Origin of the sequence: Mesorhizobium hunchu, assembly GCF_040081975.1 — a bacterium.
Taxonomy (GTDB): domain Bacteria; phylum Pseudomonadota; class Alphaproteobacteria; order Rhizobiales; family Rhizobiaceae; genus Mesorhizobium; species Mesorhizobium hunchu.
Window position 1 is genome coordinate 56,324 of record NZ_JBEBMG010000009.1, and the last position, 54,367, is coordinate 110,690.

At 65.7% G+C, this 54,367-nt stretch carries 56 protein-coding genes and 1 tRNA gene (2 of these 57 cut by a window edge); 32 read left to right on the forward strand and 25 right to left on the reverse strand.

The genetic code is table 11. From position 1 onward, the window contains the following. The 5 genes from ABMA46_RS15960 to ABMA46_RS15980 all read right to left on the reverse strand — a co-directional run. Positions 1-442, reverse strand: partial view of a carboxylate--amine ligase gene (locus tag ABMA46_RS15960; protein WP_349000799.1) — the beginning only. The gene continues 782 nt to the left of window position 1, outside the view; 442 of the gene's 1,224 nt are visible here — the first part of the coding sequence; its start codon is at positions 440-442; the stop codon falls past the left edge of the window. 155 nt (positions 443-597) lie between these two features. Beyond that, a complete protein-coding gene (locus ABMA46_RS15965) occupies positions 598-1,689 on the reverse strand; it encodes an alcohol dehydrogenase family protein (protein WP_349000800.1) in 1,092 nt (363 codons plus the stop codon). Between the two features lie 312 nt (positions 1,690-2,001). After that, complete coding sequence (locus ABMA46_RS15970; protein ID WP_349000801.1) at positions 2,002-3,375, reverse strand: aspartate aminotransferase family protein; 1,374 nt, start codon at positions 3,373-3,375, stop codon at positions 2,002-2,004. Positions 3,376-3,418: 43 nt separating this feature from the next. Continuing rightward, complete coding sequence (locus ABMA46_RS15975) at positions 3,419-4,918, reverse strand: NAD-dependent succinate-semialdehyde dehydrogenase (protein WP_349000803.1); 1,500 nt, start codon at positions 4,916-4,918, stop codon at positions 3,419-3,421. A 145-nt stretch (positions 4,919-5,063) separates the two neighbouring features. Beyond that, positions 5,064-5,552 (reverse strand): Lrp/AsnC family transcriptional regulator, encoded by a 489-nt coding sequence (locus ABMA46_RS15980; RefSeq protein WP_349000804.1) that lies wholly within the window; start codon positions 5,550-5,552, stop codon positions 5,064-5,066. A gap of 83 nt (positions 5,553-5,635) precedes the next feature. Between ABMA46_RS15980 and ehuR the strand changes: the two genes are divergently transcribed. The 10 genes from ehuR (at position 5,636) to doeB (ending at position 15,328) form a co-directional block, all read left to right on the forward strand. Next, positions 5,636-7,021, forward strand: coding sequence for a MocR-like ectoine utilization transcription factor EhuR (gene ehuR / locus ABMA46_RS15985; protein ID WP_349000805.1), 1,386 nt, complete (start codon positions 5,636-5,638; stop codon positions 7,019-7,021). A gap of 125 nt (positions 7,022-7,146) precedes the next feature. Beyond that, a complete protein-coding gene (gene ehuA, locus ABMA46_RS15990) occupies positions 7,147-7,932 on the forward strand; it encodes an ectoine/hydroxyectoine ABC transporter ATP-binding protein EhuA (protein WP_349000807.1) in 786 nt (261 codons plus the stop codon). Positions 7,933-7,995: 63 nt separating this feature from the next. Next, positions 7,996-8,847, forward strand: a complete 852-nt coding sequence (gene ehuB / locus ABMA46_RS15995; protein WP_349000808.1) for an ectoine/hydroxyectoine ABC transporter substrate-binding protein EhuB — start codon at positions 7,996-7,998, stop codon at positions 8,845-8,847. A 171-nt stretch (positions 8,848-9,018) separates the two neighbouring features. After that, positions 9,019-9,678, forward strand: coding sequence for an ectoine/hydroxyectoine ABC transporter permease subunit EhuC (ehuC, locus tag ABMA46_RS16000; RefSeq protein WP_349000810.1), 660 nt, complete (start codon positions 9,019-9,021; stop codon positions 9,676-9,678). Between the two features lie 4 nt (positions 9,679-9,682). Beyond that, positions 9,683-10,342 carry an ectoine/hydroxyectoine ABC transporter permease subunit EhuD gene (ehuD, locus tag ABMA46_RS16005; protein ID WP_349000811.1) on the forward strand — a complete coding sequence of 220 codons (660 nt, stop codon included), beginning with the start codon at positions 9,683-9,685 and terminating at the stop codon, positions 10,340-10,342. Between the two features lies 1 nt (position 10,343). Then, positions 10,344-11,123 (forward strand): ectoine utilization protein EutA, encoded by a 780-nt coding sequence (gene eutA, locus ABMA46_RS16010; protein ID WP_349000813.1) that lies wholly within the window; start codon positions 10,344-10,346, stop codon positions 11,121-11,123. A 4-nt stretch (positions 11,124-11,127) separates the two neighbouring features. Further along, a complete protein-coding gene (eutB, locus tag ABMA46_RS16015) occupies positions 11,128-12,120 on the forward strand; it encodes a hydroxyectoine utilization dehydratase EutB (RefSeq protein ID WP_349000814.1) in 993 nt (330 codons plus the stop codon). Beyond that, complete coding sequence (gene eutC / locus ABMA46_RS16020) at positions 12,117-13,109, forward strand: ectoine utilization protein EutC (protein ID WP_349000816.1); 993 nt, start codon at positions 12,117-12,119, stop codon at positions 13,107-13,109. Before eutB ends, eutC begins: the two co-directional genes overlap by 4 nt. Positions 13,110-13,143: 34 nt before the next feature. Beyond that, complete coding sequence (doeA, locus tag ABMA46_RS16025; protein WP_349000818.1) at positions 13,144-14,322, forward strand: ectoine hydrolase DoeA; 1,179 nt, start codon at positions 13,144-13,146, stop codon at positions 14,320-14,322. 4 nt (positions 14,323-14,326) lie between these two features. Continuing rightward, positions 14,327-15,328, forward strand: a complete 1,002-nt coding sequence (doeB, locus tag ABMA46_RS16030; protein ID WP_349000820.1) for a N(2)-acetyl-L-2,4-diaminobutanoate deacetylase DoeB — start codon at positions 14,327-14,329, stop codon at positions 15,326-15,328. On the opposite strand, the gene ABMA46_RS16035 is transcribed toward doeB, so the two are convergent. Further along, positions 15,325-15,798, reverse strand: a complete 474-nt coding sequence (locus ABMA46_RS16035; RefSeq protein ID WP_349000821.1) for an NUDIX hydrolase — start codon at positions 15,796-15,798, stop codon at positions 15,325-15,327. The two genes, doeB and ABMA46_RS16035, sit on opposite strands and share 4 nt — an antisense overlap. A 432-nt stretch (positions 15,799-16,230) precedes the next feature. On the opposite strand from ABMA46_RS16035, the gene ABMA46_RS16040 reads away from it, so the two are divergent. The 5 genes from ABMA46_RS16040 (at position 16,231) to ABMA46_RS16060 (ending at position 21,674) form a co-directional block, all read left to right on the forward strand. Continuing rightward, complete coding sequence (locus ABMA46_RS16040; protein WP_349000824.1) at positions 16,231-17,871, forward strand: ABC transporter substrate-binding protein; 1,641 nt, start codon at positions 16,231-16,233, stop codon at positions 17,869-17,871. A gap of 17 nt (positions 17,872-17,888) precedes the next feature. Further along, complete coding sequence (locus ABMA46_RS16045) at positions 17,889-18,956, forward strand: ABC transporter permease (RefSeq protein WP_349000825.1); 1,068 nt, start codon at positions 17,889-17,891, stop codon at positions 18,954-18,956. Between the two features lie 145 nt (positions 18,957-19,101). Continuing rightward, complete coding sequence (gene nikC, locus ABMA46_RS16050; RefSeq protein WP_349000827.1) at positions 19,102-20,028, forward strand: nickel transporter permease; 927 nt, start codon at positions 19,102-19,104, stop codon at positions 20,026-20,028. 10 nt (positions 20,029-20,038) lie between these two features. Continuing rightward, on the forward strand, positions 20,039-20,875 hold the full coding sequence (locus tag ABMA46_RS16055) for an ABC transporter ATP-binding protein (protein ID WP_349000829.1): 837 nt from the start codon (positions 20,039-20,041) through the stop codon (positions 20,873-20,875). 43 nt (positions 20,876-20,918) lie between these two features. Beyond that, entirely contained in the window at positions 20,919-21,674 is a 756-nt protein-coding gene (locus ABMA46_RS16060) for an ABC transporter ATP-binding protein (RefSeq protein WP_349000830.1), read from the forward strand. Here the strand turns inward: ABMA46_RS16060 and ABMA46_RS16065 are convergent. The 9 genes from ABMA46_RS16065 to ABMA46_RS16105 all read right to left on the reverse strand — a co-directional run bounded on the left by ABMA46_RS16065 (position 21,671) and on the right by ABMA46_RS16105 (position 31,185). Next, positions 21,671-22,726: a D-alanine--D-alanine ligase family protein gene (locus tag ABMA46_RS16065; RefSeq protein WP_349000832.1), complete on the reverse strand. Its 1,056-nt coding sequence runs from the start codon at positions 22,724-22,726 to the stop codon at positions 21,671-21,673. The genes ABMA46_RS16060 and ABMA46_RS16065 overlap by 4 nt on opposite strands. A 96-nt stretch (positions 22,727-22,822) precedes the next feature. After that, a complete protein-coding gene (locus tag ABMA46_RS16070; RefSeq protein WP_349000833.1) occupies positions 22,823-23,698 on the reverse strand; it encodes an SMP-30/gluconolactonase/LRE family protein in 876 nt (291 codons plus the stop codon). Next, a complete protein-coding gene (locus ABMA46_RS16075) occupies positions 23,695-24,336 on the reverse strand; it encodes a 2-dehydro-3-deoxy-6-phosphogalactonate aldolase (RefSeq protein WP_349000835.1) in 642 nt (213 codons plus the stop codon). The genes ABMA46_RS16070 and ABMA46_RS16075 overlap by 4 nt, the downstream gene beginning before the upstream one ends. After that, the gene (locus ABMA46_RS16080; protein WP_349000836.1) at positions 24,333-25,271 is read right to left on the reverse strand and encodes a 2-dehydro-3-deoxygalactonokinase; all 939 of its coding nucleotides are present in this window, start codon (positions 25,269-25,271) and stop codon (positions 24,333-24,335) included. Before ABMA46_RS16080 ends, ABMA46_RS16075 begins: the two co-directional genes overlap by 4 nt. Next, positions 25,268-26,035 carry an SDR family NAD(P)-dependent oxidoreductase gene (locus tag ABMA46_RS16085; protein ID WP_349000837.1) on the reverse strand — a complete coding sequence of 256 codons (768 nt, stop codon included), beginning with the start codon at positions 26,033-26,035 and terminating at the stop codon, positions 25,268-25,270. Before ABMA46_RS16085 ends, ABMA46_RS16080 begins: the two co-directional genes overlap by 4 nt. A 157-nt stretch (positions 26,036-26,192) precedes the next feature. Then, the gene (locus ABMA46_RS16090; protein ID WP_349000838.1) at positions 26,193-27,542 is read right to left on the reverse strand and encodes a putative bifunctional diguanylate cyclase/phosphodiesterase; all 1,350 of its coding nucleotides are present in this window, start codon (positions 27,540-27,542) and stop codon (positions 26,193-26,195) included. 104 nt (positions 27,543-27,646) lie between these two features. After that, the gene (locus ABMA46_RS16095; protein WP_349000839.1) at positions 27,647-29,494 is read right to left on the reverse strand and encodes a GtrA family protein; all 1,848 of its coding nucleotides are present in this window, start codon (positions 29,492-29,494) and stop codon (positions 27,647-27,649) included. Between the two features lie 78 nt (positions 29,495-29,572). After that, positions 29,573-29,980, reverse strand: coding sequence for a GtrA family protein (locus tag ABMA46_RS16100; RefSeq protein WP_349000841.1), 408 nt, complete (start codon positions 29,978-29,980; stop codon positions 29,573-29,575). Next, positions 29,977-31,185 (reverse strand): glycosyltransferase family 2 protein, encoded by a 1,209-nt coding sequence (locus tag ABMA46_RS16105; RefSeq protein WP_349000843.1) that lies wholly within the window; start codon positions 31,183-31,185, stop codon positions 29,977-29,979. Before ABMA46_RS16105 ends, ABMA46_RS16100 begins: the two co-directional genes overlap by 4 nt. A 184-nt stretch (positions 31,186-31,369) precedes the next feature. Between ABMA46_RS16105 and gshB the strand changes: the two genes are divergently transcribed. From gshB to ABMA46_RS16120, 3 genes are all read left to right on the forward strand, one after another. After that, a complete protein-coding gene (gshB, locus tag ABMA46_RS16110; protein ID WP_349000844.1) occupies positions 31,370-32,311 on the forward strand; it encodes a glutathione synthase in 942 nt (313 codons plus the stop codon). A gap of 251 nt (positions 32,312-32,562) precedes the next feature. Continuing rightward, positions 32,563-34,095, forward strand: a complete 1,533-nt coding sequence (locus ABMA46_RS16115; protein WP_349000847.1) for a YifB family Mg chelatase-like AAA ATPase — start codon at positions 32,563-32,565, stop codon at positions 34,093-34,095. A gap of 1 nt (position 34,096) precedes the next feature. Beyond that, positions 34,097-34,507: a hypothetical protein gene (locus ABMA46_RS16120; protein WP_349000849.1), complete on the forward strand. Its 411-nt coding sequence runs from the start codon at positions 34,097-34,099 to the stop codon at positions 34,505-34,507. An 18-nt stretch (positions 34,508-34,525) separates the two neighbouring features. On the opposite strand, the gene ABMA46_RS16125 is transcribed toward ABMA46_RS16120, so the two are convergent. The 3 genes from ABMA46_RS16125 to ABMA46_RS16135 form a co-directional block, all read right to left on the reverse strand. Further along, positions 34,526-35,146 carry a transglutaminase-like cysteine peptidase gene (locus ABMA46_RS16125; protein ID WP_349000851.1) on the reverse strand — a complete coding sequence of 207 codons (621 nt, stop codon included), beginning with the start codon at positions 35,144-35,146 and terminating at the stop codon, positions 34,526-34,528. 149 nt (positions 35,147-35,295) lie between these two features. Next, complete coding sequence (locus tag ABMA46_RS16130; RefSeq protein WP_349000963.1) at positions 35,296-36,573, reverse strand: polyhydroxyalkanoate depolymerase; 1,278 nt, start codon at positions 36,571-36,573, stop codon at positions 35,296-35,298. 233 nt (positions 36,574-36,806) lie between these two features. After that, positions 36,807-37,166: a septal ring lytic transglycosylase RlpA family protein gene (locus ABMA46_RS16135; RefSeq protein ID WP_349000853.1), complete on the reverse strand. Its 360-nt coding sequence runs from the start codon at positions 37,164-37,166 to the stop codon at positions 36,807-36,809. 454 nt (positions 37,167-37,620) lie between these two features. Between ABMA46_RS16135 and ABMA46_RS16140 the strand changes: the two genes are divergently transcribed. Genes ABMA46_RS16140 through ABMA46_RS16150 form a run of 3 tightly spaced genes read left to right on the forward strand, consistent with a single transcriptional unit; the run spans position 37,621 to position 39,328 of the window. Continuing rightward, on the forward strand, positions 37,621-38,202 hold the full coding sequence (locus tag ABMA46_RS16140) for a hypothetical protein (RefSeq protein WP_349000855.1): 582 nt from the start codon (positions 37,621-37,623) through the stop codon (positions 38,200-38,202). Further along, complete coding sequence (locus ABMA46_RS16145; protein ID WP_349000857.1) at positions 38,199-38,792, forward strand: hypothetical protein; 594 nt, start codon at positions 38,199-38,201, stop codon at positions 38,790-38,792. Before ABMA46_RS16140 ends, ABMA46_RS16145 begins: the two co-directional genes overlap by 4 nt. Then, positions 38,768-39,328 (forward strand): hypothetical protein, encoded by a 561-nt coding sequence (locus tag ABMA46_RS16150; RefSeq protein ID WP_349000858.1) that lies wholly within the window; start codon positions 38,768-38,770, stop codon positions 39,326-39,328. The genes ABMA46_RS16145 and ABMA46_RS16150 overlap by 25 nt, the downstream gene beginning before the upstream one ends. Here ABMA46_RS16150 and ABMA46_RS16155 read toward each other — a convergent pair. Next, positions 39,309-40,559 carry a hypothetical protein gene (locus ABMA46_RS16155; RefSeq protein WP_349000860.1) on the reverse strand — a complete coding sequence of 417 codons (1,251 nt, stop codon included), beginning with the start codon at positions 40,557-40,559 and terminating at the stop codon, positions 39,309-39,311. The two genes, ABMA46_RS16150 and ABMA46_RS16155, sit on opposite strands and share 20 nt — an antisense overlap. Positions 40,560-40,718: 159 nt before the next feature. Beyond that, positions 40,719-41,315, reverse strand: a complete 597-nt coding sequence (locus ABMA46_RS16160; RefSeq protein ID WP_349000862.1) for a TetR/AcrR family transcriptional regulator — start codon at positions 41,313-41,315, stop codon at positions 40,719-40,721. A 202-nt stretch (positions 41,316-41,517) separates the two neighbouring features. Between ABMA46_RS16160 and ABMA46_RS16165 the strand changes: the two genes are divergently transcribed. The 4 genes from ABMA46_RS16165 (at position 41,518) to ABMA46_RS16180 (ending at position 46,265) form a co-directional block, all read left to right on the forward strand. After that, the gene (locus ABMA46_RS16165) at positions 41,518-42,015 is read left to right on the forward strand and encodes a (2Fe-2S)-binding protein (RefSeq protein ID WP_349000863.1); all 498 of its coding nucleotides are present in this window, start codon (positions 41,518-41,520) and stop codon (positions 42,013-42,015) included. Continuing rightward, positions 42,012-43,070: an FAD binding domain-containing protein gene (locus ABMA46_RS16170; protein ID WP_349000864.1), complete on the forward strand. Its 1,059-nt coding sequence runs from the start codon at positions 42,012-42,014 to the stop codon at positions 43,068-43,070. Before ABMA46_RS16165 ends, ABMA46_RS16170 begins: the two co-directional genes overlap by 4 nt. Beyond that, the gene (locus ABMA46_RS16175) at positions 43,060-45,321 is read left to right on the forward strand and encodes a xanthine dehydrogenase family protein molybdopterin-binding subunit (RefSeq protein WP_349000866.1); all 2,262 of its coding nucleotides are present in this window, start codon (positions 43,060-43,062) and stop codon (positions 45,319-45,321) included. The genes ABMA46_RS16170 and ABMA46_RS16175 overlap by 11 nt, the downstream gene beginning before the upstream one ends. Positions 45,322-45,437: 116 nt before the next feature. After that, the gene (locus ABMA46_RS16180; protein ID WP_349000868.1) at positions 45,438-46,265 is read left to right on the forward strand and encodes an outer membrane protein; all 828 of its coding nucleotides are present in this window, start codon (positions 45,438-45,440) and stop codon (positions 46,263-46,265) included. A gap of 113 nt (positions 46,266-46,378) precedes the next feature. On the opposite strand, the gene ABMA46_RS16185 is transcribed toward ABMA46_RS16180, so the two are convergent. After that, positions 46,379-46,454, reverse strand: a tRNA-Ala gene (locus ABMA46_RS16185). 146 nt (positions 46,455-46,600) lie between these two features. After that, positions 46,601-46,987, reverse strand: coding sequence for a TIGR02300 family protein (locus ABMA46_RS16190; protein WP_349000869.1), 387 nt, complete (start codon positions 46,985-46,987; stop codon positions 46,601-46,603). A 200-nt stretch (positions 46,988-47,187) separates the two neighbouring features. On the opposite strand from ABMA46_RS16190, the gene aroA reads away from it, so the two are divergent. The 3 genes from aroA (at position 47,188) to ABMA46_RS16205 (ending at position 50,037) form a co-directional block, all read left to right on the forward strand. Next, positions 47,188-48,558, forward strand: a complete 1,371-nt coding sequence (gene aroA, locus ABMA46_RS16195) for a 3-phosphoshikimate 1-carboxyvinyltransferase (RefSeq protein WP_349000871.1) — start codon at positions 47,188-47,190, stop codon at positions 48,556-48,558. After that, the gene (locus tag ABMA46_RS16200; RefSeq protein WP_349000872.1) at positions 48,548-49,252 is read left to right on the forward strand and encodes an SDR family oxidoreductase; all 705 of its coding nucleotides are present in this window, start codon (positions 48,548-48,550) and stop codon (positions 49,250-49,252) included. The genes aroA and ABMA46_RS16200 overlap by 11 nt, the downstream gene beginning before the upstream one ends. Positions 49,253-49,416: 164 nt before the next feature. Continuing rightward, positions 49,417-50,037, forward strand: a complete 621-nt coding sequence (locus ABMA46_RS16205; RefSeq protein ID WP_349000873.1) for a DJ-1/PfpI family protein — start codon at positions 49,417-49,419, stop codon at positions 50,035-50,037. 36 nt (positions 50,038-50,073) lie between these two features. On the opposite strand, the gene ABMA46_RS16210 is transcribed toward ABMA46_RS16205, so the two are convergent. Further along, positions 50,074-50,283, reverse strand: coding sequence for a hypothetical protein (locus ABMA46_RS16210; RefSeq protein ID WP_349000874.1), 210 nt, complete (start codon positions 50,281-50,283; stop codon positions 50,074-50,076). A 241-nt stretch (positions 50,284-50,524) separates the two neighbouring features. Here ABMA46_RS16210 and grpE point away from each other — a divergent pair, with 241 nt between their 5' ends. Together grpE and ABMA46_RS16220 are read left to right on the forward strand one after the other, a co-directional pair. Beyond that, a complete protein-coding gene (gene grpE / locus ABMA46_RS16215) occupies positions 50,525-51,160 on the forward strand; it encodes a nucleotide exchange factor GrpE (RefSeq protein ID WP_349000875.1) in 636 nt (211 codons plus the stop codon). A 202-nt stretch (positions 51,161-51,362) separates the two neighbouring features. Then, positions 51,363-51,995, forward strand: coding sequence for a trimeric intracellular cation channel family protein (locus tag ABMA46_RS16220; RefSeq protein WP_349000876.1), 633 nt, complete (start codon positions 51,363-51,365; stop codon positions 51,993-51,995). Between the two features lie 14 nt (positions 51,996-52,009). Here ABMA46_RS16220 and ABMA46_RS16225 read toward each other — a convergent pair whose 3' ends face one another. After that, positions 52,010-52,549, reverse strand: a complete 540-nt coding sequence (locus tag ABMA46_RS16225; RefSeq protein WP_349000878.1) for a GNAT family N-acetyltransferase — start codon at positions 52,547-52,549, stop codon at positions 52,010-52,012. A gap of 155 nt (positions 52,550-52,704) precedes the next feature. On the opposite strand from ABMA46_RS16225, the gene ABMA46_RS16230 reads away from it, so the two are divergent. Beyond that, entirely contained in the window at positions 52,705-53,160 is a 456-nt protein-coding gene (locus tag ABMA46_RS16230; RefSeq protein ID WP_349000880.1) for a DUF2214 family protein, read from the forward strand. Here ABMA46_RS16230 and nth read toward each other — a convergent pair whose 3' ends face one another. Next, positions 53,161-53,964, reverse strand: a complete 804-nt coding sequence (gene nth / locus ABMA46_RS16235; protein WP_349000882.1) for an endonuclease III — start codon at positions 53,962-53,964, stop codon at positions 53,161-53,163. Between the two features lie 22 nt (positions 53,965-53,986). Between nth and ABMA46_RS16240 the strand changes: the two genes are divergently transcribed. Then, on the forward strand, positions 53,987-54,367 hold the 5' portion of the coding sequence (locus ABMA46_RS16240; protein ID WP_349000884.1) for a DUF2244 domain-containing protein. 129 nt of this gene lie beyond the right edge of the window; only the first 381 of its 510 coding nucleotides appear in the window; the start codon lies at positions 53,987-53,989; its stop codon lies off the right edge, out of view.

A 54,367-nucleotide genomic window follows, 5' to 3' on the forward strand; every position in this document is an offset into this window, starting at 1 on the left:
GGATGTCGATCCCGAGCTCCTCCGCGCGGCGATAGAGCAGGGGCTTCTCGCACAGCCATTTCAGCCGTTCCCAAGGCGGCAGCATGACGCGGTAGTTTTTCGACAGCATGTCGGCCGATTGGGAAAGGAAGCGGACCTCCCCGTCCCCGCCGGGAACGAGCAGTGCGCCCTTGAGGCCCTCCGTGCCGGCAAGTTCGGTGAGAAAGGCGCGGGCGCCGCCTGAATCGGGGCCGGCCCATTCGCTGTGCCCCGCCAGGTAGCGCGACCATGCCGGCAGTGGCGTGTCGTTGGACACGTGCCACACCGGCACGCCCTTGCGGCCCAGGCTGCGCGCCAGCGCCAGCGTGCCATGTGCGCCGCCGAGGACGACGACGCCGGCCGGTGCGCCGAATCCGGCGTCCGGGTCGGCCGTCTCCGCGCTGTGATGAGGCTTGTCGGGCATCGGCGGCTCCGGCAATCGGCACTCATCGAAGGTCAAGTGCGCCATGGCAGGGCGATTGGGTTGATCCAATCGACCTTTAGCCGATACCTGTTAACAAACTGCTCGGAAGGCTGCCGCCGAAGCGATCCTGTCCCGGCCGGAAGGGCGGATTTCCGCTATCCAGCGACCGCGTCGGGAACCACCACCAGCTTGCCGACGAAATCCTTCGCCATGAAGTCGGTCTGCGCGCGATGGAAATCGGAGAGCCTGTAGACCCCGCCGACCAGCGGGCGAATCTTCTTTTCCTCGATATAGCGCACGATGCGGCGAAAATCGGCGCGCGTGCCCTGGCTGGAGCCGTTGAGCTGCAACTGCTTCAGGTACATGGTCCTGAGGTCGAGCTGCACGACCGGACCGGCGATGGCGCCGGCGGTGGTGTAACGGCCTTCGGGCCTCAGGATGCGCAATAGGTCGTTGAAGATCGCGCCGCCGACCAGGTCGGCCACCACGTCGATCGGCTTGCCGCCGGTCGCCTCGTTGACCGCACCGATCAGGTCGGGCGTGCCGCGCGTGATCACGGCCTCCGCGCCGATGTCGAGAAGCGCCTGCTCCTTGCCCTTGCCGACCACCGCGTAGGGAATGGCGCTGCGGGCGCGGGCAAGCTGCACGATGCCCGAGCCGACGCCACCCGACGCGCCCGTCACCAGCACGCGTTCGCCTTCTTTCAGCGCCGCGCGCTCCAGCATCTGTTCGCCGGTCAGGTAGGCGCAGCAGAAGGTGGCGAGCTCGATGTCGGTGAGATCGGTGTTGACGACATGGGCGTTCTCGGCCGGCAGCGCCTGGTACTCGGCATAACCGCCGTCGCGGCCGTGGCCCATATAGTCGATGTCGGCCAGCGAATCGTCGTCGCGGTTGTAGATGGAGAAATCGACCATCACCCGCTCACCGATGCGGGAAGCCGGCACGCCCTCGCCGACCGCCGCGATGGTGCCGACTGTGTCGGTGCCCTGGATGCGCGGAAAGGTCAGCGTGTTGCCCTGCCGTCTCCAGGTGGAGACGGCGGCGGCGTCCTCCTCCGTGCCGTAGGCGCCCTTGCGCACCCAGACATCGGTGTTGTTCATGCCGCAGGCACTGACCTTCACCACCACTTCGCCCGGCGCGGGCTTCGGCACCGGCACGTCGGTGCGATAGACGAGCTTGTCGAGATCGCCATGACCGGTAAGCAGCACGGCGGCCATGGCGGCGGGGAGGCGAGGCGAGGAAATCATAAGTCTGCAGCTACCTTGTTTTTCAGGGTTTTTAGGGAACTCTCCCTCGACAGGGCAGGGCTATCCCATCTGGCGTAGTACCCTCACCCCTAACCCCTCCCCTCAAGGGGGAGGGGAATTTCGTGGCAGCGCTACCACGCACCGACATTGGTGGTTTTGGGTAAGAGAGCGGTGTCAGCGTCTCCCTCCCCCTTGTGGGGAGGGGACAGGGGTGGGGGTGCGCGACAGTGTCATTGGAAGAAAATTCCATATGCGATGGCGCAGCCCTTTTTGCGGAGGCGATCCGAAGAGACTGAGAAAGCCCAACCCGCCTCAGCCCAGGACCGCCTTCACTGCTTCGGCCGTTTTGGCCACGACAATGTCCGCCTCTTCCTGCGTCAGGCAGAGCGGCGGCGCGAAGCCGAGGATGTCGCCCTGCGGCATGGCGCGACCGATGACGCCGCGCTCGGCAAGCGCGGCCGCGACCTGCGGGCCGATCTTCTTCGCGGGATCGAAGAACGTGCGGTCGTCCCTGTCCTCGACGAATTCCACCGCCGCCAACATACCCTCGCCGCGCACTTCGCCGACGTTCTTGTGGCCGCCGACGGCCTTGGCGAGCTCGCCCCGGAAATAGGCGCCCGTCTCGCCGGCGTTCTTCACCAGCCCCATCTCGTCGATCAGTTCGAGATTGGCGACGCCCGCCGCCGCGCAGATCGGATGCGCCGAATAGGTCCAGCCGTGGCCGATCGGTCCGAGCTTGTCCGACCCTTCGACCAGGACCTTCCACACCTTCTCGCCGACGACGACGCCTGACAGCGGCGCGTAGGCCGAGGTCAGGCCCTTGGCGATGGTGATCAGATCCGGCTGGATGCCGTAGTGGTCGGAGCCGAACATGGAGCCGAGACGCCCGAAGCCGGTGACGACCTCGTCGGCGACCAGCAGGATGTCGTACTTCTTCAGCACCGCCTGAATCTTCTGCCAGTAGGTCTTCGGCGGCGGCACGATGCCGCCGGTGCCCAGCACCGGCTCGCCGATGAAGGCGGCGATGGTCTCCGGCCCCTGCGCTAGGATCAGCTTTTCGAGCTGGTCGGCGCAATATTGCGCGAACTGCTCCTCGGACTGGAAACGGTCCTCGCGCCGGTAGTAGTAGGGCGCTTCCGTGTGCAGGATCGGCGCGCGCGGCAGGTCGAAGGCGTTGTGGAAGCCGGCCAGCCCGGTCAGCGAGCCGGTCATCACGCCGGAACCGTGGTAGCCGCGCCAGCGCGAGATGATCTTCTTCTTCTCGGGTCGGCCGAGCACATTGTTGTAGTACCAGATCAGCTTGATGTTGGTCTCGTTGGCGTCGGAGCCGGACAGGCCGTAATAGACCCTCGACATACCCTTGGGCGCGCGGTCGATGATCATCTTGGAGAGCCGGATCGAGGCGTCGGTGCCGTGGCCGACATAGGCGTGGTAGTAGGCGAGGCTCTTCGCCTGCGCCGCAATAGCGTCGGCGATCTTCTGGCGGCCATAGCCGACATTGACGCAATAGAGGCCGGCGAAGGCGTCGAGGCTCTTCCTGCCGCTCGTATCCCAGATCGTCACGCCTTCGCCGCCGGCCATCACGCGGTTCGGCGTCTCGCCGCGCGCGTGCATGCCCATATGGGTCGAGGGATGGAAGAAGTGGTCGCGATCCCAGGCGGTGAGTTCGTTGGATTGTTCGAGCATGTTTTTCTCCTTTTCAGTTTCGCCTCGCCACGTGCTGGGCGGCTCACGCCAGATCGAGGCAGATATATTTGAGCTCGGTAAAGGCTTCGAGGCCGTGCCGCGAGCCTTCGCGTCCGAGGCCCGAGTGCTTGACGCCGCCGAAGGGGATCGGCGCGCCGGTGATCTTGACTCGGTTGATAGCGACCATGCCGTAGTCGAGAGCCTGGCCCAAACGCCGCTGGCGCGCCCCGTTCTCGGTCACGACATAGGCCACCAGCCCGTATTCGGTGTCGTTGGCGCGCGCGACCACCTCCGCCTCGCTGTCGAACGGGGTGACGGCGGCGACCGGGCCGAACGTCTCCTCGCGCATGATGAGCGCATCGGCGGGAACGTCAGCCAGCAGCGTCGGCTGGTAGAAAAGTGGGCCGGCTTTGCCGCGCTGACCACCGGCGAGCAGGCGGGCGCCGCGCGAAAGCGCGTCGGCCACCTGCTCCTCGACCTTTGCCACGCCCCGTTCGTGCATCAGCGGGCCGATGTCGCTGCCGTCGTCGAGGCCGCTGCCGACCTTCAACGCCTCGATCCGTTCAGCATAGGCCTTGCAGAAGGCGTCGTGGATGCCGCGCTGGACATAGATGCGGTTGGCCGCCAGGCAATCCTGACCGGAGGTCGCGAACTTGGCGTCCATCGCGATCGCCACCGCCCGGTCGAGGCCGGCGTCGTCGAAGACGATGAGCGGAGCATGGCCGCCCAGTTCCATGACCAGCCGTTTCATCGTCGGCGCGCACTGTTTCGCGATCAGTCGGCCGATCTCGGTCGAGCCGGTGAAGCTCAGGGCGCGCACGCGGGTATCCTCGCACAGCCGTCCGACGATGGTCGCGGCGTCGCCGGTGACGACGTTAAAAACGCCGGCGGGCAGGCCCGCCCGCTCGCCGAGCTCGGCCAGCGCCAGCGCCGACAGCGGCGTCTCGGACGACGGATGCGAAACGATGGTGCAGCCGGCGGCAAGCGCTGCGGCAGCCTTGCGCGTCAGCATGGCGGACGGAAAATTCCACGGCGTGACGACCCCGACCACGCCGAGCGGCTCCCGCCGCACGATCATCTCGGCGCCTGGCAAATGGCTGGTGACGCTCTCGGCGTTCACGCGCTTGGCCTCCTCCGCATACCATTCCACGAAGGAGGCGGCGTAGTCGATCTCACCGCGCGATTCGGCCAGCGGCTTGCCCTGTTCGAGCGTCATGATGAGGGCAAGGTCCTCCTTCGCCGCCACGATCAGGTCGAACCATCTGCGCAGGACCTTCGACCGCTCCTGCGGCAACAGCGTCTTCCATCCCGGAAAGGCTTTTGCCGCGGCGTCGACCGCCTTGGTCGTCTGTTCCGCGTCGAGCGCGGCCACGAAGGCGACGGTGGTGCCGGTGGCGGGGTCGGTCACCTCGAAGCTGTCGGCGGAATCACCGGCCGTCCACTGGCCGTCGACATAGCCGAGTTCCCGGTAGAGCCGGCGATCGGAAAGCCGGTCTAGTGCGTCGTGGCGCAGCGAGCGGGCGAAATGGGCATGAGCGGACATAGGCGAAACCTCCGTGACGCCGGCCCAGTTTATGGGGCGCCTGCGCGAGAGAGAGGCTGTTGCCGGGCCGCCGCATAGAGAGTTTCTCTATCGGGCGGGAGCGCGGCAGGCGGTTTCTCTGGCCTCGTGGTCTCCGATCGGCCGCTCAGCCGCCCTGCACGATCTCCGTGACCGGCAGCAGGGTGTCCTCCTTCACCGTCTTGGTGACGATGTAGGTGAAATAGCGGTCGATGCCGATCTCGCGCTCCAGCAGCGAATCGACGAGCCGCTGATAGGCGTCGATGTCGCGTGCCATCACCTTGACGAGATAGTCGACGCCGCCGCCGACAGACCAGCAGGCGACGATCTCCGGCGTGTCGCGCACGACCCGCTCGAAGCGGTCGAAATCCGCCTGCCGGTGGTTGGCCAGCGTCACCTCCATCAGCACCGTGGCGACGGGGGCAACGGCGCGCATCGCCACCTTGCCGTGATAGCCCGAGATGACGCCGGCCTTTTCCAGCCGCGACAGCCGCATCCAGCAAGGGGTCGGCGACAGGCCGACCGTCTCGGCCAGCCTGAGCTTGGTGATGCGGCCGTCGCGCTGGATGGCGTCGAGTATCTTCAGGTCGATTGCGTCGAGTTTTGGCGTGGGCATCGGCGTCGGTTTTCGTTGCGCCGCCACCATGCAGGCGCATGATTTCGATTGTCAATTGCACTGATTTCGATCTCTAATAAGTCATGACATTGTGGCAGCCTGATCCCACCCTCATTCGCCGTCCGGCCTACCTCTCCCTGGCCGACCAGTTCGCTCGCGCCATCCATGACGGAAGGCTGCCGAACGGCGCCCGCCTGCCGACGCACCGGGCGCTGGCGGAAGACCTCGATCTGTCCGTCCAGACGGTGTCGCGCGCCTATGAGGAACTGATCCGCCGCGGCCTGGTTTCCGGCGAGATCGGACGCGGCTCCTTCGTGCAGACGCAGCGCCGCGAGCCGGAACCGCCCTATCTGCCGGAACGGCTGGGCGAACTGATCGACCTGTCGATCCTCAAGCCTGTCTGCGAGACCATGCACCACGAGCGCCTCAAGCAGGCCCTCGCCTGGCTGGCGGAAACCCTGCCCGCAAGCTCGGCGCTCTCCTTCCGTCCCAACACGGTGTTCCCGCGCCACCGCGCGGTGGCGGTCGACTGGCTGAAACTGTGCGGCCTCGACGTGTCGCCGCAGAACGTCACGCTGACCAACGGCGCCACCGCCGGCATGACCGTCGCGCTGATGAGCGTGGCGCCGCCTGGCTCCACGGTCGCCACGGAGGCCATCGGCCATCATACCCTGGTGCCGCTGGCGCGCTATCTCGGCTTCCATCTCGAAGGCCTGCCGATCGATGGCGACGGCATCATCCCCGAAGCGCTGGACGAAGCCTGCCGGATGTCGGACATCCGCGCCGTTTTCGTGCAACCATCTGTCATCAATCCGACGGCCACGCTGATGGGCTCCGTGCGACGTTCGCAACTGGCTGAGGTCGCGCGCAGGCACGACATTGCCGTCATCGAGAACGACGTGCTGGGTCCGCTGGTCGAGGAGCGTCCGCCGCCTGTCGCCTATTTCGCGCCGGAGCGTACGCTCTACGTCACCTCCTTTTCCAAGATCACGGTGCCGGGCCTGCGCATCGGCTATTTGGCGACACCCGACCGCTATGTTGCCGCCGTCGCCAACCGCCATCTCGTGTCGAACTGGATGGCGACGCCGATGGTGGCGGAGATCGCGACCAGATGGGTCGCCGACGGCACCGCCTTCGACCTGGTGCTCTGGCAACGCGAAGCCTTGCGGCGCCGGTTGGAGATCGCGGCCGAAGCGCTCGAGGGCGTGGCCTACCGGACCGCCCGCGATGCCCTGCATGTCTGGCTGGAATTGCCGCACGATCGCGTCGAGGAAGCTTTCGTCGCGCAGGCGCGCCTGCAGGGCGTCGCGATCGCGCCCGGCATGTCGTTCCGTATCGCCGAGACGCCCTGGAAGCCGGCCGTGCGCATATCGCTGGGCTCGACGACGGAAGGAGAACTGCGCGCCGGCCTCGGCGTCGTCACCCGTCTGTTGCTCGGCGATCCCGAGCATCTGCTGCTCGCAATCTAGGCGCGTTTCGCCGCAAAATTGTGCGGAATCGGAAATATTGTCATGATTTTATTTTCCTGATTGACATGATTTTCGGCCTTCCGCATCGTAAGAGCGAGAAGGTCAGTCCAGGACGGGGGACGCGTTTGACTGCGCCCATCATCAAGATCGACGCCATTTCCAAGAATTTCGGCGCCCTGAGGGTGCTCGACGGTCTGTCGATGGAGGTCAAGCCTGGCGAGAAGCTGGCGTTGATCGGCCCGTCCGGTTCCGGCAAGACGACCATATTGCGCATTCTGATGACGCTGGAACGCATCGACGCCGGCCACATCCAGATCGACGGCGAGCATCTCTATCACATGGAGCGCAACGGCCAGTTGATGCCGGCGGACGAGCGCCATCTCACCCGCATGCGCGAGAAGATCGGCATGGTCTTCCAGCTGTTCAACCTGTTTCCGCACAAATGCGTGCTCGACAATATCACGCTCGCGCCGATCCTCACCAAGGGCACGCCGCGCGCCGCCGCGGAGAAGCGCGCCATGGAACTGCTCGACATGGTGGGCCTTGCCGACAAGGCGAAGTCGATGCCGGCGCAGCTTTCGGGCGGCCAGAAGCAGCGCGTAGCCATCGCCCGCGCGCTGGCGCTCAGCCCGAAGATCATGCTGTTCGACGAGGTCACCTCCGCGCTCGACCCGGAACTGGTCGAGGAGGTGCTCAACGTCATGCGCAAGCTCGCCGACGAGACCGACACGACCATGCTTCTCGTCACCCACGAGATGGGCTTCGCGCACGATTTCGCCGACCGGGTGCTGTTCTTCGACAAGGGCCGAATCGTCGAGGAAGGCAGGCCGGACGACATCTTCCGCCATCCGAAGCAGGAGCGCACGCAGAGCTTCCTGAAGAAGATCATCGCGGCCGGACACCGGGTCTGACCGCATGTCGGGCGGCGCGCCGCCCAAACCACGAATGAACCAAAAACCAAGGAGCTGGGAACAATGAGGAAGTTTGTGAATCTGGCCGCGGTCGCCGGCCTTGCCGTCGTGACGACGCTCGCCGCCATCGCGCCGGGATCGGCGGACGACGCCAAGCTGGAGACCCTCAAGAAGCAGGGTTTCGCGCGCCTCGCCATCGCCAACGAGCCGCCCTATACGGCCGTCGCCGCAGACGGCAAGGTATCGGGTGCTGCCCCGGACGTCGCCCGCGAGATCTTCAAGAAGCTCGGCGTGGCCGACGTAGTCGCCTCGATCTCCGAATACGGCGCCATGATCCCCGGCCTGCAGGCCGGCCGTTTCGACGTCATCACCGCCGGCCTGTTCATGAAACCGGAACGCTGCGCGGCGGTCGCCTATTCCGAGCCGGTGCTGTGCGACGCCGAGGCGCTGCTGGTCAAGAAAGGCAATCCGAAGGGCTTCAAGAGCTACGAGGACATCGCCAAGGACAGCTCCGCCACCATCGGCGCGCCCGGCGGCGGCACGGAAGAGAAGCTGGCACTCAACGCCGGCGTGCCGCGTGACCGCGTCATCGTCGTGCCGGACGGCCAGAGTGGCCTCAAGATGGTGCAGGACGGCCGCATCGATGCCTATTCGCTGCCTGTGCTGTCGATCAACGACCTGATGAAGAAAGCCAACGATCCGAACCTCGAAGTCGTCGCTCCCGTGCAGGGCGCTCCGGTGTATTGCGATGGTGCGGCCTTCAACAAGAACGACACGGCGCTGCGTGATGCCTTCGACGTGGAACTGGCCAAGATGAAGAAGTCGGGCGAGTTCGCCAAGATCATCGAGCCCTACGGCTTCTCGGCCGCGGCCGCGATGTCCACCACGCGCGACAAGCTCTGCGCGGCGAAGTGAGGTCTTTTTTTCCTTCTCCCCGCTTGCGGGAGAAGGTGACCCGGAGGGTCGGATGAGGGGCAGAGCCATGTTCTGCAAGCTTGGCACCGCCCTCCATCTGCCTGCCGGCGTCTTCTTCGCGAAAATGCGGGGAAGAATGCAGTTCCAACGTCTCCGCCAACCGGAAACCCCATGACCGACACGTTCGGCTATCTCAACCTGATCCTGCAGGGCGCGGTCGTCACCGTCGAACTGACGCTGATGGGGTCCGTTCTGGCGCTGGTGGTGGCGTTCGCCGCCGGGCTCGGGCGCCTGTCGCGCTTCTTCGCCGTGCGGGCGCTCGCCACTACCTATATCGAGTTCTTCCGCGGCACGTCGATCTTCGTGCAACTGTTCTGGGTCTATTTCGTGCTGCCGCTGGCGGGCATCCAACTGACGCCCATGCAGGCGGGCGTGCTCGGGCTCGGCCTCAATGTCGGCGCCTATGCAGCCGAGGTGGTCCGCGGCGCCGTCCAGTCGATCGGCAAGGAACAGTACGAGGCCTGCACCGCGCTCAATCTCGGCCGCTGGCAGTCGATGCGCCATGTCATCCTGCCGCAGGCGCTGCTGGTCATGCTGCCGACCTTCGGCAACAACGCCATCGAACTGTTGAAGGCGACCTCCGTGGTGTCGCTCATCTCGCTCGCCGACATGACCTTCCAGGCGCAGGTGGTACGGTCGCAGACCGGCGACACGATGTTTCCGTTCGCGACCATCCTCATCCTCTATTTCATCATGGCTTCTGCGATCACCTGGGCGATCCGCGGCCTGGAGCGGCGCATGGCGCGCGGCCTCGATGGCGTGAGGACGTAGCGTCATGGATTGGGACTGGAATTTCGTCTGGCAGATTTTTCCGACGCTCCTCGAGGGCGTCAGGATCACCATTCTGGCGACGATCCTCGGCTCGATCGTCGCGGCGATCGTTGGCCTGCTGATCGCGCTGGCGCGCCGGTCCGAGAACCGCGTCCTGGCGCGCACGGTCGGCTTCGTCGCGGAATTCATCCGCGGCACGCCGCTTCTGGTGCAGCTCTATTTCATCTTCTACGTGCTGCCTGATATCGGCATCCTGCTGCCGCCCCTGGTGGCGGGCGTGATCGGGCTCGGCCTTCACTACGGAACCTATGCGGCTGAGGTCTATCGCGGCGGCATCGACAATGTGCCGCGCGGCCAGTGGGAAGCGGCGAAGGCCTGCAATCTCACCGCGCGCCAGACCTGGATCCACGTCATCCTGCCGCAGGCCATCCCGCCGATGATCCCGGCGCTGGCCAATTATTTCGTCGCCATGTTCAAGGAGACGCCGCTGCTTTCGGCCATCACCGTGCTCGAGCTGATGAACCAGGCGAAGTCGGTGGCCAACACCTACTACCGCTATGTCGAGCCGATGACGCTGGTCGGCGCCTTCTTCCTCGTCATCAGCCTGTTCTCGGTCGTCCTGCTGCGCTGGCTTGAACGGCGCTACGGTCGCGTGGAGCGGTGACATGGAACACATGCCGGAAATCCGTATATCGGGCAGCCGTCCGCCTCTCGACGCGCGTCCGCTGGAAAAGCGCGTCGGCCTGATCATCCTCGCCACCGATCACACCAGCGAGGTCGATTTCGCCCGCATGGTGGCGAGCGGGCGGATCGGGGTCTATGTGGCGCGCATTCCCTACGCCAATCCGACGACGCCGCAGAACCTGCGCGGCATGCAGCCTGCGCTCGCCGCCGGCGCCGCGCTGATCCTGCCGGACGAGCCGCTCGACGCCATCTGCTATTCCTGCACGTCCGCTTCCGTCGTCATCGGCGACGCCGAAGTCGAGGCCGCGATCGCGTCGGCGAAGCCCGGCGTTCCGGTCGTGACGCCGCCCAAGGCCGCGGTGCGGGGCCTGCGGGCGTTCGGCGCAAGGCGCATTTCCGTCCTGACCCCCTATACGGTCGAGACCAGCCGGCCGATGGCCGATTATTTCGTCGGGCACGGTTTCGACATCGCCTCCTTCACCTGCCTCGGCTTCGAGGACGACCGCGAGATGGCCCGCATCGCGCCGTCGGCGTTGGTGGATCTCGCGCGCGACGCCACCCATCCCGACGCGGAGGCCCTGTTCGTCTCCTGCACGGCCCTGCGCTCGGCACTGGTGGCGGCGCAGATCGAAAAAGCACTGGGCCGGCCGGTGGTCACCTCCAACCAGGCCAGCGCCTGGAATTGCCTCAGGCTTTGCGGCGACGAGACCGTACATCCCGAATGGGGCCGGCTGATGACCTTGCCGCTGGGGCCGGCGTGAGATCATGGCGGTGCCGTTCGTCACCCTTGCCGATATCGAAGCCGCGCGGGCGCGCATCGCCGGCGACATCGTCGCCACGCCTACGGTCGACTCGCCGTCGCTGAGCGAACGGTTCGGCGTGCCCGTCCGGTTGAAGCTGGAGCATCGCCAGACCACCGGCGCATTCAAGCTGCGCGGCGCGTCGAACGCCGTCGCGCTGCTGTCGGACGGAACGCGCGGCGTGACGGCGGCCTCGACAGGCAATCACGGACGCGCGCTGTCGCTGGCCGCCGGGCGGCGCGGCATTCCCGCCGTTATCTGCATGTCGCGGCTGGTGCCGGAGAACAAGCTGGTCGAGATCCGTCGCCTCGGCGCCGAAGCGCGCATCGTCGGGGCGAGCCAGGACGAGGCGCAGGTGGAGGCCGAGCGGCTGGTGGCCCACGAGGGCTTCGTCATGGTCCCGCCCTTCGACGATCCGGCTATCGTCGCCGGGCAGGGGACGCTCGGTCTGGAGATCGTCGAGCAGACCCCGGATGTCGAGACCGTGCTGATCCAGGTTTCGGGCGGCGGCCTGGCGTCGGGCGTCGCCGCCGCGGTCAAGGCGCTCCGCCCGAACGCGCGGATCGTCGGCATCTCCATGGCGAGGGGCGCGGCCATGAAGGCAAGTCTCGACGCCGGCAGGCCGGTCGACGTCGAGGAGGAAAGAACGCTGGCGGATTCGCTCGGCGGCGGCATCGGGCTGGAAAACCGGCTGACCTTCGCCATGTGTCGCGATCTTCTGGACGACCTCGTGCTTTTGACCGAGACCGAAATCGCCGCCGGCATCCGTCATGCCTACGCCGAGGAGCGCGAGGTGGTCGAGGGCGCCGGCGCGGTCGGCATCGCCGCCCTGCTGGCGGGCAAGGTCAAGGCCAGGGGACCTACGGTCGCGGTGCTGTCGGGCGGGAATGTGGACATGAACCTTCACCGCGACATCGTCAGCGGTGCATGGCGCGACGGACGGGAGCGGGCGGCATGACCCGCATGACGATCCTCACCGAGGCCGATCTCAGGACGGTCGTGAAGCTCGATCTCGACGCCGTCGCTTGCGTCGAAAATGCCTTCAGGGCGCTCGCCACCTTGCCGGTGGCGATGCCGCCGATCCTGCGCCTCGACATTCCCGAACATCATGGCGAGGTCGACGTGAAGACGGCCTATGTGCCGGACCTTGACGGCTTTGCCATCAAGATCAGCCCCGGTTTCTTCGACAATCCGAAGATCGGCCTGCCCTCGACCAACGGCATGATGGTCCTGCTGTCGGCGACGACCGGGCTGGTCGAGGCGCTGCTGCTCGACAATGGCTACCTGACCGACGTGCGCACGGCCGCCGCCGGGGCGGCGGCTGCCAAACACCTCGCGCGCGAGGATGCCGCGGTCGCCACTATCTACGGCGCCGGTATGCAGGCCCGCCTGCAACTGGAAGCACTGAAACTGGTTCGCCCGATCGAGGAAGCGCGCATCTGGGCACGCGATCCGCTCAAGGCCGACAGCGCGGCGGCGGAATTGCGCGAAAAGCTCGGCATCATGGTGCGCGCGGAGCCCGATGCTGCGAAGGCGGCGGCGGGTGCGGACGTGCTGGTCACCACAACGCCCGCCGCCGAGCCGTTGATCCATGCCGGTTTCGTCTCCGCCGGCCAGCATGTGACCGCGATGGGCTCGGACGCCGAGCACAAGAACGAGATCGCGCCGGCGATCCTGAAGCTGGCGGACCTCTATGTCGCCGACAGCGCCAGCCAGACACGGCGCCTCGGCGAACTCCATCACGCCGTCGACGCCGGGCTGATGTCCGCCGATACGCAAGTCACCGAACTGGGAGAAATCATAGCCGGCAAAAAGAGAGGCAGGCGCACGGCCTCCGACATCACCGTGGCCGACCTGACCGGCACCGGCGTCCAGGACACGGCCATCGCGACGCTGGCGCGGGATCGCGCCAAAGCGGTGGGCGCGGGAACGGTTTTCGAGAGCTGACGACGGGCGGCGCCCGCGTAAACGAGGAAAGACAATGCAGCCCAATCTGAAATTCACGCGCGAGGAATATGCGGACCGCCTCGCCAGGACGCGCAAGGCGATGGACGCCATGGGCATCGACGTGCTGATCTGCTCGGATCCGTCCAACATGGCCTGGCTGACCGGCTATGACGGCTGGTCGTTCTACGTGCACCAGGCCGTCATCGTGCCGCCGGACGGCGAGCCGATCTGGTACGGGCGCGGCCAGGATGCCAACGGCGCCAAGCGCACCGCCTATCTCGCCCACGACAACATCGTCGGTTATGCCGACCATTACGTCCAGTCGACCGAGCGCCATCCCATGGATTACCTCTCGCAGGTGCTCACCGAGCGCGGTCTCGGCGGCAAGCGCATCGGCGTCGAGATGGACAATTACTGGTTCTCCGCTGCCGCCTATGCCGCCTTGCAGAAGCATCTGCCGAACGCGCGGTTTTCCGATGCCACCGCGCTGGTGAACTGGCAGCGTGCCGTCAAGAGCCCGACCGAGATAGACTATATGCGCAAGGCCGCGCGCATCGTCGAGGCCATGCACCAGCGCATCGTCGACAAGATCGAGGTGGGCATGAGGAAATGCGATCTCGTCGCCGAAATCTACGACGCCGGCACGCGCGGCGTCGACGGTATCGGCGGCGACTATCCGGCGATCGTGCCGCTGCTTCCGTCGGGCGCCGACGCGTCCGCCCCACATCTCACCTGGGACGACAAGCCGATGAAGGCGGGCGAAGGCACCTTCTTCGAGATCGCCGGTTGCTATAACCGCTACCACTGCCCGCTCTCGCGCACCGTCTTCCTGGGCAAGCCGACGCAGGCCTTCCTCGACGCCGAGAAAGCGACGCTGGAAGGCATGGAAGCGGGGTTGGCGGCGGCGAAGCCCGGCAATACCTGCGAGGACATAGCCAACGCCTTCTTCGCCGTCCTGAAGACATACGGCATCGTCAAGGACAACCGCACCGGCTATCCGATCGGCATTTCCTATCCGCCGGACTGGGGCGAGCGCACCATGAGCCTGCGCCCCGGCGACCGCACAGAGCTGAAGCCCGGCATGACGTTCCATTTCATGACCGGCCTGTGGCTGGAAACGATGGGGCTGGAGATCACCGAGTCCATCCTCATCACCGACAATGGCGTGGAATGCCTGGCTAACGTGCCGCGCAAGCTGTTCGTGAAGGATTGACGCCATGCTGAGCATGTTGAGGCCGACACCAATCGTGCCGACCGTCGATTTCGACAGGGACGGCGCTCAGCACGGCTTTCTGCGCCTCCCCTACAGCCGCGACGACAGCGCCTGGGGGTCGGTGATGATCCCCATCTGCGTCATCCGCAACGGCACCGGGCCGACCGCGCTTCTGACCGGCGGCAACCACGGCGACGAATACGAGGGGCCGCTGGCGCTGTTCGAACTCGCCCGCACGCTGGATCCCAAGGATGTGTCTGGCACCGTCATCATCGTCCCGGCCATGAACTACCCGGCCTTCCAGGCCGGCACGCGCACCTCGCCGATCGACAGGGGCAACATGAACCGCGCCTTCCCCGGCAGGCCGGACGGGACGGTCACCGAAAAGATAGCCGACTATTTTCAGCGTGAACTGCTGCCACGCGCCAATATCGTGCTGGACTTTCATTCGGGCGGCAGGACGCTGGACTTCCTCCCGTTCTGCGCCGCGCATATCCTGCCCGACAAGACCCAGGAGGAAAAAGCCTTCGCCGCCGTCGAAGCGTTCTCCGCCCCCTATTCGATGAAGATGCTGGAGATCGACGCGGTCGGCATGTACGACACCGCCGCCGAAGATCTCGGCAAGGTGTTCGTGACCACCGAACTCGGCGGCGGCGGCACGTCGCGGGCGCACACGGTGCGGGTGGCAAGGCGTGGCGTCATGAATGTCCTTCGCCATGCCGGGATCGTCGCGGGCGAGGTCGAGACGACGCCGACCCAATGGCTCGACATGCCGTCCGGCGACTGCTTCTCCTTCGCGGAGGAGGGCGGCATGGTCGAGACGCTGGTCGATCTCGGCGATCCGGTCAAGGAAGGCGACGTGGTGGCCTGCATCCACGCCACCAGCCGTACCGGGCAGGCGCCGCAGGAAATCCGGGCCAAGATGACGGGCATCCTCACCGCGCGCCATTTCCCCGGCCTCATCAAGGCGGGCGACTGTGCCGCCGTCATCGCCGTGGAAGTTTAACGCCTGTCGTGCGCCCCGGCGTCGGCGAGCGCGTCGAGCAGCGGTCGCTGGCCGGCAAGGATAAGGCGACGGGCTTGGTCGAGGCTGAACCAGCCGGCCCGGTCGATTTCCGGGAAGGTTTGCATGCGGCCGCTGCGGGGCGGCCATTCCATCTCGAAGCTATTGGAGGCGAGCGCGGCGGTATCGAAATCGGCAACGGCGGCAAAGGCGACGACGGTCTTGCCGCCCGCCTGCTTCACGCGGCCCAATGGCCGGAGCGGGCCGTCATAGCGCCAGCCGGTCTCTTCCGTGAATTCCCGCCGGGCCGCGCTTTCGGCGTCTTCCTCCGCCTCGACGAACTCGCCTTTGGGGATCGACCACGCGCCTTCGTCGCGGCGCGCCCAGAACGGTCCGCCCGGATGGACGAGCAGGACCTCCGGGGCGGAGCCTTGCCGTCTATGGAAAAGGATGCCCGCACTCAGCCGTGCCATCGCGCCTTTTCTCCAACGCGCCGGTCCGCATCTGCTGCGGCAGAAGCCCGGCGCCTCTTCCGGCCGCGCCTCGTCCTGTCCCGGCGTAACCGCGTGGTGACGGTTTGCAATCGCTGACGACCGCGTTCCCGCCATGTCGGCGGGATGCCGCCCGCTTGTCAACGACACCATCCGGCAAGCGTGCCTTCTGCCGCTCAGGACCAGTTGACGGTTTGCTGTATGCCAGGGCTCGCACGGACCGGAATTGCCGCGATCGCAAGCGGATCGACGCGTCTTTGTCTCGGCATGGCGATGCCAAGCGCGTTGCCGTGCGCTTGCGGGCCGGATAAGGTCGAGGTTTCGGTGTGTCGGCCGGCGTCTATAGGATCGGCGCGGACCGCACCGCGAAGCAGCCGGGTCACGAATCCGGAACAACAACAGGGAACACAGAACATGAAAATGGAACAGTTCGCTTTCAAGTCCCGCGTATGGCTCGCGGGCGCGGCCCTTGCGGCGGCCCTTGCGGCGTCGCCCGCCTTCGCGGTCACCCCGGCCGACACGCTGGTCGAGGGCTTCGCCATCGACGACATCATCTCCATGGACCCGGCCGAGGCCTTCGAGCTTTCCACGGCCGAAGTCACCGGCAACACCTACGACCTTCTGGTCCGCCTCGACCTCAACGACACCTCGAAGGTCAAGGGCGACCTGGCCGAAAGCTGGACTGTTTCCGACGATGGGCTGACCTACACCTTCAAGCTCAAGCCGGGCCTGAAATTCGCTTCCGGCAATCCGATCACCGCGGCCGACGTCGCCTATTCCTTCGAGCGCGCCGTCAAGCTCGACCTGAGCCCGGCCTTCATCATCGACCAGTTCGGGATCAACGGCGATAACGTCACCGAAAAAGCCAAAGCGATCGACGACACCACCTTCCAGTTCACCGTCGACAAGTCCTACGCGCCGAGCTTCGTCCTGAACTGCCTATCCTCCACGGTAGGCTCGGTGGTCGATTCCAAGCTGGTCAAGGAGCATGCGAAGGCGGTGACGCCGAGCGACGACCACAAATGGGACAACGACTTCGGCAATGCATGGCTCAAGACCGGCTATGCCGGCTCAGGGCCCTTCAAGCTGCGCGAATGGCGCGCCAACGAGGCCGTCGTCATGGAGCGCAACGACAATTACTGGGGCGACAAACCCAAGCTCGCCCGCGTCATCTATCGCCATATGAAGGAAAGCTCGGCCCAGCGCCTGGCGCTGCAGAACGGCGACATCGACGTGGCGCGCAATCTCGAGCCCAACGACCTCAACGCGATCGCCGGCGATTCCAACCTGACGACCACCAGCGCCCCGAAGGGCACGGTCTGGTACATCAGCCTGAACCAGAAGAACGAGACGCTCGCCAAGCCGGAAGTGCGCCAGGCGTTCAAGTACCTGATCGACTATGACGCGCTCGGCTCGACCCTGCTCAAGGGAATCGGCGAGATCCACCAGACCTTCCTGCCCAAGGGCGATCTGGGCGAACTGGACGAGAACCCCTACAAGCTCGACGTGGCCAAGGCAAAGGAACTGCTCGAGAAGGCGGGGCTGAAAGACGGTTTCAAAGTGACGATGGACGTGCGCGTCGGCCAGCCGACCACCGGTATGGCGGAATCGATCCAGCAGACGGCGGCCCAGGCCGGTGTCAAGATCGAGATCATTCCCGGCGACGGCAAGCAGACCCTGACCAAGTATCGCGCCCGTAATCACGACATCTATATCGGCCAATGGGGCCAGGACTATTTCGACCCCAACTCCAATGCCCAGACCTTCGCGTCCAATCCCGACAATTCGGACGACGGCAAGGTAGCGACGCTCGCCTGGCGCAACGCCTGGGATATTCCGGACCTGACCAAGCAGACGGAGGCGGCACTGCTGGAGAAGGATTCGGCCAAGCGCGCGGACATGTACAAGGAGCTGCAGCAGAAGGTGCTCGACACCAGCCCATTCGCGATTATCTACCAGCAAATCGAAGTGGCGGGAATCAGCAGCAAACTCCAGGGCTTCAAGCTCGGCCCGAGCTTCGACACCAATTTCGTCAGCGAGGTCTCGAAGGAATAGCTCGAAAGGCTCGTTCCTTGAGTGCTGTCGAACAACAGGCTGAGACGCGCGGCGGTAACCGTCGCGCGCTCGCGGTCGCGAGCGGCATCGGCCGCTTCCTCGTGATCGCGGCGACGACCTATCTCGGGCTGTTGGCCGTCACCTTCTTCATCGGCCGGGTGATCCCGATCGATCCGGTGCTGGCCGTGCTCGGCGATCGCGCGCCGGCGAGCGTGGTGGAGCGCACGCGCCGCGAGATGGGCCTGGATCTACCGTTGATCCAGCAGTTCTGGCTTTATCTGAAGGCAGCACTGAACGGCGATTTCGGCACCTCGGTCCTGACCACGCATCCTGTCATGGACGACATCAGGCGGGTCTTCCCCGCGACCATCGAACTGGCGACAGTCGGCACGCTCATCGGCACCGTTCTCGGCGTGCCGCTCGGCGTGCTGGCAGCGGTCAAGCGCGGGAGCTTCATTGATCAGCTCGTGCGCGTCGTCGGTCTGATCGGCTATTCGGTACCGATCTTCTGGCTGGGCCTGCTGGCGCTGGTGCTGTTCTACGCCAGGCTGAACTGGGTGGCGTTTCCGGGCCGGCTGGACATCGTCTACCAGTACACCTTCACGCCGATCACCGGCTTCTACCTGATCGATTCCGCCTGGCAGGGGCAATGGGACGTCTTCTGGGACGCCTTCCGCCACATCATCCTGCCGGCCTCGCTGCTCGGCTATTTCTCGCTCGCCTATATCAGCCGAATGACGCGTTCCTTCATGCTCAACGAACTGACACAGGAATATATCGTGGCGGCGCGCGCCAAAGGCCTGTCAGAGCGGCGCATCATCTGGGGCCATGCGCTGCGCAACGCGGCCGTGCCGATGGTGACGGTCATCGCGCTGTCCTACGCCGGGCTGCTCGAAGGCTCGGTGCTGACGGAAACCGTCTTCTCCTGGCCGGGCATCGGCCTCTACATCACCGATTCGCTCCAGAACGCCGACATGAACGCCGTGCTCGGCGGTACCATCGTCATCGGCTCGGTCTTCATCGGCATCAATCTCCTGTCGGACCTGCTCTACAAGCTGCTCGACCCGAGGACGAAGGTGCGATGAGAACAGAGCTTCGCTGGAGGTCACCCCCATCCCTAACCCCTCCCCTCAAGGGGGAGGGGGACTTGGCGTGCGGCAGCTCCCCCTCCCCCTTGAGGGGAGGGGTTAGGAGTATCCTGGACAGTCGTCGAGCATCGGAGGCCTGTCCATGACCACTTCCGAGGCCGCAAGAATATCTCGCCGCGAATGGCTGCTGTCGGAGCGGCCGGCATCGCGCATGCAGGCGCGGCTTGGCCGCGCTTACGTCACCTGGCGGCGCTTCTCCGCCAACCGGCTGGCCATGCTTGGGCTGTTCATCATCCTGGCGCTGCTCGCCGTGGCGGCGCTTGCCGATGTCCTGGCCACGCACTCGCCCTATATCGGAGACCTCAAGAACGCCCGCCTGCTGCCGCCGAGCGCCGAATACTGGTTCGGCACGGACGATCTCGGCCGCGACATCTATTCGCGTATCGTCTACGGCTCGCGCTGGACGCTCTATGTCGTGGTACTGGTCGCCATCATCGCGGCGCCCATCGGGCTTATCGTCGGCGCCGTCGCGGGCTATGCCGGCGGCTGGATCGACGCGATCCTGATGCGCATCACCGACATCTTCCTGGCCTTCCCCAAGCTGATCCTGGCGCTCGCCTTTGTCGCGGCGCTCGGACCGGGTATCGAGAACGCCGTGCTCGCCATCGCCATCACCTCATGGCCGCCCTACGCCCGCATCGCCCGCGCAGAGACGTTGACCGTGCGCCATTCCGATTTCATCAAGGCCGTGGAGCTGATGGGCGCCTCGCCATTCCGCATCGTGCTTCGCCACATCATGCCGCTGTGCCTGTCCTCGCTGATCGTGCGCGTGACGCTCGACATGGCGGGTATCATCCTGACCGCCGCCGGCCTCGGCTTCATCGGCCTGGGCGCACAGCCGCCGCTGCCCGAATGGGGCGCCATGATTGCGTCGGGACGCCGCTTCATCCTCGACCAGTGGTGGGTCGCCGGCGTGCCGGGCGTCGCCATCCTGATTGTCAGCCTCGGCTTCAATCTCCTCGGCGACGGGCTGCGCGACGCGCTCGATCCCCGCAGCGGTGATCAGTGAGGAGGGGGCGATGAGCGACACGCTGCTGGACGTCGAAGATTTGCGCGTCACCTTCCCGACCCGGACCGGCAGCATAGAAGCGGTGCGCGGCGTCTACTTCTCACTCGGCCGCGAGCGGCTGGGCATCGTCGGCGAATCCGGATCGGGCAAGTCGCAGACCGGCCGCGCCATCATGGGCCTGACGCCGCCGCAGGCGAAGGTGACGGCGAAGAAACTCGACTTTGGCGGCATCGATCTTCTGGCGGCGCCGCCAGCCGAACGCCGCAGGCTGCGGGGCAAGCGCATCGCCATGATCCTGCAGGATCCGAAATACTCGCTCGACCCGGTCATGACCATCGGCCGCCAGATTGTCGAGACGCTGCGCACCCATGAAAAGGTGTCGAAAGCCGAGGCGAAGGCCCGCGCGCTCGACATGCTGGCCGCCGTTCAGATCCGCGATCCGGCGCGCGTCTTCGACCTGCATCCGCATGAGGTGTCCGGCGGCATGGGCCAGCGCGCCATGATCGCCATGATGCTGATCGCCGAGCCGGAGTTGGTGATCGCCGACGAACCCACCTCGGCGCTCGACGTCACCGTGCAACTGGACGTGCTGGCCATCCTCGACAGACTGGTCGCCGACCGCGGCATGGGTCTGGTCTTCATCTCGCACGATCTGCGCCTGGTGTCCTCCTTCTGCGACCGCGTCGTCGTCATGTATGCCGGCAAGGTGGTCGAGCAGTTGAAGGCGTCGGAACTATCGCGGGCACAGCACCCGTACACGCGTGGCCTGCTCGACTGCATGCCGAAGATCGGCGCCGACCGGCACCCACTGCCGGTGCTGGAGCGGCAGGCGGAGTGGGCACGATGATAAATCGTTTTCAGCGTGGTTCATTCCTCGGGAATGAGCGTCCATGACCACCGCCCTTTCCGCCTCCAGTCTGGAAGTCGTCTTCGATCATTTCCGCGCGCTGAAAGGCGTCAGCCTGGAGGTCCAGGCCGGCGAATCCTTCGGGCTGGTCGGCGAATCCGGTTCCGGCAAGTCGACCCTGCTCAGGGCCATCGTGGGGCTTGCCCCGGTTGCCGCCGGGACCATCGAAGTCAACGGCAAGCCGCTCGGCAAACGCCGCGACAAGGCCTTCTATCGGCAGGTCCAGATGGTGTTCCAGGACCCCTACGGCTCCCTGCATCCGCGCCAGACGGTGGACCGACTGCTGCAGGAGCCGCTCGCCATCCATGGCATCGGCGAGGGCGAGCGGCGCATCCGCCGCGCGCTCGACGAGGTGGGCCTCGGTTCCGGCTTCCGCTTCCGCTATTCGCACCAGCTTTCCGGCGGCCAGCGCCAGCGTGTGGCGATCGCCCGCGCGCTGATCCTCGAACCGTCGATCCTGCTGCTGGACGAGCCGACCTCGGCGCTCGATGCCTCCGTGCAGGCGGAAGTGCTGAATCTGCTGGAACAGGTGCGGCGTGACCGCAACCTGACCTTCCTGATGGTCAGCCACGACCTCGCCGTCATCAACCATATGTGCAGGCGGCTGATGGTGATGCAGGCCGGCGAGACGGTCGAGAACCTTGAAGCCTCCGACCTTGCCACGCATCACGTCTCGCAGGACTATACGCGCCGGCTTCTCAAGGCGAGCGAGGGTTTCCGCGCGGCGGTCACGCCTTAAATGGCGAGACGGGCCGCTGCGGCGGCCGCTATCGCTTCGGGCAGGCTCATGTTCCATTGCCGGCGGCAATAGGCGCGGAAGTCGAAGCAGGGCAGGCCGGGGCACACTTCGAATTCGATCAGGTGAAGCGTATTGTCCGGTTCGACGCGCAGATCGACCGAGAACACGTCGCGCAGGCCGAGTTTTTTCATGAGATCGAGGCACAGCGCGCGGATCCTGGTGTCCGCTTCGGGCTGGACGGACGCGACCGGCACGAGATCGGGCTCGCTGTAGCGATTCTCCGCCTTCGCCGCGGCGCCAGTGCCGCCGTAAAGCGCGAGGCTGTCCTCCATGGTCTGGAAGTCTGCGCCGGACTCGACGAAGAAGACGCCGAGTGCCTCGCTGGCCGGCATTTCCGGATCGATAGCGAGAAAACTGACCCGCACATTGCGCCCCGCGACATAGGGTTGGACGACGGCGTCGTCGCAGTAGCGGGAAAAGATGCGCCGACTTATCTCCCATGCCTGCGGCAGTTCACGGCAATGCGACTCCGGCCAGATGCCGATCTTGGCGCCGAGCCGGTTCGGCTTGACGAACCAGCCGTCTCTGGATGCCGGCGCGGGCGCCAGCCATGCGCCGTCGCGCACAAGACCCGCCGGCGGAACCGGAAGCCCGAGTGCGCCGAGCACCACGCCGGAACGGAACTTGTCCTGGCAGAGCGCGAACAGCGAATCCTCGGCGCCCAAGGTCTTCAATCCGTTGAGGCGCGCCAGCGCGGGCGCGGCACCGCCCCGGAAATAAGCGATGCCGTCGGTCAGCGACCAAACCAGCGTCGTCGTGGGATCGCGTTCGGACAGGACCTTCGCCGCGTCGTCCAGTTGCACCGGAACGAAGGTGATGTCGCGACGGGCGCATTCGAAGGCGATCGCCTCGAACTCGGCGGCAAGATCGGTCGATTGCGCGAGATAGGAAGAGATTTCGGCGGCAGCGGGCGCGTCCATGCCGCTCGCCTCAAGGCGCTCGCGGCAAGCCTGCTCCGGCTCATAGACGAGGATCAGTTCGGCCGACGACATGCTGGTGATTCCTTGAATGCGCGGCCATTCTCGCACCCTGACCGGGTCTGTCCTGGAGAAAAACCGACATGTCACCGCTGCCGGCGCGACGTCGGATCAGAGGACGACTCGTGGTTCGAAGCGGCCTTGCACCGGCAGGTCGATCAGGAAGGTCTTGCCCGCATGAGGGTCGGCTGCACGCGCGGCGTCGTCCATGTCGGCCCAGGCGGAGGTGACGGCCAGCCGGTCGGCATTCGGGCCGAAGAAGGCGGGGCATGTCACCTGTTTGGCCTGCATGGCGATGGACCGCATCAGCCGCCCGTCTGGCGCATAGGCAGTCACGCGAGCCTCGCCCCAGCGTGCATTCCACAACACGCCTTCATTGTCCACCACCGAGCCGTCATGGTCGCCGCTGCGGCCGCCCCGATCGGCGAAGATTTTCGGTTCGCCCCGCGGCAGGCCGGTTGCAGGATCGCAATCGGTGCGCATCAGCAGCCCGGTCGCCGAATCCGTATAGTAGGCGATGGCGCCGTTCGGCGAGAAGGCGATGGAATTGGGAATGGAAACGCCGGAAAACAGGCGCCGCAACTCGCCCTTGAAGAACCAGTAGATCGAGCCGGCGCCATTCTCGGCTTTCTTGCCCATCGTGCTCACCCAGAACGCGCCGCATGGATGCACCCGCCCGTCATTGGAGCGCGTCGCCGGATTGTCCTCTTCGATCGGCTGGAGCAAGGTGAGCCTGCCGGTCGCCGTCTCGCGCAGATGGAGCCCGTCCTCGGCGGAGATGAGCTGCCGGTCCGGATCGACCACGGCGACCGCGCTGGCCATGCGACCGAGCGCATGCGTCCTTGTTCCGGCTCCGTCACGATGTTCGACCAGCAGGCCGTTTAGAATGTCGAACCAGATGAGCACGCCAGTGGCCGGATCGTAGCTCGGGCCCTCACCCAGCTTGCAGACATGGTCGGACAGGATCGAGACGCCAACCTCGCTCATGCTCCGCCTCCGAAGGCGCTGTCCCAGGCGGCGACCGCCGCGCGGGCGCGCTCGCCCACTTGTTCGGCACTCATTCCGGGCTTGAACAGGCTGGACCCTAGCCCGAACACGGTGACGCCGACGGCTTTGTAGCCTACGAAATCCTTTTCGGAGACCCCGCCAACCGCACCGATCGGCACGTCCTTCGGCAGGACGGCGCGCACGGCGGCGATGCCGCCCGCGCCCAGCACGGAAGCGGGGAAGAACTTCAGCGCCGAGGCGCCGAGACGGATCGCCTGGAAGGCCTCCGTCGGCGTGAACACGCCAGGCATGGTGACCATGCCGTGGTCGGCGGCGCGCGTCATCACGCCGGCGTCGATGTTGGGGCTGACCAGCAGCCGCCCGCCCGCCTCGTTGAGGTCGTCGACGTCCTGCGGCGAAAGCACCGTGCCCGCGCCGATCAACGCGTTCGCCGGCAGCGCCTCGACAAGCTGCGTGATGGAGGCAAAAGGTTGTGGCGAATTGAGCGGTACCTCGATCGCTTCGATGCCGGCGGCATGGACGGCCTGGCCGACCGCGACGGCGTTCTTCGGATCGAGGCCGCGCAGGATGGCGACTAGCCCACGCTTGAGCGACGGAAACGGTGCGGTCGGGCTCATGCGGTCGTTCCCCCTGCGATCATTCCATTGTGATTTGCAGCCTCGAACAGGCCGGCGCGCACGGCCTCGTCGGCATCCACGGGTTGGATTTCAAGGCCTGCCAGGCCGAGCGCCGCGGAATAGAGCACGCCAAGCGCGCCCGATGTGATCAGTATGATCGGTTCCTTGCCGGCTTCATGACGCCGCCTGGCCGAGGCGATTTCCCCGCCGATCAGCAGGCCGGAAAGACAGGCTGCGGCGTCGTCGGGACCAAGCCCTTGAAGCAGGCCCGCCGCGCGGATCGAGAACAGGCGCGAGGACACGTCGCCGCCATTCTCCAGGGCTGTTTCGCACCATCTGCGGAAATGCAAATTGTCGGCGGCGACGGAAGCCGGACGGTCGCCCAGCGAATGGCGCAGGATCGAATGGGCGGCGAGCACGGAATAAAGCTCGCCGGTCGGCCAGGTGCCGAAGCCGGCCACGCCGCCGTCTTCCACCCGCACCCATTTGGAATGGGTACCCGGCATGCACACGAGATGACGGCCTCTGCCGGCGAGCTTCGCCCCCGCAAGCTGCGTCTCCTCGCCGCGCATCACGTCCGGCGCTTCGGCGAGGCGCTGCGCCATGCCGGGCACGATGCGGATGTCGCGCCTTGCGTCATCGACGCGCGCCGCGCCCCGCAGGACCTCGGCCAGCGTCGCCGGCACGTCGACATAGGGCGCTTCCAACCAGCCCTGGCGGGCTCCCGCCATGCCGCAGATCACCACCGGCAGCGTGTCGGGCGCGCCGAGCGCGGCGAGATGGTCTTCGAGGACGGTCGAGAACCCTTTCTCGCGGGCGCTGGTCATTCCGTCGTCGCCGCGCCTTTCGGCCACCACATTGCCCTGCGCGTCGAGCAGCCACAGCCGCAGCCGCGTGGTACCCCAGTCGGCGGCCGCAATCGCCGGGGTGGTCAAAGCAGGCCTCCGTCGACGATCAGCGTCTGTGCCGTCAGCATGGCCGACGCGTCCGACGCGAGGAACAGGCACGGCCCCACCATGTCGTCGGCCAACATCATCTTCGGGATCGCCTGGCGGCCGATATGGGCGTCAAGCTTGTCCTTTGTCACCCACAACTCCCGCTGGCGCTCGGTAATGATCCAGCCGGGCGCGATGGCGTTCACGCGGATCCCGTCCTTGCCGTAGCGGCCGGCCATGCCCTTGGTGAGGCCGATGATCCCCGCCTTCGCGGCCGTATAGGCAGGCATGTCGCCCATGTTGAGCATGAAGGAGGTCGAGGTGAAGTTGACGATCGAACCCTTGCCGGCCGCTTTCATGCCCGGCGTCACCGCTTGGATGGTGAAGAAATGCGGCCTGAGATTGATGTCCAGATTGCCGTTCCAGCTCTCGGGCGTGACGTCCTCGGCCGCGTGGCGGTCGTCGCGCGCGGCGTTGTTGACCAGCGCCGTTACGGGTCCGTTGGCGTCGATTGCCCGAGCCACGGCGGCGCGCAGCGCTTCGATGTCGCGCAGGTCGGCCTTGAGATAGAGCGGCCGGTTGCCCGCACTCTTCTCGACCGTGTCGCACAGGGCGCGGCTTTCCTCCTCGGCGATGTCGATGAAGGCGACCTTGGCGCCCTGCAATGCGAACCCTTCGGTCAGTTTCGCCCCTATGCCGGAACCGCCGCCGGTGATGAGGACGGATGCGCCCTCCAGGTCGCCGAACCGAGCCGATGGCATCATCAGTGCATTCCTTCCGGGATTTGTCAGTGCCGCGTTCAGCGGCCGGCGCGCATCCTAGCCGCCGGTGCTTCGAGAGCAAGCGGCAAACGCGCCGATTCGCATCTTTTGTCGGACAAAAGCGTTCCGAAGGAACGTGACGACCGGGAGGGCCGCCGGTTCAGACAGCCTTGGCGCGCAGCGCGCCCCGGAACGTGTCGCGCAGATAGCCGAGGGTGGTGTCGGCGTCGGCCGGCTTGCCGAACAGATAGCCCTGGCCGCCCGTGCAGCCGAACTGCACCAGCCGGTCGGCCTGGGCTTCTTCCTCGATGCCCTCAGCCACAACGTCCATGCCGAGCCCCTCGCACATGGCCAGGATCGCCCGGATGATGTGCTCTGACGGGCGGTCTTCCAGGATGGAGGAGACGAAGGCCCGGTCGATCTTGAGTTTGTCGAAGTTGAATTCGCGCAGCCGGCCGAGCGACGACTGTCCGGTGCCGAAATCGTCGAGCGACACGCGAATGCCGACGCGGCGCAGGTCCTCGACAATCTTCTCCGCCGAGGCCGGGTCGTTCATCAGGCCGGTCTCAGTGATCTCGATCTCCAGTCGCCGCGGATCGAAGCCAGTGCGGTCGAGGATCGACAGGATATGCAGCCCGGTGTTCTGGTCGACGAGTTGTGACGGCGACAGATTGAAGGACAGGAACAGGTCCTTCGGCCAGCTTCGCGCCGCTTCGGTCGCCTTGCGCAGCACGAGCTGCGACAGCGGCCCGATGATGCCGCGCTCCTCGGCGATCGGAATGAAGACCGAAGGGGAAACCGGCCCGAGGTCCCGGTCGGTCCAGCGCGCCAGGGTCTCGAAGCCGATGACGCGGCGTGTGGCTAGGTCGACGATCGGCTGGAAATGCGGTTCCACTTCGCCGGCAGAGACGGCGCGGCGCAGCGCCTGCTCGATACGGGTGACGCGCTTGGCGGCTTCCTCCATCTCGCGCGTATAGACCATCACTTGCCCGCGTCCCGAGCGCTTGGCGTGATAGAGCGCGGTCTCCGCCTTGTGGACCAGGACTTCCGTCGTCTCGTCGCCGGAATAGAACAGCGAACAGCCGACCGAGGCCGAAAGGCGGGCCGTGCGCTCGCCGACGTCATAGGGCGCCGACAGGATCTCGATCAGCATGCGCGCCCGCTCGGTCGCGGCTTCCTCGGAGAACACCAGCGGATAGAGGAACGCGAACTCGTCCGCGCCGATGCGGCAGACGATGGAGTTGCTGTCCATCGAGGCGCGCAGCCGCATGGCGACCTGCATCAGGATCTCGTCGCCGGCCCTGTGGCCGAACAGGTCGTTGATGGGCTTGAAGCCGTCGAGGTCGAGAATGCCGACGGTGAAGGGGGCCGGATCCTCCGCGCGCTCGGCGATCAGCCGGTCGATCTTGTCGAAGAAGCGGCGGTGGTTGCCGAGGCCGGTCAGCGGATCGGTGAAAGCCAGATCCGCACTGTCCCTGCTTGTTTGCCCGGTGCCAAACGACGTTTGCATCGGATTTCCTGTTCTGATGCCGGAATTGCGGCAACCCTGCCATGAAACCGTTTAGGAAACGTTCATTTGCCGGACAATTGCCGTGGAGGCCCTTCGGACCGACATCAGCGGACGCGGTAGAGGCGCAGCAGCGATCCGTGCGTGTCGATCGGCTCGAGCCAGCCCGGCACCTCGTTGCGCTCCAAGGCCGCCAGAAAACCGTCCGGGGCCTGCCTCTCCAGCAGCTTCTGTTCGGGATCGGTGGGGCAGAGCGCGATCAGCCCCACGTTCCGGGCGTCGACCATTGCCTTGGCCCTATCGGGCGGTCCCGTGAATGCGTCGAGAACGGCGAGGTTGCCCTCGGTATTGCGATGATAGGGGCCGGCGAGTGCCCGGTGATGCGTATAGAGGAGGATCGGCGACCCCAGGTTGGATATGGCCAGGACCGTCGTCGGCGGCAACGCTGAAAGCCGGGCAAAGTCGGCCGCCCGGTCGCAATGGCCGCGGTCCGCCATGTCGGACATCGCGGCGCTGCCGGGATCGCTTGCGGTGCCGGATTCGTTCACGCCGTTGTCCGCCGCGACGGTTGCAGCCGCGGCCAGGCCGGTCCAGCAGACATTGGCCGACACGATCCACGCCATCGCCATGCGCAACTGGATGGCCGTCGAGCGGCTGCCATTCGCCCGCTCACGCCAGGCCCCGACCCAGCCCGCAAGCGGAATGACGGCGTAGACGATCGAGAAGTTGGAGCCCCTGATCTGCCAGGCGCTGACGAGAAACGCGGTGAGCAACGCTGAAAGGACCAGCCAGTCCTCGCGCCGCCAGCCGGCGCGGGCCGGCCGCGACACCAGCAGCACGAGACCGATCAGCGGCGTCGCGTAGCGAGCGGCGACGGAGGCGGGGTCGTTCGCCAGAAGCTTGAACAGCGACTGCGCCTCGTCGACATTGTCGAGCCACAACGTCTTCAAACGCGGATCGAGACCGGCATAGGGGGAGGCCATGCACTGCGGGAAGAAGTGAACGAGCACGAAAGCGACCACGAGCGCCAGAGCGGCAAGCGACGCGATCCGGCGCGTGCGTGTGCGATACGCCGGTTCGAAGGATGCCACGACGGCAAGGCCGAGGCCGCCCGCCGTGCCGAGCGCGAACTGTACGACCGAATAGGCGTCGCAGGCGGGTTGCCCCCAGCCGGAAGGCGGCACGGTGGCAACGAAGACAAGGGCGGAAATGCCGGCGAAACCAAGGCCGTAATCGCGGGCCACGGTTCTTTCGCCGTCGCCGCCGAAGGCAAGAAGCCCCGCCACGCCGAGACCTGCCGCCGCCACGTAGGGCGCGGTTTCCATGCCGATGGCCAATGAAAGCGCGACCGCGACACCGGCGCCGAACGCTGCCCCCCGCCGCTCCGGTGCGGAAAGCAGGAGACTTAGGCCGGCCATCGTGAGCATGATCTGGATGTTGTGGTGATCGAGCGCGCCAGCGCTGTAGATGCCCAGGAAATACAGCGCCGTCGCGCCGAGGACGAACGCCGGCAGCGCTGCACGCGCGCCGCCGAAATGGCGGGCAGCGCGCAGGGTGAAAAACAGCGTCAGGGCGAAAAGCAGCGCCGGCCAGACGATCGCGGCGATCGTCTCGGCCGTGGCGACACCGGCGCCCAGGGACCGGGCAAGCAGGATCAGGCCGGCAATCGGAGCGTCGACCAGCCGCGACCAGTGCATGATGAACCCGCCTTCGGCTCCCATGCGGTACTGGTGGAGATCGAACCAGCCCTGCCCGGCGAGAAGGTCGCGCACCTCCACCAGCCTCAGCATGCTGTCATTGTCGCCGCGCGGGCTGGTCAGGGTGGGAAAGCCGTTGACGGCCTGGACCGCGACGGAAAGCAGGGCGGCGACGAGCGCGAGGATGAGGTCGCGCCGCCAGGTCGAGGCCGTCGGAGTGGAAGCCTGCCTCGATGCGGAAGCCGAAATGCTTGTCATCACGGGTAGTCCTGAAGATCTGGGCTTCGTTGCTGAAAACCGAGACTACGCGCAGCCGCTCAAAAAACCGTAAAACCGTTAGATCGCTTTCCCGGCAGGAAAGACCCAACACAGCGACCCGATATAGCTGACAGCGCTGACCGCGACTGTCATGACCGCCGATATGGCCAAAGGCGGCAGGCCGAATCCCGCTGCGGCCACGTGCGCGACCAGTCCGGAAAAAACCGCGCAGCCCACCTGCAGGATGAAATAGCGGGGCAGGGCGTGCGCATGGCTGTGCAGGCCCCCGAACGTCCAGCCCCGTTGCGCCGCATAGGCGCACAGGAAGGTCGCGACATAAGCGATGACGCTGCCGGCGAATGGCGAAAGGCCTGCGCTGATGAGCAGCCAGCCCAGCATAAAAAGCATGCCGGCTGCCGCAACGCCAACCACCACGAAGCGGACGAGACGCGACGTGACGAAGCGGCTTGCGGCCTCTTTGCTCATTGCCGCCCCGCCGTCTCACGCTTCAGGGGGATTTCCAGCACGCCGAGCAGGAAAGCGGAGAAAAAGGCCTGGAACGAGATCACCACGAGGCTGAGGCCGAGGACGACGATGCGGGGGATTTCCGAATTGTCCAGCGGGCCGAAGCCCAGCGATGCCCAGCGGGCTATGGCATAGCCGAAGAAGAGCATGCCGGCGGTGAACAAAAGCCCCGCATTGGCTGCGAGCCTGTCGGTGTTGAGATAGCCCGACAGCCAGGTCGAGCGGCGGTTGTCGGGCAGAATGCCGGTCATATGGGCATAGTGGCGCGAGATGGCGCCGAAAGTGATCAATTGCACGCCTGTAATGACCGCGAAGCAGGCAGCGACGAATGTGTTCAGGTCGAGCGATAAATTGTTGATGACCCGAAGCGGACCGAAAACGAGAAGGGCCGCGAATACTAAGCCCATGCCGGCGAGCGCCGTGCCGGGAATGAAGAAAAGCCAGCGCGGATTGTACATCAGCAGGAATTTGAGATGCCGCCAGCCGTCGCGCCAGGTGCGCAGGTGCGGCGCGCGGCTGCGCCCGTCGGGCTTCAGCGTGGTCGGCACTTCCTCGATGCGCAGCCCCGCAAGTGCGGCACGGACGACCATTTCGCTCGCGAATTCCATGCCGCTGGTGCGCAGGTCGAGCGCACGGATGGAATCCGCCCTGAAACCGCGCAACCCGCAATGGAAGTCGCCCGTGTCGATCCGGTAGAACAGCCGCCCGATGAAGCTCAGCACCGGATTGCCGAGATAGCGATGCAAGGGCGGCATGGCGCCTTCGTCGATGCCTCCCTTGAAACGGTTGCCCATGACGAGGTCCGCGCCGGATCGCAGTCTTTCGACGAAGGCCTCCAGTGCCGAGAAGTCATAGCTGTCGTCGGCGTCGCCCATGATGACATAGCGACCGCGCGCCGCCGCGATGCCGCCCAGCAATGCAGCGCCGTAGCCTTTCTGCGCCACGGGGACCACGCGCGCGCCGAGCGCTTCGGCGATTTCCTGTGAGCCGTCGGTCGAGCCGTTGTCGGCGATCAGCACTTCGCCGGCGATCCCCGCGCGTTTCAGGAAGGCCTGTGCCTTGCCGATGCAGAGAGCGAGCGTCTCGGCCTCGTTGAGGCAAGGCATCAGGACGGTGAGTTCCATCACTGCGGCGGTGCGGCGGTTGAGCTTGGTGACGGCATTCATGCGTTTCACTCCACGGGTGCAGCTGTCCCGAAAGCGGTGGCCTTCCAGATTTCATAAAGGCAAGCAGTTTAAGAAATTGATGATGCGATCACATATGTTGTCTGTACCCGTCCGGTTCGCAACGGCACGATTGGCATCGTCTCGCCGATTCTGTAGATGATTTCCCACCGCTTCGGAGAACTTCATGGCCCTCGACATCGCCGTCCAGATGGATCACGTCTCCACCGTCAACATCATGGGCGACACGACGTTCGCGCTCTCGCTGGAGGCGGCGCGGCGCGGTCATCGGCTTTACCATTACACGCCCGACCGTCTGGCGATGCTCGACGGCAAGGTGTTCGCGCGCGTCGAGGAGATGACCGTGCGCGACGAGAAGGGCAACCATTTCTCGCTCGGCGACAAGGTGCGCACGGATCTCTCGCAGATGGACGTCGTCCTGCTGCGCCAGGATCCGCCCTTCGACATGAACTACATCACCACCACGCATCTGCTCGAGCGCATTCATCCGAAGACGCTGGTGGTCAACGACCCGGCATGGGTGCGCAACAGCCCGGAGAAGATCTTCGTCACCGAGTTTCCGGACCTCATGCCGGAAACCCTCATCACCAAGGACGTGGAGGAAGTAGCCGCCTTCCGCCGCGAATATGGCGACATCATCATCAAGCCGCTCTACGGCAACGGCGGGGCCGGCATCTTCCATCTGGCCGAGGCCGACCGCAATCTCGGCTCGCTGCTGGAGATGTTCTCCCAGCTCTTCCGCGAACCCTTCATCGTGCAGCGCTACCTGAAGGACGTGCGCAAGGGTGACAAGCGTATCATCCTGATCGACGGCGAGCCGGTCGGCGCCATCAACCGCGTCCCCGCCGAGACCGAATCGCGCTCGAACATGCATGTCGGCGGCCGCGCCGAGAAATCCGAGCTGACCGAGCGCGAACGCGAGATCTGCGCGCGGATCGGGCCGTCACTGAAGGAGCGTGGGTTCATCCTCGTCGGTATAGACGTGATCGGCGACTGGATGACCGAGATCAACGTCACCTCGCCCACCGGAATCCGCGAGGTCAAGCGCTTCGGCGGCGCCGACATCGCAGCAGCGTTCTGGGACGCGGTGGAGGCCAAGCGGGCCTGATCTACCTCCCGCCAGACGCGCCAGGCGTCTTTTTCGTCATGCCGTGGCCGCCGGTCGGACGGGGCCGCGGACAGATCCGAACGTCTCCCGTTCGTTCCGATCTTTGCAACCGGCTGCAACCGCATCTCTGCCCAGGCGTGTGGTTGTTCATGAAATGTTCTTGATCCGATCACCGATCCGTGCTTGTCTTGCTCGCCGCCGGGTTTCGCGACCGATAGTTGAAGGCGGCCTGTCGGAGACGGGGGCCAACGATGGTTGCGCGGGTTCGCACGGTTGCATTCCAGGGCATAGAGGCCGTTCCGGTCGACGTGCAGGTCATGGTCGCGCCGGGGAAGGTCGGCATGTCGATCGTCGGCCTGCCGGACAAGGCGGTGGCCGAAAGCCGCGAGCGCGTGCAGGCGGCGCTCCACGCCTCCGGCCTGTCGATGCCGTCTAAGAAGGTGACGGTCAATCTCGCGCCCGCCGATCTTCCCAAGGAAGGCAGCCACTACGACTTGCCCATTGCGCTCGGGCTGATGGCTGCGCTCGGCGCCGTGCCGGGCGATGCGCTGGCCGGTTACGTCGTGCTGGGCGAACTGTCCCTGGACGGCACCATTGCCGCCGTGTCCGGCGCGCTGCCGGCAGCGATCGCCGCCAATGCGGAAGGGCGGGGCCTGATCTGCCCGCACGGCTGCGGGCCGGAGGCGGCCTGGGCCGGTGAGGAACTCGATGTGCTCGCGCCGCGCAGCCTGATCGCCGTCGCCAACCATTTCCGCGGCAACCAGGTGCTGTCGCGCCCCGTGGCGGGCGTGCGGCAGGCCGCGCAGAACCTGCCCGACCTCGCCGACATCAAGGGCCAGGAAAGCGCCAAGCGCGCGCTGGAGGTGGCGGCGGCCGGTGGTCATAACCTTCTGATGGTCGGGCCGCCCGGCTCCGGCAAGTCCATGCTGGCGCAGCGCCTGCCGTCGATCCTGCCGCCACTGGCGCCGAAGGAATTGCTCGAAGTCTCGATGATCGCCTCGGTCGCCGGCGAACTGGCGGAGGGCAGACTGACCGACCGGCGGCCCTTCCGCGCGCCGCACCATTCGGCCTCCATGGCGGCGATGGTCGGCGGCGGGCTCAGGGCGCGGCCCGGCGAGGTCTCGCTCGCCCATCACGGCGTGCTGTTCCTCGACGAATTTCCCGAATTCACGCCGCAGACGCTGGATGCGCTGCGCCAGCCGCTGGAAACGGGCGAGTGCATGATCGCCCGCGCCAATCATCGCATCACCTATCCGGCGCGCATCCAGCTCGTCGCGGCGATGAACCCCTGCCGCTGCGGCATGGCCGGCGAGCCGGGCTATCGCTGCGCGCGCGGCGAACGCTGCCGCACCGACTACCAGGCGCGTATCTCCGGCCCGCTACTCGACCGCATCGATCTCAGGGTCGAGGTACCGGCGGTCTCGGCTGCCGATCTGATCCGTCCCGGCCGCGCGGAACCGAGCGCTGCCGTCGCTGCCCGCGTGGCGCGGGCGAGGCAGGTGCAGCGCGAGCGGTTCGAGGAACTGGGCGTGCCGGATGCCGCCACCAATGCGCAGTGCGCGCCGTCGCTGATCGAGCGCATCGCGACGCCCGACGGGGCCGGTCTGTCGCTGCTCGGCGACGCCAGCGACAGGCTGGGATTTTCGGCGCGCGCCTACCATCGCGTGCTGAAGGTCGCGCGCACGCTGGCCGACCTCGACGGCGCCGACACGGTCGGCCGCATCCATGTCGCGGAAGCGATTTCCTCTCGGATGGCCACCGACCGGATGGCACAGGCGGCGTGAAATGTCGGTTGAAGAAGCCGAAATGGAGCAGGATATGACGAATATCGCTAAGGTGCTGTCCGCATTGGCCGATCAAATTGAGAGAGCGCCGATACATCTGGTCGGAGCAAGTATCAATGTGTCGGGAGGAAACGGAGGCTCGGCAACAGGGCTTCGGATTTCGGTATCCGCTGGACCAAAGGGCACTTCAACAACCGGCATGATTATATCTGTCGACCCTAACGAGTATACAACGAAAGCATCAGGTTTAGTCGCAGACCTTCGGGAGGCCGCGGCCGCAGCCGAAAATGCAAAGCCGGCGAAGTCTTGGGTCTTTGGATTGTTGGATCGGGCAAAGTCGCTCGGGAATAAGGCCATTGATACGGCAATTGTAGCGGCCGTTAACGCACTCACCAAAGCATATGTTGGCTGAATAGGTGAAGTCTTAAAGTTACTGCACCGAGCCGACCAGCACGGCCTGGCCGTCGCGGATCGAGACCCACCGACCGGTGTTGTCTGCGGCCTGGCGCTTGAGAAAGCGATAGCCGGTCTGGTTCCAGGGCCGCACCTTGTCGGTCAGATTGTCGAGGATGTAGTCGCCCTTGCTGGTGCGTACCGTCAGCACCGCATGGCCTTCCCCGTCCGGCTTGCGCACCACGGTGATGAGCAGGTCGGCCAGCGAGATGCCGAATTGGTTCAGCCTGCGGCGCTTCTCCAGCACGTAGTCCTCGCAGTCGCCGACGCCTCTGTCCGGATAGGCCCACACCTCGTCCCTGCCGTAGATGTCGAAATCGCTCATCGGCTTGACGGCCGCGTTGACCGCAACGGTAACGCCGGCGAGTTCGCTCCATACGGCTTTCGTCAGGGCGACGGGCTTCAGGTCCGCCGGGCGGATCGAGCACTCGGCCGGGTTGGCCTTGCAGAATTCGTAGTGGCCGATGGGCTGGGACGTCAGGCCTCCGGTCGCCATCGCGCCGCCGGCGGCCGCCGGGACCGCGGCCCCGATCGACGCCAAGCTGACCGCGATCGCCGCGAAAAAACGCAAACCAAGCGCCTTCGGTGAGGAATACATGTCCCCGCTCGCCCCTGTTCGTTAACGAAACGTTAAAGGCGATTTACAGTCCGTGTCAATTAAGCGGGAGGCCTGTTTGCCGGCATGGTTACTCACATGGCCGTGACAGCGGCACTTGTGCAACAGGTGCCGAAGGTGACTGCCGCCGGTCAGTCGCCGGCGCTGCGCACCAGCCGCGGCCTGGCGGGCCGCCGCTCCGCCCGCCGGTGGCTGGCCATGAAGTCGACGATGCGCGGCACGATCTCGGCCCGGAAGCGCGAGCCGTTGAAGACGCCGTAATGGCCCACCCTGGGCTGCATGTAATGCGCCTTGCGGTCGGCCGGTATGTTCACGCACAGGTCGTGCGCGGCCCTGGTCTGGCCGAGTCCGGAAATGTCGTCGTTCTCGCCCTCGACCGTGAACAGCGCGACGTTGCGGATCGAAGCCGGATCGACGGGCGTGCCGCGATGCGTCATCTCGCCCTTCGGCAGCGAATGCCTGACGAAGACGGTATCCACCGTCTGCAGGTAGAACTCGGCCGTCAGGTCCATGACCGCCAGGTATTCGTCATAGAAGTCGCGGTGCTTGTCGGCGCCGTCGCCGTCGTTCTTGACCAGGTGCATGAAGAAATCCTTGTGCGCCATGATATGGCGGTCGAGGTTCATGCTCATGAAGCCGGACAGTTGCAGGAAGCCCGGATAGACCTCGCGGCCGAAACCGGGCATCGGCCAGGGCGCGGGCATGATGACGTTGTCGCGGAACCACGCCGTGCCCTTGTCCTCGGCCAGAAGGTTCACGGCGGTCGGGTTGGAACGCGTGTCGATCGGGCCGCCCATCAGCGTCATGGTCGCCGGCGCGAACCGGTTGCCCGCCGCCTCCATCAGCGCCGCGGCCGCCAGCACCGGCACGGACGGCTGGCACACCGCCATCACATGCGTATCGGGGCCGAGATGGTGAAACATCTCGATGACATAGTCGATATAGTCGTCCAGATCGAAGCGGCCCTCGGCCACCGGCACCATGCGGGCGTCCGTCCAGTCGGTGACGTAGACGTCGGCATGGGGCAGCATGGCCTCGACCGTGCCGCGCAGCAGTGTGGCGTAGTGACCCGACATCGGCGCCACCATCAGGAGCTTGGGATCGGCAACGGGTGAGGCCGGCAGCGCGCGCTCGAAATGGATGAGCCTGCAGAACGGCCTGGACCAGGCGATCTTTTCCGTGACGGCTACGGTCTTCCCGCCCACCACCGTGCTGTCCAGGCCGAACTCCGGCTTGGCATAGCGCCGGGTCGTCCGCTCGAACAGTTCCGCGGAGGCGGCGACAGTGCGGCCGAACGGCGTATGGGCGAACGGATTGAGCGGATTGGTGTAGAGCATCCGAACGGCGTCGGCCACCGCACGCGCCGGCTGCAGGGCCGCGTGGTTTATTTCATAAAGCTGGTAGAACATCGACTGTGCTGCCTCGCTGCGAGCGAAGTGGGCGGCGCGAGGCCGGACCTTCATGATAGGGGCGCGAGGTTAGCGATAAATTGCTGCAGCGCAATAGATGACGTCGCGGCAGTCGGACGGGACTTTCGTCCAATTCGTTGAAAACCGCACGACCAAGGCGAAGTCGGCTATCGGTCGACACGCCGGGCGGCTGGGCCGAAACCGGGACTCAGTCCCGGCTCGGCATATGGAAATCACAAGCGCGCGGTGCAGACCGAGGCATGGCCGGAACTGATCATGCCGATCTGGCGGGCGGCGCCGCGCGACAGGTCGAGCATACGGCCCTTGATGAACGGACCCCGGTCGTTGATGCGCACGACGACGCTCTTGCCGTTGCGCTGGTTGGTGACCTTCAGGCGCGTGCCGAAGGGTAGACTGCGATGCGCGGCTGTCAGGGCCGACGGATTCATCCGTTCGCCGGAGGCCGTGCGGGAGTGCAGCGCGTACCAGGACGCGCGGCCGCACTTGGCGAGGGCTGGGGTTGCGGAAAGGCCGGCCATAAGGCCGACAGCGAGCGTGGACGCGGCGAGCGCGGCGCGGCTGTAAGACGGCATTCTTCGGGATTGCTCCATTTATCGAAGGCCCGGTTAAGCTCGCGAAATGTGGCAGCAAATGCGGCGGCTTCCTGCCGGTTCCAAGGCAGCGAGACACGTTTTGAATCATAGAGAAACAGTTTGTCAGGGCGATACGGCCAGCATTGCGTGAATGAACGCATGGATATGAATGAAATCCAGTGCAAGCAGAACACAATCCGGCGCACTTCTACCTGCACAAAGATCTCAGACGAATCTTTTCCAGTCTTCAGGAAATCGGAGAACCGGCAAAAGGATATTCCGGCATGCCGGCGACAATGAAGTGTCTGCCTGCATCGTATCGCCGGAAAGATGAGATGGGCAGGCGCTCCGTGGCTCCTGACCGTTCTTACCCGCTGTAACAATTGTTGTGACGCGGCAAGGTCGTCGGGTCGTGTAGGTTCGCCCTTGGGCGACGGCGCGACGACCGGCTTGCATGACCGAACCATCACGAACGACAATCCGGCAAAGACTTTTTGCGTTCCTCATCGCCGGCCTGGGCGGGCTGGCCGCTTCGGCCTTCTCGTTCTCGCTCGCCGTCTACGAGGCCGCCCATCCGCCGCGGACGCCGAAAGCGGTCCCCGGCGAGCAGATCGACACCGGGCGCTGGCTGGTGACGCTGCGCTCGGCACGCAGCGGCACAACGCCTCCGACCGGAATCCCGCCGTGGAAACCCACGAGACTGGTCATGGTGGACATGGACGTGGTGAACCAGTCCGCCACGCCGAGCAATCTTCTGTCGCGCGCCGTCACGCTGGACGTCCCGCAAGCCGCGCTGCAGCCGCCGACGGACTATCTCGACCGCGACAAGGGGCTCGCCGGTCATTTCAACCCCGGCATGCCGGAGCGCGTCACGCTTGCCTGGGAGTGGCCGGAAGGAAATCCGGTCCCGCAAAGGCTGAACCTCACGATCAACGGCCAGATCTACAAGCTGCGCGACAATCTCTACGGTGCCAGTGACTGGTTTGACGCCGACGCGGTCGCGACCGTCGAACTGCCGGTGGAGCAGGCACCGTGACGGGTATGATGCGGACCGCCCTCGCCGTGACCTTTGCCGCCGCGGCGCTCTATGCGCTGCAGCACACGCGCCCGCTCTACAGCGACATCACCTCGCCGATCGTCTCCTGGGGCGGCATGGGAGAAGACGTCGAGGCGAGCGCCTTCAGGCTGTCGCTCGACAGGGTGAGGGTGGCGCGCACCCTCAATGTGGAGACTTTTGGCAAGACAAAACCCTATACGAGCTCCGGCGTATGGGTGGTGGCCGAGGGCAAGGCCGAGGCGAAGTTCGAGACGCTTTCCCTGATTTCGGGAGAATGGCTGAGCCGTCGCGGCGTGCGCTACATCCTGACGGACCGTATTCCGGCGACCATCGAGATGATGCCCGGCGACGTCTACCAGCCAGGCCTGCCGCGCCCGCTCCTGCTTGTCTTCGAGATGCCGCCGGAGGCGGTGAACGGCGGCACGGTCGTGGTTGCGCGCTCGAAGCTGATGCCGCTGGACGACGAGATCCGCATCGCCACGGACGCGTCGGAAGCCGATATCGAGCCGGCTCTCACCATCCGCCGCAACGAGGAAGGGCAGCCATGGTCGATCCTTCCGCAGGGATAGGCCGTTCGCACCGCGGCTACTGGCTGAGCATGGCCGCGCTGGTGGTGGCGCTGCCCGCCGCGCTTGCCGCACAGAGCTGGGAGGATGTCCGCGCCTGGCGCGCGCAGCATGGGCGTGAGCCCGTGCCGGCGGCGGTCGGCCAGGCCATCGATTATGCCGGCGCGCGCTGGACGGTGACCCGCCTGACCCGTCTCGCCGGCGGACAGGGACATGCCGTCGTGCTTGCCGAGTTCGAGGCAGCGACCGCCGATCCGCAGGCGGCGGGTTCGTCGCCCTGCCAGGTGCTGCTGGCCGACGGCGACGGGCGGACGTGGCAGCCGGTCCTGTTCGCCGATCCGGCGGTGCGCAAGACGTATCCCGAGGCAGAAGAACGCAGCCTGTGCGGCGGTCCCGCCTTCGCCGCAGCCGCGCCGGGCAAGCCTGCCCTGATGGCTGCGAGCTTCACGGTCCCTGCTTCGGCACGGGATCTCACGCTGTCGATCGCCATGCTGACGGCGCTGCCCGCCTATCTGAGCGTCAGCGAGCCTCGCCAGTGACGGGTCTTGAGTCGGCTCCGGTTGCTACGGCCGTTTCCAGAACAGCCGCAAGCAGGGCGATGCGGACGGCGTCCAGCAGGATGCCGCCGTCCAGTTCGCTCGGACTGCCGATGAACAGGCTGATGATGCTCGCAAAGATCTGCCAGATCGCCAGATCGTGCGCGCCGATCAGGCGCGTCAGCCCGTACCACATCCACGCGCCTGTCCAGGAGATTGCCTGATAGGCGACGACGAACGTGATCAGCGTCGCAAGGCCCGCGCCGAGCGTCAGCTTCAGGCAGGTCCAGACCGGCGCGTAGCGATTGCGATAGCCTCCGAGGAAGTGCCTGGCGAAGTCCTGCGCCCATTTGCGCCAGCCATCCGATCGCGACGGCGTCGATGTCGGGGCAGCGGGTGCCGATAGTTCATAACCGTTGATGATGGCCGCCATGACCAGCCAGACCAAGGGCAGCAGGGCATAGAAAAAGAGGTTCTGAAGCTGCATGCCGAACGACAAGGGACGGAATTCGACTGGGACGAAACCGCCTGCCGCGTAGGCCGCTGTGACTGGCGACAGGCTGTCGATCAAGGATTGCTGCAGCAGCGAGCCGGCGCCGAGCCAGCGGATGAAATCGTCCTTCCACACGCCGATCGCGTAAAGGCCGATGAATATCCATGTCGCGTCGGTCGCGACGACGACGAGGCGCCAGTAGGGGTGCCCGGCGCGCGCGTTCATCCGCTTGGCGCAGAAGCGCACCAGCCAGCACAGGACGATCGAAAGAGCCACGCCGCCCGATTGCAGGATGGCGAAGATATCGTGGGCCTTGCCGAGTTCCGCGGCGGCCAGCGCGCGGCGCGAATACTCCCTGACCGTATCGCTGAGAAAGCCCCAGGCCGCGTAGTAGGCGAAGAAGGGAAGCACGGCTGCCGCGGTGATCGCCAGCACCGGCTCTTTCCTTGCCCGGTCCTCCGCGCCCAGCGCGGACCGCCTGAGTGCGGCCAGCTCCGGCAGGTGGGGGCGCAGCACGACGAACATCATCACCAGCACGATGAGCTTGGCGAGCACGACCAGCGACAGCGCGATCATGCCGCCGAGCGGAAAACCCAGGCCGATCGAAACCGCGCCGTAGAGCAGCAAATTGTGCGCGACCATGCCCAGGCAGCCGATGAGCAGGAGCTGCGGCCAACAGGCGACCAGCAATCGAGCGGTCAGCCACAACGGCCTGAAAATGTCGTCGAGGGTCTGCGTCATCCTGTTCCGCAGCGAGCGATTTGACTGAACGCTTTCTTTTTGCTGCCAGCGGTCCGCCAGTTCAAATCCTGAGCCGTCGAATTGACCGGCTGTAACCGAAATTTACCGCCGCGCCATATTGCCCGATCGTTTGGGTCTGGAAGCAAAAGCCGGCCTGATTCAGCGCCTGCGCAATCCGTCGACGAACACGTCGACGAGGCGCAGCACTGCCGGGCGCCAGTCGTCCGGCCCCTGCGAATAGAGGATGCCGAGCAGTGCGCGCAAAAGGTCGTCCGGGGTGATGTCGGCGCGCAGCGCGCCGGCCGCGATCCCGCGGTCGAGCAGCAGGGCGATGGATCGCGTGAGCTGACCGAAGGAATAGGCCTTCAGGTCGGACGAACCGTGCGCCGCCAGTTGCAGTCCCTCGATCATGCCTTTCTTGGTCGCGACGAGGCGGACATTGGCGTGCAGCCATTGCCGCAGCGCATCGACCGGTTCGGTGTCCTGCGCCAATTGACCGGCGAGTTCGGCCAGATGATCGACTTCATGGCGATAGACCGCGTCGAACAGGGCCTCGCGCGTGGGGAAATGACGGTAGAGCGTGCCGATGCCGACGCCGGCGCGGCGCGCCACGGCCTCCAGGCTGGCTTGCGGGCCGCCGGCGCTGAACACCTGTGTAGCCGCCTCCAGCAGCAGGTCGCGGTTGCGCAGGGAGTCCGCGCGCGGTTTTCGCCCGGTCTGTTTTTCGCGTCTTGTCTTTTCGCCGTCCGATCCCATTTTTTCAGCCAGGGGTCATTTCCCTCTTGATAAACGGAGGGTTCCTCCGTATAAATAGCGCAGATCGGGAAGACGCACAAAGGCACGCATTCCCGCTCAGGGCCGAGGACCGCTCCTTATGGATCCTTCCCCGCGCCCATCTTCCTTCGCCGCCTGCCGGTGGTCCTGATCCATACACCACAAACACTGAATGGAGTAACATATGTCACTCTCCATCAGCCTTGCCATCAACGGTCGCAAGCACGAACTCCACCTTGAGGATTCGCGCGTCACCCTGCTCGACCTGTTGCGCGAGAGGCTCGATCTCACCGGAACCAAGAAGGGCTGCGACCGCGGCCAGTGCGGCGCCTGCACGGTGCTGGTCGACGGCCGGCGCATCAATTCCTGTCTGGCGCTTGCCGTCAGCCTGGACGGCGCGGAGGTCACCACGATCGAAGGGCTGGCCGAGGGCGAAGTCCTGCACCCCGTTCAGGCCGCCTTCATCGAGCATGACGGTTTCCAGTGCGGCTACTGCACGCCGGGCCAGATCATGAGCGCGGTCGGCCTCATCGCCGAGGGCCATGCCGGTGAGGACCCAGAGCGCATCCGCGAACTGATGAGCGGCAACATCTGCCGCTGCGGCGCCTACAAGGGCATCACCGAAGCGGTTCAGGAGGCCCAGCAGGTCATTTCCCAGCGCAGCCGGAGGGACGCGGCATGAACCGGTTCGATTACATCCGTCCGCAAAGCGTCGCGGAGGCGGTGGCGGAAGCGTCGGTCCCCGGCTCCGCCTATCTCGCCGCCGGCACCAATCTGCTCGACCTGATGAAGGTCGGCGTGACCAAGCCGCAGCGTATCGTCGACGTGACCCGCCTGCCCGGCCTCGGCGCGATCGAATGGCAGGAGGACGGCGGCGTGCGCATCGGCGCCATGGTCCGCAACGCCGACCTTGCCTATGACGAGCGCTTCCAGCGCACCTTCCCGTCGGTCGCCGAGGCGTTGCTTTCGGGCGCGTCGGCGCAATTGCGCAACGCGGCCACCGTCGGCGGAAACCTGATGCAGCGCACGCGCTGCGCCTACTTCCAGGATCTCGCCAGCGCCTGCAATCGGCGCGTTCCCGGTTCCGGCTGCGATGCGCTTGGCGGCGAGAACCGCCTTCACGCGGTGCTGGGCTGGAGCGAGCACTGCATCGCCACCCACCCCTCCGATTTCTGCGTGCCGCTGGTGGCGTTCGACGCAGTGGTCGAGGTGGAGGGACCGCACGGCGTGCGCGAGATCGAGCTGGACGCGCTGCACACCCTCCCGGGCTCGACGCCCGAGCAGGAGACCGTGCTGGAACCGGGCGAGATGATCGTCGCGCTCAGGCTGCCGGCCGATGCCGCCGCCTTCGCCGGCAATGCCCGCTATTTGAAGCTGCGCGAGCGGACGTCCTATGCCTTCGCCGTGGTGTCGGCAGCCGCGGCGCTCGCCCCGGAGAGTGGCGCGATCGGCGAAGCCCGCATCGCGCTTGGCGGCGTCGCCACCAAGCCGTGGCGGGCGCGCGAAGCCGAAGCCTTCCTGAAGGGAAAGGCGCCCACGGCCGAAGCTTTTTCGCGGGCCGCAGCGGTGGCGCTTTCGGAAGCGCGGCCTTCCGGCGACAACGAATTCAAGATCGAACTGGCGCGCCGCATCGTGGCGCGCGCCCTGCACCTCGCATGGGAAGGGACACCCGCAACGATGCCCGCGCTGCCGGCCTCCCCCTTCGCCGTAACCTCCGGAGCGAGCCATGTCGCCTGAAGCCGTTTCTCCAACACCCATTCACCGCCGCCACGGATCGAGCGCCGGCCAGCCACTGACACGGCGCGATGGCGTTCTCAAGGTCACCGGCCGCGCAACCTATGCGGCCGACAACAATCCGGAAAGTCTTCTCTACGCGGTGACGGTCGCTAGCCGTATCGCAAGGGGCCGCGTCACCGCGCTGGATGTCGCGGCCGCCAAGGCCCATCCCGGCGTGGTCGAGGTCATCACGCCGGCCAACCGTCCGCCGCTGGCGCATGATCCTGACGAGAAGATGCCGCCCTTCGGCTTTCGCGTCGAGGTGCTGCAGGACGACACGGTCCGCTACGTCAACCAGCCGATCGCGCTGGTGATCGGCGAGACGCTGGAGGCGGCGACGGAAGGAGCAGCGCTCCTCGACCCGCAATATGAAGCTGAGACGGCCCTGACCGGTCTCAACAACGGTCAGCGCTACGCGCCCCAGGGTGTCGGCGTCGGCGCGCCGCCACGGACCGCTTTCGGTGATATCGAGGCGGGGCTGGCGCACGCCGCCCACGTCATGGAGGCCGACTACGTCACGCCGCCGCAGTACCACAATGCCATGGAGCCGCACGCCGTCGTCGCCCGATGGGACGGTGATCACGTCACGCTCGACATGCCCAGCCAGGCACTGGCGATGAGTTGCGCGTCCTACGCCGCTTATTTCGGCATTCCGGCGGAAAACGTCGTCATCCGCTCGCCTTTCCTCGGCGGCGGCTTTGGCTCCAAGGCGATCCTCAACGGCCCGCAGATCCTCGCCATCCTCGCCGCGCGCATGCTCGACCGGCCGGTCAAGCTCGCGCTGCCCCGTGCCCAGATGTACGGCCCGGTCGGCCATCGCGGCCGCACCTGGCAGACAATACGCATCGGCACCGATGGCGAAGGCCGCATCACCGCGCTTCATCACAAGTCACTCGGCGCGACGTCGACCTTCGACGACTTCATCGAGCCGGCGGCGAACGCTTCTTTGACGCTGTATGCGAGCCCCGCCATCCTGGCGGAGCATGAAGGCCTGCGGCTGAACGTCGGAACGCCTGGCCCGATGCGCGCGCCCGGCGAGGCCAGTGGCTCCGCCGCCCTGGAGGTGGCAATGGACGAGGCGGCGGAAGCCTGTGGCATGGATCCGCTCGACTTCCGGCTCGCCAACTACGCCGAGGTCGAGCCCGGCACGGGAAAGCCTTTCTCGTCCAAGGCGCTGCGCGAATGCTACGCCGAAGGGGCCAGGCAGTTCGGCTGGTCGAACCGGCCGCTGGCGCCGCGCCGGATGCGCGACGAGAACGGCTACCTGGTCGGCTGGGGCATGGGCACGGCGCTGTTTCCCTGCCCGCATTTTCCGGCATCGGCGCGGGCCACATTGCGGGCCGACGGCACCGCGCTGGTGGAAACGGCCGGCGCCGATATGGGACAAGGCGCCTGGACGGCGCTGGCGCAGGTCGCGGCCGAATCGCTCAGCCTCGACCCGGACAAGGTCGAACTGCATTCCGGCCTGTCGACCCTGCCGGACGGCGGCGTCGCGGGCGGTTCCGCCCACACCGCGAGCGCGGGAACGGCGATCCTCAACGCCGGCGAGGCGGCGCTGGCCAGGCTCGGCGAACTGGCGACGGCCGATCCCGCCTCGCCTCTTTACGGCGCCGGCAATGTCGGCGTGGTGGCGCGAGGTGGCCGGCTGTATCGCAGCGACGACGAGACGCGCAGCGAAAGCTATGCCGACATTCTGGCGCGGGCACGCCGCAGCGAGGTGGTTGCCGAGGCAAGCGCCGCCCGCGACCCGGCTTCGGCCGAGGCGCACGCCATGTTCTCGCACGGCGCGGTTTTCGCCGAGGTCAAGATCGACCCGCAACTCGGCCAGATCAGGGTGAGCCGCCTCGTCGGCGCCTTCGCCGCTGGCCGTATCGTCAATCCGCGGCTGGTGCGCTCCCAATATTACGGCGGCATGATCTGGGGCGCGTCCTTCGCGCTGCTTGAGGAAGCCGTCACCGACCGCCGCACGGGTCGCATCATGAATGCGGACCTTGCGGAATACCATGTGCCGGTCAACGCCGACGTGCCGTCGGTGGAGGCGATCCTGGTGCCGGAGGAGGACCTTTACGTCAATCCGCTCGGAATCAAGGGCGTCGGCGAGATCGGCATCACCGGCACGGTGGGCGCGATCGCCAACGCCGTCTGGCACGCTACCGGCGTCCGCGTCCGCCGCTTCCCGATCCGGCTGGAGGATATCGTCGGGGCTTTGTGATTCCGGCAGCGCCGGAAATGCCCGGCACCGGGTGATGACGGAAGAACGTCGGAAACGGCCCGCATTCGCGCGGGCTGTTTCGCGACAGGGCTGCACGTCGACAAGGACGGCGTGGCATGGCCGAATGTTGCCCTTTCGGGGAACATGCCTCGGCGGTGTGCGGGGCGAGCCGTGTTGCAAGGTTACCGACAGTTAACCATGACGCATCATGCTGGGCCTTCTTTGTGGGGGCCATGATGTCAAGACTGCACCTGGTTGTAGGGCTCGCCCTGCTTGTTCCCGGCTCGGCATGGGCCGGAGACAGCGATTTCTTCGCCGGTCTCGACATGTCGGGAGGGCTGGCTTCCGGATCGTCCAGCACAACCGACGGGGGCGCCGCTTTCGCAGGCGGCGGCGTGGTCGGCAATGTGCGGTTTGACGGAACCGTCGGGATCGGCGGGCATGTCGGCTACAGGTTCGACCCTTCCTGGTCTGCCTTCGTCAGCTATGAGCATATTCGCGGTGGCGTGAGCTGGGATGCCAGCTTCCCCCTCTACGGTGTCACCTCCGATTTCGACGGTGACGCGACCAGCAATGTCGTCCTGGCAAATCTCGCCCATGATTGGGCGCTTTCCGATACAACCACCATCGGCGCCAATGCCGGTCTCGGTCTCTCGATCAATTCGCTGTCGGGCATTGTGGAAACGGACAGGGGAACGGGGTTGTTTCTCTCGGACGTCGAGGATCACACTCATTTGAGCCCGGCCGCCCGGCTCGGGGTCGGGCTCCAGCACAAGATCGCGCCGAATGTCATTCTGGGGCTGAATGCAGCGGTCAGCTATGTCGGCGGCTTCGAAACCGGCGATATGCGAAGCGGCAATCTCGGCGTGACCGCGATAACCCCCTACAAGATCGACGACGTATGGCGTGGCAGCCTTGGCGCGTCCTTGAAGGTCGCGTTCTAAGCACTCGGAGCGGAAAAACCCCGAACCCGGACAAGGTCGCGGCTTCGGCCCGGGCTTTCGCCCGCCCTATCGGAGGCGTGAGCGAAGCGAATTACCGTGAATATAGAGAAATTTGGTGGAGCCAATCGGAATCGAACCGACGACCTCTTGAATGCCATTCAAGCGCTCTCCCAACTGAGCTATGGCCCCACTTCCGGCATGGCCGGCGCCGTTTCCGGCGGAAGTGAACCGGCTTGGGAACCGGTCCGCGAAGTGCAGGCGGCTTCTAGCGCCGCGCTGCGTCAATAGCAAGCCCTGGGCGAACGGCTTTTTGTGCGCCGTCGCCAAAAGCCAGGTCAGCTCTCGTCGTCGTCGTCGCCGACGCCGATCATGTCGGAAACGTCGTCGTTCTCTTCCTCGTCGTCTTCCAGGAAGGTATCCTCGTCATCGTCGCCAAGGTCGACATCATCGTCGTCGTCATCGAGGTCGGGCGCCTCATCGCCGCCCTTGGCTTCCTCGTCGGCATCCTCCAGGGATACGATTTCGGCGCCTTCGTCCTCGTTGTCGACTTCCTTGTCCTCGACCTCGTCCTCATCGTCGATGCTGCTCTTGCCCTCCTCGAAATAGGAGCGCGGATAGCTCTTGCCCGTATAGGGCGAAACGATCGGATCCTTGTTCAGATCGTAGAATTTGCGGCCCGTTTCCGGGTCGATGCGTTTTGTGCCAAGTTCGGTTTTCGCCACGGCAAGCCTCGTACAGAAAGAACGGTCCCCTTAACCGCAGTTTACGGTGCTGTCAAAGCCTAATCCTGGCCTTGTCGAATGCCGGTTTTGCCGCCATTTCGGGGATGACGCCGGGTCGTGCGCATGTTAGGAAGACCTCGCAAAAACGACCACCCGGCTTTGAGTTCTCACTCGGCCATACACACCCAGGACATTGAACGATGGCGCATGACGCCAAACCGAACCCTGCGACCGCGAGGCGGTCGCCGCCGCTTTCGGGCCGTGTGCGCGTGCCCGGCGACAAATCGATCTCCCACCGCTCCTTCATGTTCGGCGGCCTCGCCTCCGGCGAGACGCGCATCACCGGCCTGCTGGAAGGCGAGGACGTGATGCGCACCGGCGCCGCCATGAAGGCGATGGGCGCGCATATCGAAAAGAAGGACGACGAGTGGATCATCCGCGGCACCGGCAACGGCGCGCTGCTCCAGCCTGAAGGCCCGCTCGACTTCGGCAACGCCGGCACCGGTTCGCGCCTCACCATGGGGCTGGTCGGCACCTACGACATGGAGACGACCTTCATCGGTGATGCGTCGCTGTCCGGGCGCCCGATGGGCCGTGTGCTCGATCCGCTGCGGCAGATGGGTGTTCAAGTGTTGAAGGCCGCTCCCGGCGACCGCATGCCGATCACCTTGCGCGGACCGAAGCATGCCGCTCCCGTCACCTACCGCGTGCCGATGGCCTCGGCGCAGGTGAAGTCGGCCGTGCTCCTGGCCGGCCTCAATACGCCTGGCATCACCACGGTGATCGAGCCGGTGATGACCCGCGACCACACCGAGAAGATGCTGAAGGGCTTCGGCGCCAACATCAGCGTCGAGACCGACGAGCGTGGCGTGCGCCACATCTTCATCGAAGGCCAGGGCAGGCTCGCCGGCCAGGTCATCGCGGTGCCCGGCGATCCGTCCTCGGCCAGCTTCCCGCTGGTGGCGGCGCTGATCGTGCCGGGGTCCGACATCGTCATCGAGAACGTGCTGATGAACCCGACCCGCACGGGTCTGCTGCTGACCCTGCAGGAGATGGGCGGCCTGATCGATGTGCTCAATCCGCGCAACGAAGGGGGCGAGGACGTGGCCGACCTGCGCGTGCGCGCCTCCGACCTCAAGGGCGTCGTGGTGCCGCCGGAGCGCGCGCCGTCGATGATCGACGAATATCCGGTGCTGGCGGTGGCCGCCTCCTTCGCCGAGGGCGAGACGCTGATGCAGGGGCTGGAAGAACTGCGGGTGAAGGAAAGCGACCGGCTGGCCGCCGTCGCTGCCGGGCTGAAACGGAACGGCGTCGATTGCACGGAGGGCGAGGCCTCGCTTGCCGTGCGCGGCGTGCCGGGCGGCAAGGGACTTGGCGCCGTCGGCGAAGCGGCCGTGGAAACCCATCTCGATCATCGCATCGCCATGAGTTTCCTCGTCATGGGGCTGGCGGCCGAGAAGCCGGTGATCGTGGACGACGCCACCATGATCGCCACCTCATTCCCCGAATTCATGGGCCTGATGAAGGCGCTGGGCGCCGAAATCGAAGAGGAGCGGAATGATGGCCGATAGCAAAGTGGCGATGATCGTCGGCGGCGGGTCCGGCATGGGCGCCGCGGCAGCGAAGAAACTGGCGGCGGACGGCTATGCCGTCGCCGTCATGTCGTCGTCCGGCAAGGGCGAGGCCCTGGGCAAGGAACTCGGCGGCATCGGCTTCACCGGTTCCAACCAGTCGAACGACGACCTCAAGCACTTCCTCGACCTGACCTTGGACAGATGGGGCCGCGTCGATGCGCTGGTCAACGGCGCCGGCCACGGCCCGCGAGCGCCGCTGCTGGAGATCACCGACGAGCAATGGCACACCGGCCTCGACGTCTATTTCATGAATGTCGTGCGCGCCACGCGCCTCGTCGCTCCGGTCATGACGACCCAGAAGGCCGGCGCGATCGTCAACATCTCCACCGCTTGGGTGGACGAGCCGGCCTCCATGTTCCCGACATCGGCAGTCGCCCGCGCGGGGCTCGCGGCCTACACCAAGCTGTTCGCCAACCAGTACGCCGCCGACAACGTGCGCATGAACAATGTGCTCCCCGGCTGGATCGATTCGCTGCCGCAACTGGACGAGCGCCGCGACAGCGTTCCAATGCGGCGCTACGGCACCGCCGAGGAGATCGCCGCGACGATCGCCTTCTTGGTGTCGGACGCGGCCGGCTACATCACCGGCCAGAGCCTGCGGGTGGACGGCGGCCTGATGCGGTCCATATAGGCCTGAATTGGCCTGACCAGATTGCCTCAGCCTATGCTTTAATAGAGGATGTCCGCCGGACATGACCTCTATGGCCCTCTAATCTGGTCAGGCCAATTTGACCGTTTCTTCCTCCCGAGTTACCATGCGGACTGAACTGACTGCTGTTTCCTTGGGAGGGGAAAATGCCCGGCAAGAAAATCCTCATGCTCGTTGGCGAGTTCAGCGAGGAATACGAGATATTCGTCTTCGACCAAGCCATGCACGCGGTCGGCCACAGCGTCCATGTCGTGTGCCCCGGCAAGCGGGCGGGCGAGATGATCAAGACCTCGCTGCACGACTTCGAAGGCCACCAGACCTACACGGAAAAGCTCGGCCACGATTACTATCTCAATAAGACATTCGCGGAGGTCCGCCCGGAGGACTATGACGCCGTCTACTGCGCCGGCGGTCGCGGGCCGGAATATATCCGCATCGACAAGGGCGTGCAGGCGATCGTGCGGCACTTCCATGAAACCGGCAAGCCGATCTTCACCATCTGCCACGGCGTGCAGATCCTGATCGCGGTGGATGGCGTCGTGCGCGGCCGCGAAGTTGCCGCCCTGCAGTATTGCGAACCTGAAGTGACGCTGGCGGGCGGCAAATACATCGACGTCGCGCCCGATGGCGCGCATGTCGACGGCAACCTCGTCTCGGCCAAGGGATGGCCGGGACTATCGGCCTTCATGCGCGAATGTCTGAAGGTGCTGGGCACCGAGGTTCGTCATGGCGAAGCGCTCATGCGCGACAGCAGGAAGGCGGCGTGACCGGCTGCTGAGTCGTACTGGCAGCGCCAGGCGCCTTCACCCTTCCTGCCAGTTCGGCCCTTTCCCGCTGGTTTTGCCTTCGGCGCGCTCGACCTGATCGAGCAGCGTCTTCAGGTGGCCGGGAATATCGTCGACCACCTTGAAGGCCGGAAGGGAGCGCGCGAAGCGTCTGACCGATCCGTCGCCGAACTGGCGGCGAATGTCGGCTGCGAGCCCTGTCTGCCTTTCTCCGGTGTTCCGGGTCATTTGTTTCAATCCCATTCGTCGGCTTCGAAACTCCCCCGATCGCCCAATGGTTCCCGCGTTGCACCATAGTGGCAAGCACAACCGGCGGTTACGGTAAAATTTGAATTAAAATCGAACAGATTCCGTCGGCCGGGCGTTATCCTGATTCAGGACAAGTTCCGGGCTTTGACCTTGATTTTTGCGCCCTGAACATCGATATCGGGCGCAAATCCAGAGCGACATGACGAAACGGAAAACCGCAATGAGCGATCAGGCAAAAGACCAACGCGCCCCCGACCTGGACGCGGCTCTCGACGACATCGCCGAAGCCGATGCCGTGCGCGCCGAAGGCGGCGTGGAAGGCGACTATGAGGCGCTGGTCAAGCTTCTGAAGGAAAACGAGGAATTGAAGGACCGGGCTCTGCGCGCTGCCGCGGAGATGGAGAACCTGCGTCGGCGCACCGCGCGCGACGTCCAGGATGCGCGGGCCTACGCGATCGCCAATTTCGCGCGTGACATGCTGTCGGTCTCCGACAATCTGCGCCGGGCCATCGACGCGATCCCGGAAGAGGCGAAGGCATCCGGCGATGCCGGTTTCAAGGCGCTGATCGAGGGCGTCGAGATCACCGAGCGCGCCATGCTGTCGGCGCTGGAGCGTCACGGCGTGAAAAAGCTGGAGCCGGAGGGCGAGAAATTCGACCCCAATTTCCATCAGGCGATGTTCGAGGTTCCCAATCCGGACGTTCCGGCCAATACGGTGCTGCAGGTGGTTCAGCCCGGCTATTCGATCGGCGAACGGGTCTTGCGGCCCGCCATGGTCGGCGTCTCCAAGGGTGGCCCGAAGCAGGCGCCGGCCGAGCCCGGCCCGGTGAACGAGCAGGCCGAGAAAGACGCGTGAGGGAATAGGGCAGTAGGGCAGTAGGGCAGTAGGGCAGTAGGATAGAGCTTCGGTACCGTTCCATCTCGGGCCGAAGGCTTATCGTCGCTTGACGAAAGCTGGCGAGCAGCATTTGTTCCCTACTGCCCTACTGCCCTACTGCCCTACTGCCCTACTGCCCTACTGCCCTACTGCCCTACTGCCCTCAACTCGCCGGCACCGCATGACCCTCGTCACTGTCCTTGATTATGCCGGCGTCGCCGTCTTTGCGGCGACCGGGGCATTGGCGGCATCGCGCAAGCAACTCGACATCATCGGCTTCCTGTTCCTGGCAGCCGCTACCGGTGTGGGCGGCGGCACGCTGCGCGACCTGATCCTCAACATTCCCGTCTTCTGGATCGGCAACCGCGACTATGTGCTGATCTGCGTGGCGGTCGCGATCATCGTGTTCTTCACCGCGCACCTCGTCGAATCGCGCTACAGGCTGCTGCTTTGGCTCGACGCTGTCGGGCTTGCCGCGTTTTGCGTGATGGGCGCGGACAAGGCGTCGACCATCACCGGTTCGCCCGTCGTCGCCATTGTCATGGGCACGCTGACTGCGACCTTCGGCGGCATCCTGCGCGACCTGCTGGCTGGCGAGCCGTCGGTGCTCTTGCGCCCCGAAATCTATGTCAGTGCCGCGCTTGCCGGCGCCTCGGTCTTCACCCTGGGCGACATGGCGGGACTGGCGCAGCCCGTGTCGGCGCTTGCAGGCTTTGCTGTCGCCTTCGCCGTGCGTGGCGGCGCGCTGAAATTCGGCTGGTCGATCCCCGCCTACAAGGCCCGTCCGGGGCGCAGGCCCGAAGACATCCCCTGAACGCGCGCAAGCTCTCAACCCTGTTGTCGTTCCAGCAGGATCACCGGTTGCTCATGGTAGGCGGTCCGGGCTGATTCCCGGTAGCCGAGCTTGGCCGCCATGTTGAGCGATGCTTCGTTGGCCGGATCGATGATGCACACGGTGCGCCGGCACTCGAGATTTTCGTCGCCCCAATCAAGCATCCGGCGCATGGTCTCGGTCGCCAGCCCTTGTCCGTGCATGTCGGAAGCCAGCGACCATCCCGCCTCCGGCACCCCTTCGATCGATGGCGTGATGTCGCGCTTGAGGTCATGGAAGCCGGCCTCGCCGATGAAGCGGCCTGTGGCCTTGTCCTCGATCGCCCAGAAACCGAAGCCGAGCATGGACCACATGCCGCCGTGACGCAGGAAGCGCTGCCAGCTTTCCTCGCGCGTCCGCGCCTTGCCGCCGATGAAGCGGTAGACGGCCGGGTCGGCGCCCATGGCGCAATAGGCCTCGAAGTCGTCCAGGCGGTGCGGCCGCAGGACGATGCGCCCGGTCTCCAGCACCGGCGCGGCAAGGAAGCGTTGGGTCATGGCTGGTCGTCCTATTGTGTGAGATCGCCTACCAGTTGCCGTGAACGCGGCAAGGGCCACGAGCCGGGAACGGCTGGCTTTCGTCCGGCATGATGATAGTTTCGCGCGCTCAAGCCCCCACGCACGCCGCTTTTGCGCCGAACGAAGGAAAGACGATGGACACCACCGACCTCGTGCTCGCCATCCTGCACCATCTTCTCGTGTTCTCGCTGGCCGGCATCATCGCCGCCGAATTCGTCCTGCTGCGCAACGAGCTTTCGCCGTCGACGCTGCGGCGGCTGGCGCGCATCGACCGCCACTACGGCATCGTTGCCATGCTTGTCGTCGCGGTCGGCGCGAGCCGTGTCTACTGGGGCCTGAAAGGCTGGGAGCTCTACGTCTATAACTGGGTGTTCTGGGCCAAGATGGCCGCTTTCGCCGGCGTCGGACTGCTCTCCATCGTGCCGACGGTCCGCTTCCTGTCATGGCATCGGCAGGCGAGCGCCGATCCGCACTGGCAGGTCCCGCAGGCCGAATACGCGTCGGTCAGGGCCTATGTGCGCTGGGAAGCGATCGTCTTCCTGCTCATTCTGGTGTTCGCGGCGGCGATGGCGCGCGGTTACGGCCTGTAGTCAGGAGATCGGCTCGACCGGCCCCAGCGGGGCGATCTCCGCCAAGGGCGCGGGGATGGCGGTGGTCTTGACGCTTGCCTTGCAGATGTCGGCGATGACGCAGATCGGGCAATCGGGCTTGCGCGCCTTGCAGACATAGCGGCCGTGCAGGATCAGCCAGTGATGGGCGTGGCGCATATAGTGGTCGGGAATGACCTCGACCAGCCGCCGCTCGACCTCCTCGGGCGTCTTGCCGGGAGCCAGGCCGATCCGGTTCGCGATGCGGAAGATATGGGTGTCGACCGCCATCGTGTGCTGGCCGAAGGCGATGTTGAGCACGACATTGGCGGTCTTGCGGCCGACGCCGGGCAGCTTCACCAACGCGTCGCGATCCGCCGGCACCTTGCCGTTGTGATCGCGGATCAGCGCCTGCGACAGCGCCACGACGTTCTTCGCCTTGCCGCGCCACAGGCCGATGGTGCGGATATGGTCGCCGACTTTCTCTTCTCCCAGCGCTGCCATCTTTTCGGGCGTATCGGCCGCCTTGAACAGCGCGCGCGTCGCCTTGTTGACGCCGGCGTCCGTCGCCTGCGCCGACAGCACCACCGCGACGAGCAGGGTGAAGGGATTGGTGTATTCGAGCTCGCCCCTGGGTTCCGGCCGCTGCACCGAGAAGCGGCGGAAGATCTCATGCACCTCGGCGGCGCTGTAGAGACAAAAAGACCGGGCCGAGCCCGATTTGCCCTTTGCGCCGGTTCCCCCATGACGGCCTGCGCCAGAGCGGGATTTCGACGCGGGACGATCTTTCGACTTGGGATTGGCCATCAGGCTCCTATAATATTACAGCATGAACGAGACAAATGGTCCTGTCCCTGAAAACGGGTTCGCGGCCGACGAGCCCTTCTTCAAGGCGCTGCTGACGCCGCACCGCTCGCTCGGGCGCGCCGGCTTCATGATTCTGATGGGCGCCCTCGTCTTCGGCTGGGCGGTGACAGGCATCTTCATGCTTTCCCACGGCGCCTGGCCGGTCTTCGGCTTTTTCGGACTGGATGTGGTCGCCCTCTACGTCGCTTTCCGGCTCAATTATCGTGCCGCGCGCGCCCGCGAGGAGGTGTCGGTGTCGCGCACCGCGCTCGATATTCTCAAAGTGGCGCCGTCGGGCAAGTCGGAGCAGCATCATTTCAATCCGTTCTGGTCGCGCTTTTCCGTGGCCCGCCATGCCGAGATC

What these genes read in the sequence shown, in the direction of transcription:
- ABMA46_RS16140 (WP_349000855.1), top strand. Translation starts at nt 37,621, where the DNA reads ATGACCGAACCATCACGAACGACAATCCGGCAAAGACTTTTTGCGTTC.
- nikC (WP_349000827.1), top strand. Translation starts at nt 19,102, where the DNA reads ATGACCACTTCCGAGGCCGCAAGAATATCTCGCCGCGAATGGCTGCTG.
- ABMA46_RS16135 (WP_349000853.1), bottom strand. Translation starts at nt 37,166, where the DNA reads ATGCCGTCTTACAGCCGCGCCGCGCTCGCCGCGTCCACGCTCGCTGTC.
- ABMA46_RS16040 (WP_349000824.1), top strand. Translation starts at nt 16,231, where the DNA reads ATGAAAATGGAACAGTTCGCTTTCAAGTCCCGCGTATGGCTCGCGGGC.
- nth (WP_349000882.1), bottom strand. Translation starts at nt 53,964, where the DNA reads ATGGCCAATCCCAAGTCGAAAGATCGTCCCGCGTCGAAATCCCGCTCT.
- ABMA46_RS15970 (WP_349000801.1), bottom strand. Translation starts at nt 3,375, where the DNA reads ATGCTCGAACAATCCAACGAACTCACCGCCTGGGATCGCGACCACTTC.
- ABMA46_RS16200 (WP_349000872.1), top strand. Translation starts at nt 48,548, where the DNA reads ATGGCCGATAGCAAAGTGGCGATGATCGTCGGCGGCGGGTCCGGCATG.
- ABMA46_RS16180 (WP_349000868.1), top strand. Translation starts at nt 45,438, where the DNA reads ATGGCCGAATGTTGCCCTTTCGGGGAACATGCCTCGGCGGTGTGCGGG.
- ehuB (WP_349000808.1), top strand. Translation starts at nt 7,996, where the DNA reads ATGAGGAAGTTTGTGAATCTGGCCGCGGTCGCCGGCCTTGCCGTCGTG.
- ABMA46_RS16100 (WP_349000841.1), bottom strand. Translation starts at nt 29,980, where the DNA reads ATGAGCAAAGAGGCCGCAAGCCGCTTCGTCACGTCGCGTCTCGTCCGC.
- doeB (WP_349000820.1), top strand. Translation starts at nt 14,327, where the DNA reads ATGCTGAGCATGTTGAGGCCGACACCAATCGTGCCGACCGTCGATTTC.
- ABMA46_RS16225 (WP_349000878.1), bottom strand. Translation starts at nt 52,549, where the DNA reads ATGACCCAACGCTTCCTTGCCGCGCCGGTGCTGGAGACCGGGCGCATC.
- doeA (WP_349000818.1), top strand. Translation starts at nt 13,144, where the DNA reads ATGCAGCCCAATCTGAAATTCACGCGCGAGGAATATGCGGACCGCCTC.
- ABMA46_RS16115 (WP_349000847.1), top strand. Translation starts at nt 32,563, where the DNA reads ATGGTTGCGCGGGTTCGCACGGTTGCATTCCAGGGCATAGAGGCCGTT.
- ABMA46_RS16160 (WP_349000862.1), bottom strand. Translation starts at nt 41,315, where the DNA reads ATGGGATCGGACGGCGAAAAGACAAGACGCGAAAAACAGACCGGGCGA.
- ehuR (WP_349000805.1), top strand. Translation starts at nt 5,636, where the DNA reads ATGACATTGTGGCAGCCTGATCCCACCCTCATTCGCCGTCCGGCCTAC.
- ABMA46_RS16130 (WP_349000963.1), bottom strand. Translation starts at nt 36,573, where the DNA reads ATGTTCTACCAGCTTTATGAAATAAACCACGCGGCCCTGCAGCCGGCG.
- ABMA46_RS16065 (WP_349000832.1), bottom strand. Translation starts at nt 22,726, where the DNA reads ATGTCGTCGGCCGAACTGATCCTCGTCTATGAGCCGGAGCAGGCTTGC.
- grpE (WP_349000875.1), top strand. Translation starts at nt 50,525, where the DNA reads ATGAGCGATCAGGCAAAAGACCAACGCGCCCCCGACCTGGACGCGGCT.
- ABMA46_RS15975 (WP_349000803.1), bottom strand. Translation starts at nt 4,918, where the DNA reads ATGTCCGCTCATGCCCATTTCGCCCGCTCGCTGCGCCACGACGCACTA.
- ABMA46_RS16230 (WP_349000880.1), top strand. Translation starts at nt 52,705, where the DNA reads ATGGACACCACCGACCTCGTGCTCGCCATCCTGCACCATCTTCTCGTG.
- ABMA46_RS16170 (WP_349000864.1), top strand. Translation starts at nt 42,012, where the DNA reads ATGAACCGGTTCGATTACATCCGTCCGCAAAGCGTCGCGGAGGCGGTG.
- ABMA46_RS16210 (WP_349000874.1), bottom strand. Translation starts at nt 50,283, where the DNA reads ATGACCCGGAACACCGGAGAAAGGCAGACAGGGCTCGCAGCCGACATT.
- ABMA46_RS15965 (WP_349000800.1), bottom strand. Translation starts at nt 1,689, where the DNA reads ATGATTTCCTCGCCTCGCCTCCCCGCCGCCATGGCCGCCGTGCTGCTT.
- ABMA46_RS16155 (WP_349000860.1), bottom strand. Translation starts at nt 40,559, where the DNA reads ATGACGCAGACCCTCGACGACATTTTCAGGCCGTTGTGGCTGACCGCT.
- ABMA46_RS16095 (WP_349000839.1), bottom strand. Translation starts at nt 29,494, where the DNA reads ATGACAAGCATTTCGGCTTCCGCATCGAGGCAGGCTTCCACTCCGACG.
- ABMA46_RS16105 (WP_349000843.1), bottom strand. Translation starts at nt 31,185, where the DNA reads ATGAATGCCGTCACCAAGCTCAACCGCCGCACCGCCGCAGTGATGGAA.
- aroA (WP_349000871.1), top strand. Translation starts at nt 47,188, where the DNA reads ATGGCGCATGACGCCAAACCGAACCCTGCGACCGCGAGGCGGTCGCCG.
- ABMA46_RS16150 (WP_349000858.1), top strand. Translation starts at nt 38,768, where the DNA reads ATGGTCGATCCTTCCGCAGGGATAGGCCGTTCGCACCGCGGCTACTGG.
- eutC (WP_349000816.1), top strand. Translation starts at nt 12,117, where the DNA reads ATGACCCGCATGACGATCCTCACCGAGGCCGATCTCAGGACGGTCGTG.
- ABMA46_RS15980 (WP_349000804.1), bottom strand. Translation starts at nt 5,552, where the DNA reads ATGCCCACGCCAAAACTCGACGCAATCGACCTGAAGATACTCGACGCC.
- ehuC (WP_349000810.1), top strand. Translation starts at nt 9,019, where the DNA reads ATGACCGACACGTTCGGCTATCTCAACCTGATCCTGCAGGGCGCGGTC.
- ABMA46_RS16175 (WP_349000866.1), top strand. Translation starts at nt 43,060, where the DNA reads ATGTCGCCTGAAGCCGTTTCTCCAACACCCATTCACCGCCGCCACGGA.
- ABMA46_RS16085 (WP_349000837.1), bottom strand. Translation starts at nt 26,035, where the DNA reads ATGATGCCATCGGCTCGGTTCGGCGACCTGGAGGGCGCATCCGTCCTC.
- eutA (WP_349000813.1), top strand. Translation starts at nt 10,344, where the DNA reads ATGGAACACATGCCGGAAATCCGTATATCGGGCAGCCGTCCGCCTCTC.
- ABMA46_RS16075 (WP_349000835.1), bottom strand. Translation starts at nt 24,336, where the DNA reads ATGAGCCCGACCGCACCGTTTCCGTCGCTCAAGCGTGGGCTAGTCGCC.
- gshB (WP_349000844.1), top strand. Translation starts at nt 31,370, where the DNA reads ATGGCCCTCGACATCGCCGTCCAGATGGATCACGTCTCCACCGTCAAC.
- ABMA46_RS16205 (WP_349000873.1), top strand. Translation starts at nt 49,417, where the DNA reads ATGCCCGGCAAGAAAATCCTCATGCTCGTTGGCGAGTTCAGCGAGGAA.
- ABMA46_RS16060 (WP_349000830.1), top strand. Translation starts at nt 20,919, where the DNA reads ATGACCACCGCCCTTTCCGCCTCCAGTCTGGAAGTCGTCTTCGATCAT.
- ehuD (WP_349000811.1), top strand. Translation starts at nt 9,683, where the DNA reads ATGGATTGGGACTGGAATTTCGTCTGGCAGATTTTTCCGACGCTCCTC.
- ABMA46_RS16165 (WP_349000863.1), top strand. Translation starts at nt 41,518, where the DNA reads ATGTCACTCTCCATCAGCCTTGCCATCAACGGTCGCAAGCACGAACTC.
- ABMA46_RS16220 (WP_349000876.1), top strand. Translation starts at nt 51,363, where the DNA reads ATGACCCTCGTCACTGTCCTTGATTATGCCGGCGTCGCCGTCTTTGCG.
- ABMA46_RS16090 (WP_349000838.1), bottom strand. Translation starts at nt 27,542, where the DNA reads ATGCAAACGTCGTTTGGCACCGGGCAAACAAGCAGGGACAGTGCGGAT.
- eutB (WP_349000814.1), top strand. Translation starts at nt 11,128, where the DNA reads ATGGCGGTGCCGTTCGTCACCCTTGCCGATATCGAAGCCGCGCGGGCG.
- ABMA46_RS16120 (WP_349000849.1), top strand. Translation starts at nt 34,097, where the DNA reads ATGTCGGTTGAAGAAGCCGAAATGGAGCAGGATATGACGAATATCGCT.
- ABMA46_RS16055 (WP_349000829.1), top strand. Translation starts at nt 20,039, where the DNA reads ATGAGCGACACGCTGCTGGACGTCGAAGATTTGCGCGTCACCTTCCCG.
- ABMA46_RS16125 (WP_349000851.1), bottom strand. Translation starts at nt 35,146, where the DNA reads ATGTATTCCTCACCGAAGGCGCTTGGTTTGCGTTTTTTCGCGGCGATC.
- ABMA46_RS16070 (WP_349000833.1), bottom strand. Translation starts at nt 23,698, where the DNA reads ATGAGCGAGGTTGGCGTCTCGATCCTGTCCGACCATGTCTGCAAGCTG.
- ABMA46_RS16035 (WP_349000821.1), bottom strand. Translation starts at nt 15,798, where the DNA reads ATGGCACGGCTGAGTGCGGGCATCCTTTTCCATAGACGGCAAGGCTCC.